Origin of the sequence: Streptomyces sp. NPDC060035 (assembly GCF_042736635.1) — a bacterium.
In the GTDB taxonomy this organism is placed as follows: Bacteria; Actinomycetota; Actinomycetes; order Streptomycetales; family Streptomycetaceae; genus Streptomyces.
This window is the reverse complement of sequence record NZ_JBHWVO010000033.1, coordinates 1-57,671: the sequence shown is the minus strand read 5'-3', so window position 1 is coordinate 57,671 and position 57,671 is coordinate 1. Positions and strand designations below refer to the sequence as shown.

40 protein-coding genes and 5 pseudogenes (1 of these 45 running past the window's edge) are annotated in these 57,671 nt (G+C 66.8%); 32 read left to right on the top strand and 13 right to left on the bottom strand.

Annotated elements, in window-relative coordinates; translation table 11 throughout:
* The 4 genes from ACFWBQ_RS33900 to ACFWBQ_RS33885 form a co-directional block, all read left to right on the top strand.
* Nucleotides 1–1,248: the 3' portion of an IS3 family transposase gene (locus ACFWBQ_RS33900; RefSeq protein ID WP_385506159.1), read on the top strand. It extends 3 nt beyond the left edge of the window; 1,248 of the gene's 1,251 nt are visible here — the last part of the coding sequence; its start codon lies off the left edge, out of view; it ends in the stop codon at nt 1,246–1,248.
* A gap of 1,239 nt (nt 1,249–2,487) precedes the next feature.
* Nucleotides 2,488–4,164, top strand: a complete 1,677-nt coding sequence (locus tag ACFWBQ_RS33895) for an FAD-dependent oxidoreductase (protein ID WP_385506156.1) — start codon at nt 2,488–2,490, stop codon at nt 4,162–4,164.
* Nucleotides 4,161–5,648 carry an ATP-binding protein gene (locus tag ACFWBQ_RS33890; protein ID WP_385506153.1) on the top strand — a complete coding sequence of 496 codons (1,488 nt, stop codon included), beginning with the start codon at nt 4,161–4,163 and terminating at the stop codon, nt 5,646–5,648. The genes ACFWBQ_RS33895 and ACFWBQ_RS33890 overlap by 4 nt, the downstream gene beginning before the upstream one ends.
* The gene (locus ACFWBQ_RS33885) at nt 5,645–5,998 is read left to right on the top strand and encodes a UBP-type zinc finger domain-containing protein (protein ID WP_385506151.1); all 354 of its coding nucleotides are present in this window, start codon (nt 5,645–5,647) and stop codon (nt 5,996–5,998) included. Before ACFWBQ_RS33890 ends, ACFWBQ_RS33885 begins: the two co-directional genes overlap by 4 nt.
* Nucleotides 5,999–6,434: 436 nt before the next feature.
* Here ACFWBQ_RS33885 and ACFWBQ_RS33880 read toward each other — a convergent pair.
* Nucleotides 6,435–6,719, bottom strand: a pseudogene (locus tag ACFWBQ_RS33880) (pyridoxamine 5'-phosphate oxidase family protein); the annotation flags it as partial.
* 96 nt (nt 6,720–6,815) lie between these two features.
* Here ACFWBQ_RS33880 and ACFWBQ_RS33875 point away from each other — a divergent pair.
* The 7 genes from ACFWBQ_RS33875 (at nt 6,816) to ACFWBQ_RS33845 (ending at nt 11,863) form a co-directional block, all read left to right on the top strand.
* The gene (locus tag ACFWBQ_RS33875; protein WP_385506148.1) at nt 6,816–8,189 is read left to right on the top strand and encodes an MFS transporter; all 1,374 of its coding nucleotides are present in this window, start codon (nt 6,816–6,818) and stop codon (nt 8,187–8,189) included.
* A 476-nt stretch (nt 8,190–8,665) separates the two neighbouring features.
* Entirely contained in the window at nt 8,666–8,896 is a 231-nt protein-coding gene (locus ACFWBQ_RS33870) for a hypothetical protein (protein ID WP_385506147.1), read from the top strand.
* Nucleotides 8,886–9,143: a hypothetical protein gene (locus ACFWBQ_RS33865; RefSeq protein WP_385506145.1), complete on the top strand. Its 258-nt coding sequence runs from the start codon at nt 8,886–8,888 to the stop codon at nt 9,141–9,143. Before ACFWBQ_RS33870 ends, ACFWBQ_RS33865 begins: the two co-directional genes overlap by 11 nt.
* Before the next feature lie 377 nt (nt 9,144–9,520).
* Entirely contained in the window at nt 9,521–10,075 is a 555-nt protein-coding gene (locus ACFWBQ_RS33860; protein WP_385506194.1) for an HNH endonuclease signature motif containing protein, read from the top strand.
* 389 nt (nt 10,076–10,464) lie between these two features.
* Nucleotides 10,465–10,776 carry a transposase gene (locus tag ACFWBQ_RS33855; RefSeq protein WP_385506143.1) on the top strand — a complete coding sequence of 104 codons (312 nt, stop codon included), beginning with the start codon at nt 10,465–10,467 and terminating at the stop codon, nt 10,774–10,776.
* Between the two features lie 16 nt (nt 10,777–10,792).
* The gene (locus ACFWBQ_RS33850) at nt 10,793–11,434 is read left to right on the top strand and encodes a transposase (RefSeq protein WP_385506142.1); all 642 of its coding nucleotides are present in this window, start codon (nt 10,793–10,795) and stop codon (nt 11,432–11,434) included.
* 9 nt (nt 11,435–11,443) lie between these two features.
* On the top strand, nt 11,444–11,863 hold the full coding sequence (locus ACFWBQ_RS33845; protein ID WP_385506138.1) for a hypothetical protein: 420 nt from the start codon (nt 11,444–11,446) through the stop codon (nt 11,861–11,863).
* Between the two features lie 126 nt (nt 11,864–11,989).
* On the opposite strand, the gene ACFWBQ_RS33840 is transcribed toward ACFWBQ_RS33845, so the two are convergent.
* A complete protein-coding gene (locus ACFWBQ_RS33840; RefSeq protein WP_385506137.1) occupies nt 11,990–12,718 on the bottom strand; it encodes an SDR family oxidoreductase in 729 nt (242 codons plus the stop codon).
* 140 nt (nt 12,719–12,858) lie between these two features.
* Here ACFWBQ_RS33840 and ACFWBQ_RS33835 point away from each other — a divergent pair.
* The 4 genes and pseudogenes from ACFWBQ_RS33835 (at nt 12,859) to ACFWBQ_RS33820 (ending at nt 16,897) form a co-directional block, all read left to right on the top strand.
* Nucleotides 12,859–13,960: pseudogene (locus tag ACFWBQ_RS33835) on the top strand (bifunctional DNA primase/polymerase).
* A pseudogene (locus ACFWBQ_RS33830) lies at nt 13,957–15,516 on the top strand (phage/plasmid primase, P4 family). The pseudogenes ACFWBQ_RS33835 and ACFWBQ_RS33830 overlap by 4 nt, the downstream one beginning before the upstream one ends.
* A 126-nt stretch (nt 15,517–15,642) precedes the next feature.
* Nucleotides 15,643–16,028: pseudogene (locus ACFWBQ_RS33825) on the top strand (DUF6009 family protein).
* Nucleotides 16,029–16,270: 242 nt separating this feature from the next.
* A complete protein-coding gene (locus ACFWBQ_RS33820) occupies nt 16,271–16,897 on the top strand; it encodes a class I SAM-dependent methyltransferase (protein WP_385506134.1) in 627 nt (208 codons plus the stop codon).
* A gap of 511 nt (nt 16,898–17,408) precedes the next feature.
* On the opposite strand, the gene ACFWBQ_RS33815 is transcribed toward ACFWBQ_RS33820, so the two are convergent.
* From ACFWBQ_RS33815 to ACFWBQ_RS33805, 3 genes are all read right to left on the bottom strand, one after another.
* Nucleotides 17,409–18,197 carry a hypothetical protein gene (locus tag ACFWBQ_RS33815; RefSeq protein WP_385506130.1) on the bottom strand — a complete coding sequence of 263 codons (789 nt, stop codon included), beginning with the start codon at nt 18,195–18,197 and terminating at the stop codon, nt 17,409–17,411.
* A 116-nt stretch (nt 18,198–18,313) separates the two neighbouring features.
* Nucleotides 18,314–18,601 carry a DUF4259 domain-containing protein gene (locus ACFWBQ_RS33810; RefSeq protein ID WP_385506128.1) on the bottom strand — a complete coding sequence of 96 codons (288 nt, stop codon included), beginning with the start codon at nt 18,599–18,601 and terminating at the stop codon, nt 18,314–18,316.
* Nucleotides 18,602–18,634: 33 nt separating this feature from the next.
* Nucleotides 18,635–19,069 carry a DUF6228 family protein gene (locus ACFWBQ_RS33805; RefSeq protein ID WP_385506126.1) on the bottom strand — a complete coding sequence of 145 codons (435 nt, stop codon included), beginning with the start codon at nt 19,067–19,069 and terminating at the stop codon, nt 18,635–18,637.
* Nucleotides 19,070–20,038: 969 nt separating this feature from the next.
* On the opposite strand from ACFWBQ_RS33805, the gene ACFWBQ_RS33800 reads away from it, so the two are divergent.
* The 3 genes from ACFWBQ_RS33800 (at nt 20,039) to ACFWBQ_RS33790 (ending at nt 31,194) form a co-directional block, all read left to right on the top strand.
* On the top strand, nt 20,039–23,647 hold the full coding sequence (locus ACFWBQ_RS33800) for a LamG domain-containing protein (RefSeq protein WP_385506124.1): 3,609 nt from the start codon (nt 20,039–20,041) through the stop codon (nt 23,645–23,647).
* A gap of 147 nt (nt 23,648–23,794) precedes the next feature.
* Nucleotides 23,795–30,742, top strand: a complete 6,948-nt coding sequence (locus ACFWBQ_RS33795) for a polymorphic toxin-type HINT domain-containing protein (protein ID WP_385506122.1) — start codon at nt 23,795–23,797, stop codon at nt 30,740–30,742.
* 2 nt (nt 30,743–30,744) lie between these two features.
* The gene (locus ACFWBQ_RS33790) at nt 30,745–31,194 is read left to right on the top strand and encodes an Imm26 family immunity protein (protein ID WP_385506120.1); all 450 of its coding nucleotides are present in this window, start codon (nt 30,745–30,747) and stop codon (nt 31,192–31,194) included.
* Between the two features lie 129 nt (nt 31,195–31,323).
* Here the strand turns inward: ACFWBQ_RS33790 and ACFWBQ_RS33785 are convergent, their stop codons facing one another.
* The 7 genes from ACFWBQ_RS33785 to ACFWBQ_RS33755 form a co-directional block, all read right to left on the bottom strand.
* Nucleotides 31,324–32,601, bottom strand: coding sequence for a tyrosine-type recombinase/integrase (locus ACFWBQ_RS33785; RefSeq protein ID WP_385506118.1), 1,278 nt, complete (start codon nt 32,599–32,601; stop codon nt 31,324–31,326).
* Complete coding sequence (locus tag ACFWBQ_RS33780) at nt 32,601–32,828, bottom strand: helix-turn-helix domain-containing protein (RefSeq protein WP_385506115.1); 228 nt, start codon at nt 32,826–32,828, stop codon at nt 32,601–32,603. The genes ACFWBQ_RS33785 and ACFWBQ_RS33780 overlap by 1 nt, the downstream gene beginning before the upstream one ends.
* Nucleotides 32,828–34,258 (bottom strand): replication initiator, encoded by a 1,431-nt coding sequence (locus ACFWBQ_RS33775; RefSeq protein ID WP_385506111.1) that lies wholly within the window; start codon nt 34,256–34,258, stop codon nt 32,828–32,830. Before ACFWBQ_RS33775 ends, ACFWBQ_RS33780 begins: the two co-directional genes overlap by 1 nt.
* 149 nt (nt 34,259–34,407) lie before the next feature.
* Complete coding sequence (locus tag ACFWBQ_RS33770; protein ID WP_385506108.1) at nt 34,408–35,154, bottom strand: DUF2637 domain-containing protein; 747 nt, start codon at nt 35,152–35,154, stop codon at nt 34,408–34,410.
* Between the two features lie 35 nt (nt 35,155–35,189).
* Nucleotides 35,190–36,581, bottom strand: a complete 1,392-nt coding sequence (locus ACFWBQ_RS33765) for an FtsK/SpoIIIE domain-containing protein (RefSeq protein WP_385506107.1) — start codon at nt 36,579–36,581, stop codon at nt 35,190–35,192.
* A 1-nt stretch (nt 36,582) separates the two neighbouring features.
* Nucleotides 36,583–36,771 carry a hypothetical protein gene (locus ACFWBQ_RS33760; RefSeq protein ID WP_385506105.1) on the bottom strand — a complete coding sequence of 63 codons (189 nt, stop codon included), beginning with the start codon at nt 36,769–36,771 and terminating at the stop codon, nt 36,583–36,585.
* Nucleotides 36,768–37,121, bottom strand: a complete 354-nt coding sequence (locus tag ACFWBQ_RS33755) for a hypothetical protein (RefSeq protein WP_385506102.1) — start codon at nt 37,119–37,121, stop codon at nt 36,768–36,770. Before ACFWBQ_RS33755 ends, ACFWBQ_RS33760 begins: the two co-directional genes overlap by 4 nt.
* Nucleotides 37,122–37,300: 179 nt before the next feature.
* Between ACFWBQ_RS33755 and ACFWBQ_RS33750 the strand changes: the two genes are divergently transcribed.
* The 9 genes and pseudogenes from ACFWBQ_RS33750 (at nt 37,301) to ACFWBQ_RS33710 (ending at nt 46,942) form a co-directional block, all read left to right on the top strand.
* Nucleotides 37,301–38,170: a GntR family transcriptional regulator gene (locus ACFWBQ_RS33750; protein ID WP_385506100.1), complete on the top strand. Its 870-nt coding sequence runs from the start codon at nt 37,301–37,303 to the stop codon at nt 38,168–38,170.
* A gap of 555 nt (nt 38,171–38,725) precedes the next feature.
* Nucleotides 38,726–39,973 (top strand): helix-turn-helix domain-containing protein, encoded by a 1,248-nt coding sequence (locus ACFWBQ_RS33745; RefSeq protein WP_385506097.1) that lies wholly within the window; start codon nt 38,726–38,728, stop codon nt 39,971–39,973.
* A 157-nt stretch (nt 39,974–40,130) separates the two neighbouring features.
* The gene (locus ACFWBQ_RS33740; RefSeq protein ID WP_385506094.1) at nt 40,131–40,475 is read left to right on the top strand and encodes a hypothetical protein; all 345 of its coding nucleotides are present in this window, start codon (nt 40,131–40,133) and stop codon (nt 40,473–40,475) included.
* Nucleotides 40,468–40,755, top strand: coding sequence for a hypothetical protein (locus ACFWBQ_RS33735; protein ID WP_326694993.1), 288 nt, complete (start codon nt 40,468–40,470; stop codon nt 40,753–40,755). Before ACFWBQ_RS33740 ends, ACFWBQ_RS33735 begins: the two co-directional genes overlap by 8 nt.
* A gap of 573 nt (nt 40,756–41,328) precedes the next feature.
* Complete coding sequence (locus ACFWBQ_RS33730; RefSeq protein WP_385506090.1) at nt 41,329–41,838, top strand: SUKH-3 domain-containing protein; 510 nt, start codon at nt 41,329–41,331, stop codon at nt 41,836–41,838.
* A gap of 441 nt (nt 41,839–42,279) precedes the next feature.
* Nucleotides 42,280–43,419: an acyltransferase family protein gene (locus ACFWBQ_RS33725; RefSeq protein WP_385506086.1), complete on the top strand. Its 1,140-nt coding sequence runs from the start codon at nt 42,280–42,282 to the stop codon at nt 43,417–43,419.
* 534 nt (nt 43,420–43,953) lie between these two features.
* Nucleotides 43,954–44,769, top strand: a complete 816-nt coding sequence (locus ACFWBQ_RS33720; RefSeq protein WP_385506196.1) for a hypothetical protein — start codon at nt 43,954–43,956, stop codon at nt 44,767–44,769.
* Nucleotides 44,694–45,374 (top strand): annotated as a pseudogene (locus ACFWBQ_RS33715) (transposase); the annotation flags it as partial. The gene ACFWBQ_RS33720 and the pseudogene ACFWBQ_RS33715, both read left to right, overlap by 76 nt.
* A 590-nt stretch (nt 45,375–45,964) precedes the next feature.
* Complete coding sequence (locus ACFWBQ_RS33710) at nt 45,965–46,942, top strand: hypothetical protein (RefSeq protein ID WP_385506084.1); 978 nt, start codon at nt 45,965–45,967, stop codon at nt 46,940–46,942.
* A gap of 180 nt (nt 46,943–47,122) precedes the next feature.
* Here the strand turns inward: ACFWBQ_RS33710 and ACFWBQ_RS33705 are convergent, their stop codons facing one another.
* Nucleotides 47,123–48,361 (bottom strand): IS701 family transposase, encoded by a 1,239-nt coding sequence (locus ACFWBQ_RS33705; protein ID WP_385506191.1) that lies wholly within the window; start codon nt 48,359–48,361, stop codon nt 47,123–47,125.
* A gap of 172 nt (nt 48,362–48,533) precedes the next feature.
* Here ACFWBQ_RS33705 and ACFWBQ_RS33700 point away from each other — a divergent pair, with 172 nt between their 5' ends.
* The 5 genes from ACFWBQ_RS33700 to ACFWBQ_RS33680 all read left to right on the top strand — a co-directional run bounded on the left by ACFWBQ_RS33700 (nt 48,534) and on the right by ACFWBQ_RS33680 (nt 56,847).
* Nucleotides 48,534–49,025 (top strand): SRPBCC domain-containing protein, encoded by a 492-nt coding sequence (locus ACFWBQ_RS33700; protein WP_385506082.1) that lies wholly within the window; start codon nt 48,534–48,536, stop codon nt 49,023–49,025.
* A 941-nt stretch (nt 49,026–49,966) separates the two neighbouring features.
* Nucleotides 49,967–50,266 (top strand): trypco2 family protein, encoded by a 300-nt coding sequence (locus ACFWBQ_RS33695; protein ID WP_385506080.1) that lies wholly within the window; start codon nt 49,967–49,969, stop codon nt 50,264–50,266.
* Nucleotides 50,266–53,913, top strand: coding sequence for a trypsin-like peptidase domain-containing protein (locus ACFWBQ_RS33690; protein WP_385506078.1), 3,648 nt, complete (start codon nt 50,266–50,268; stop codon nt 53,911–53,913). Before ACFWBQ_RS33695 ends, ACFWBQ_RS33690 begins: the two co-directional genes overlap by 1 nt.
* Nucleotides 53,914–54,310: 397 nt before the next feature.
* Nucleotides 54,311–54,967 (top strand): recombinase family protein, encoded by a 657-nt coding sequence (locus ACFWBQ_RS33685; RefSeq protein ID WP_385506188.1) that lies wholly within the window; start codon nt 54,311–54,313, stop codon nt 54,965–54,967.
* A gap of 158 nt (nt 54,968–55,125) precedes the next feature.
* Entirely contained in the window at nt 55,126–56,847 is a 1,722-nt protein-coding gene (locus tag ACFWBQ_RS33680; RefSeq protein ID WP_385506076.1) for a pentapeptide repeat-containing protein, read from the top strand.
* Nucleotides 56,848–57,671: the final 824 nt, after the last annotated feature.

Sequence of the window (57,671 nt, the reverse complement as noted above, 5' to 3'; positions counted from 1 at the left end):
CCCAAGAAGATTGACACAGCCCTTCGCAGCCAGGCCGTGAGGCTGGTGACCGAGCATCGAGCGGAGTACTCCTCCGAGCGTGCACTGCACATCCAGGTCGCCGAATCCCTCGGCGTCTCCCGGGAGTCCGTGCGGCGCTGGGTGATGCAGTACGAGATCGATGCCGGCCAGGCGGCGGGCGTGAGCACGGACGAGCGGGAGGAGGCTGCGGGCGGAGAACAAGCGCCTGCGCGAGGTCAACGAGGTACTGAAGTCCGCGACGATTTTCTTCGCGGGGGAGCTCGACCCCCGAAACCGCTGATCGTGGCGTTCGCCGATCAGATGCGGGCCACCGGGTATGCCGTCGAGTCGATCCTCACCGCCCTGAGACAGGCAGGGCTGAAGATCGCGGCACGAACCTTGCGGGCCTGGTGTGCCCCAGCAGGCCCGTCCAATGTGGCCGCGGCCCGAACCGTGACCGACGCACTGGTCGAGGACGCGGTCCGCCGACTTGCCTTCACCGCCAACGCAGCCGGTGAGCGTGTGCTGGCTCCCGAGGGTCTCTATGGCCGGCGCAAAATGCTGGCCCTCATCCGCCGCACACTCCTGCCCGAGGCCGGGTTCGGCGCTGTCGACCGCGCCATGCGCTCACTCGGCCTCAGCGGCGTGGTCCGCGGGCGAAGACCGAGAACCACGATTCCCAACCCGGGCAACGCACGGGCCCCGGACCTGCTGGACCGCGACTTCACGGCCCCGGCACCGAACCGGAAATGGATCACCGACTTCACCTACGTCGCGTTCATCGTCGACTGCTTCTCCCAGAAGATCGTGAGCTGGCACGCCTCGGTCAAGCGGGATGTGGAGCTGGTCGACGTGCCACTTCGGATGGCGCTGTGGCGTCGCACCCACGAGGGCAACCCCGTCGGACGCGACCAGCTCATCCATCACTCGGATGCCGGGTCGCAATATACGAGTGTGCGCTTCACCGAGCACCTGAGCATCGAGGGCATCCGCCCCTCGATCGGCAGCGTCGGGGACGCGTATGACAACGCGCTCATGGAGACGATCAACGGCCTCTACAAGGCTGAGTGCATACGCACCAAGGTCTTTCACGACGGGCCCTGGAGAACAGTCTCGGACGTCGAGTACGCCACCGCCTCGTGGGTCGAGTGGTACAACAACCGCCGGTTGCACGGAAGTCTGGGCATGATCAGCCCCACCGAGTTCGAGGCAGCCCACTACGCTGACTCAGAACCCTTGGCCGACTGATCACCGGCCAACAAACCACCGGCAGGAAAGTCGGAACGGTTCAATAGCGACACTATGTGCGACACCCAAAAGCAGGCTCCGCTTGCATTTGGCCAGGTGACCCCGCGTTTTCGCGATGGTGAGTGATCAGACTTCCCCTTGTCCTACTGGTCTGCCCCGCTGTGTGGTGATGGGTTGGGTGGCTGGTGGTGGGTGCGGTTTCGGGGAAGGCGGGGCGGCGCTGCGCTGGCTGGGAGGGCTGCGGCGGTCCGGGTGGTCCGCCGCGAGCGAGGGCGGCGGGTGGGCGTCCATGGAGGCTTTCCGGGCCGCGCATGGTGGCAACGGCGACCTCCCCGGCGGAGAGCAGCCGGACGAACTTCTGGGCGTCGTGCTTGCCCAGGAACGGATAGGTAGTGGCGGCGAACTGCTGCAGACTCTCGGCGGTGGCCTCGTCCGCACCGCGTTTCGAGAGCCCGGAGTTCAGGAAGAACGCGCCGACTGTGAGTCTGAGCGGAAGTTGCCGCGCTGCGGAGCCGGATGACAGCGGCAAGGCCTTCGGACTCGTTCCCTTCTCTGGGGGAGGCGCGGTTGCGCGGTTGCGCCGCTTGTGGTTCCAGGGTTTTTGCAGCTCAGGGCAGTCCGGGGCAAGGTTAACCGGCACGGCCGGTGTGGTGGTACCGCCCAGTAGGGGGACATCCTGGTGCGATCCATGGCCGCAAGAACGAATACCGCTGGCCGCACTCCGTCGGCGGCCGCCCGCAGCGGCAACGAAGCCCGAGTCGACGGGCTCCGCCCACAACCGGCAGGGGCCGGTTCCCGATCGACAGGTTCGAGACCCATTACCCATACCGCACTCGACCGCGCGATCGATGAGGCGCGCAACGGGAGGACGGCCAAGGCCGTCCTCCACCCCTGATTCCCAGCAGACCGGCCACTGCCCGCACCCTGCACCGCGCGGCCCCTGCCTCGCACGGCCGGATACGGGGATACCCATGTCGCCATTGGTAGCCTGCGGTGTAGGCCCTGGCCGTGACGCTTGGCGTTCCCGACGTTCTGACGGGGGCCGTCTTTGCGGCTACGTCACCCCAAGAGGGCGGGGTCGGTCACGGACTCCGTCATGACGGCCCGGGCGCGGATGCGCGGTACTCGGTCTTTCCGGTAACCGCGGCCTCCCTGCGTGCCAGGGCGGGGACCGGCGATCGAACTTACGATGGGGGGAGCCGGTGCGGGCGGTTCTCACAGCACGCAGGGCGGAGGAGCATGGCGCAGGCCACTGACGCAGGACGGACCGTCATTCTGACGGTGGACGACGACCCGGCGGTGTCTCGGGCCATCGCGCGGGATCTGCGGCGCAAGTACGGGGGCGATTACCGGATCGTGCGGGCCGAATCCGGGGAGTCCGCCCTCGAGGCGCTGCGCGAGCTGAAGCTCCGGGGCGATCTGGTGGCCGTGATCCTGGCCGACTACCGGATGCCGCAGATGAACGGCATTGAGTTCCTGGAGGAGGCCATTGGCGTGTACCCCGGGGCGCGGCGGGTGCTGCTGACCGCGTACGCGGACACCAACGCCGCCATCGACGCGATCAACGTCGTCGACCTGGACCACTACCTGCTCAAGCCCTGGGACCCGCCGGAGGAGAAGCTCTATCCGGTCGTCGACGACCTCCTTACTGCATGGCGCTCCAGCGACTTCCGGCCGGTGCCCGCCACCAAGATGGTGGGACACCGGTGGTCGGCGCACTCCTCACAGGTACGCGATTTCCTGGCCCGCAACCAGGTGCCCTACCGCTGGTATTCCTCGGACGAGCCCGAGGGACGTCGGCTGCTGGAGGCGGCCGGTGCCGACGGCCGTCGACTGCCGCTGGTCCTCACCCCGGACGGCACGGTGCTGACCGAACCGGAGTCAGCCGACCTCGCCGCGCATGTCGGCCTCGCAACCACGCCGACCGCCGAATTCTACGACCTTGTGGTGATCGGCGGCGGGCCCGCCGGGCTCGGCGCGGCCGTGTACGGGGCCTCCGAGGGACTGCGGACGGTGCTGGTCGAGCGGTCGGCGACAGGCGGCCAGGCCGGCCAGAGCTCCCGGATCGAGAACTACCTAGGCTTCCCCGATGGTGTCTCCGGTGCCCAGCTCACGGACCGCGCCCGCCGTCAGGCGACCCGTTTCGGAGCCGAGATCATCACTGCCCGCGAGGTCACCGGGCTGGAGGCCAACGGCGCCGCACGCGTTGTGCGCTTCTCCGACGGCTCGGCCGTCGCCGCTCACAGCGTCATCCTGGCGACCGGGGTGTCCTACCGGAAGCTCGGCGCCCCGGGCTGCGACGACCTGACGGGGCGAGGTCTGTATTACGGCTCCTCGCTCACCGAGGCGTCGTCCTGCGAGGGGCAGGACGTGTACATCGTCGGCGGCGCGAACTCCGCCGGGCAGGCTGCCGTGTTCCTTTCGCGGGGTGCGAAGTCGGTGACGCTGCTGGTGCGCGGCGAGTCCCTGACCGCGTCGATGTCCTACTACCTTGTGCAGCAGATCAAGGAGGCTCCGAACATCAAGGTCCGTCTTCGGACCGTCGTGAACGCGGCCCACGGTGCGGAGCACTTGGAGCGCCTGACCCTGAGGGACGCGGTGACCGGCGAAAGCGAGGTGGTCGACGCGCAGTGGATGTTCGTCTTCATCGGCGCGGCCCCGCTGACGGACTGGCTCGATGGGACGGTGCTGCGCGACCGTAACGGTTTCATCCTCGCCGGACCGGACCTGACTTCGGACGGACGGCCGCCGACCGGCTGGGAGCTCGACCGGCCCCCCTACCACCTGGAGACCAGTGTCCCCGGCGTGTTCGTGGCGGGTGACGCGCGTGCCCTGTCTGCGAAGCGCGTCGCGTCCGCCGTGGGTGAGGGCGCGATGGCCGTGATGCTCGTCCACCGGTATCTGGAGCAGTCATGAACGCGCAGGTCATGCCGTGCGACCGGATGGAGATCGGGTCGCTGTTCCTGTTCGAGAAGCTCTCCCCACAGCAACTCGGGAGGCTGTGCGCCGAGGGCCGCGTGGAACGGTTCGAGCCCGGCCCGGTGTACGTCGAAGGCTCCCCGGCCACGTGCTTCTACGTGATGATCGAGGGCACCGTGGTCCTCTCCCGCCGTGTCGGCGGGCAGGATGTGGAGGTCAGCCGCACGTCGCAACGCGGTGTCTACGCAGGCGCGATGCAGGCGTATCTGGGCGACCAGGTGCCCCAGACATACAACAACTCGATGCGGGTGACGGAGCCGACCCGGTTCTTCGTCCTGCCCGCGCGGTCGTTCGCAGACGTCATGCGGGAGTGGTTCCCCATGGCGGTGCACCTGCTGGAGGGCCTGTTCTTCGGGTCCAGGAACACGCAGCGGGCCATCGGGCAGCGCGAGCGTCTGCTGGCTCTCGGCTCACTGTCCGCAGGACTTACGCACGAGCTCAACAACCCGGCGGCGGCCGCCGTCCGCGCGACGGCGACGCTGCGGGAACGGGTCGGCAGGATGCGGCACAAGCTGTCCCTGATCACGCAGGGCACGTACTCGCGCGAGGCGCTGGCCTCGCTCATCGAGATCCAGGAACGCACCGCCGAACGCGTCGCCAAGGCACCGGCGCTGAGCGCTTTGGAGGCGGCGGACCGGGAGGACGAGATCAGCGACTGGCTCGACGACCATGGGGTGCCGGAGGGCTGGCGGATCGCGCCCACGTTTGTGCAGGCGGGGCTGGACACGGACTGGCTGGAACAGGTCGCGGCGACTGTCGACGAGGAGATCCTGCCTGGAGCCGTCGGCTGGCTCAACTACACGGTCGAGACCGAGCTGTTGATGGACGAGATCGACGATTCCACCACCCGCATCTCGCACCTGGTTGACGCGGCCAAACAGTACGCACAGCTCGACCGGGCCCCGCACCGCGACGTCGACGTCCACGAACTCCTCGACAGCACACTGCTGATGCTGTCCGGCAAGATCGGCCCGCAGGTCCACTTGGTCAAGGAGTACGACCACTCCTTGCCGGAGGTGCCCGCCTTTCCGGCGGAGTTGAACCAGGTGTGGACCAACCTCGTCGACAACGCGGTGCAGGCCATCCGCGGCACCGGCGGCGAGGGGACGCTGACGGTGCGCACGGCCCGGGAAGACGACCGGCTGCTGGTGGAGTTCCGCGACACGGGCCCCGGGGTGCCCGAGGAGATCCGCAGCCGCATCTTCGACCCATTCTTCACCACCAAGCCGGTCGGCGAGGGCACTGGTCTGGGGCTGGACATCTCCTGGCGGATCGTCGTCAACAAGCACCACGGCAGCCTCGAGGTCGAGTCCGTGCCGGGTGACACCCGGTTTCGGGTGCTGCTGCCGCTGACCACCCCCCAAGCGTGGGCCGATGCCCGAGCTGGAGATGGATCCAGGACAACCGAGGAGTCTTCATGACCGAGATCGATGGAATCGACCCGAGCGTCCCGCCCAGTGGCACCGGCTGCGCGGACTGCGACACGGCGGGCGGCTGGTGGTTCCACCTGCGGAGATGCGCCCAGTGCGGGCACGTCGGCTGCTGCGACTCCTCTCCCGGGCAGCACGCCAGCGCCCACTGGAGGTCCAGCGGGCATCCGGTGATGCAGAGCTTCGAGCCGGGCGAGGAGTGGTACTGGAACTTCGCCACCGGCGACCTGTACGAGTCCGGGCCGGTACTGGCCCCGCCGGGTGACCACCCGGCCGACCAGCCGACCCCCGGCCCGTCCGACCGAGTCCCGCAGGACTGGCAACAGTTGCTGCACCGCTGACCGGAACACCCGCCGTGTCCACGGGACCGGCGCGGACAGGCGCGTCCACACGTGCGGCACGGGTTGGAGCCCGACGTCCGCGATGCCCGCAAGCCGGAATGGGTGCTGCGAACGCCACCAACCCGCCCGCGAATGGGATGGCCGCGAGCACATACCCCCTACCGGGTACCGCAAGGCTGTTGCCCAGTACAAAGCCACCCGGGACGCCTTCCTCGCCGAGGTCACCGGCAGCGAGCAGCGTGGCAATATCGCGGAGATCGGGCGCGCCTTCGGAGCCGGCTTCAACCTCGCCCTCCCGGGGGCCCCTATAGCCGCCGACGCCTGCGCGTCGGCTAGGAGCGCTCTCTGGCGGCGGTGCGGTCGGCGGGCTGCAGGTTTAGTTGTGGGTGTGGGTGGTGCCGAGGACTGCTGTGTGTTCGAGTGGGTCGTCGATCTCCCGAGCGGACGTCCTCATCGCACTCGAGCGCGCGCCAGACGCGCACCACATCAGCGTGATCCGGTCGTTCTCGCGCAGGTGGGCGATGGTCTCGGCGTGGCTGCCGCCGAAGTCCGGATAGGCCAGGGTTGACTCGTCCAGTACCCCCAGAGTGCCTGCCCGGCGCTTGGGCGACAGGTTCACGCACCCGTCGGCGGCGAGCGGGGCCGTGGCGGTGAAGAGGACCGGCCGGCTCTCGATGAACTTCCGCAGCCTGCCGTCGATGCTCTCGTAGGCCTTTTCCATGAGTCCCAGCGTTGCAGACCGTCCTGCTGCAACCAGGACTACGGGCGCCGGGGCTTCCCGGAACGGGGTGTCGTGACTCTCTCTTGCGAAGGTGGGATGGTGGTGGCAAGGCCCCGGTCCGTGGTGCCGCTGCTCGCGGTCTGCGCGGGTTACTTCATGGTCATCCTGGACGTAACCATCATCAACGTCGCCGTTCCCGTCGTGGGTCGGGAGTTGTCGGCCTCGCTCACCGGAATCCAGTGGATCACCGACGGCTACACGCTGGCTTTCGCCGGCCTGCTGCTCACCGGCGGCGCGCTCGGGGACCGGCTGGGCAACCGCCGGATCTTCTGCACCGGGGTCGTGGTGTTCACTGCGGCCTCGGCCGGCTGCGGGCTGGCCCAGCACACCGGGACCCTGGTCGCCGCCCGGCTGCTGGAGGGAGCCGGCGCGGCACTGATCGTGCCCGGCTCGCTCGCCCTCCTCCAGCAGGCCTACCCCTCGCCCGCCGAGCGCTCCCGCGCCTTCGGACTCTGGGGCTCGATGGCCGGCATCGCCGCCTCCGCCGGCCCCCTCCTCGGCGGACTCCTCGTCACCACCGTCGGCTGGCGATGGGTGTTCTTCATCAATCTGCCCATCGGATGCGCCTGCCTACTGCTGGCCCTGCGCCACGTAGCCCCCTCGCCCCGGCACACCGGCCGCTCCCTGGACTGGCCGGCCCAAGGCGCGATCTTCGCCACGGTGGCTCTGCTGACCGCCGTCCTGAACGAGGCCGGACGACGCGGCTGGGCAGACCCGCTGATCCTCGGCGGGGCCGGCCTGTGCGTGCTGGCCGCCGCCCTATTCGTCCTGCGCGAGCACCTGGCCCGCACTCCCGTACTGCCGCTGCGGCTGCTGCGCTCGCGTGCGCTGAGCGGCGCGGCGGTGATCGGCCTGCTGTTCAACTTCGCCTTCTACGGCATGATCTTCACCGCCAGCCTGTACTTCCAGCAGCACCGCGGCCTGAGCGCACTGCGCACCGGGCTCGCCCTCTTCCCCGCAGTCGCCATGACGATGTTCGCCTCCGTCCTGTCCGGGCGCCTCGCACGACGCACCGGACACCGCCCGCTGGTGGTCTCCGGCATGCTGCTGGCAGCTGCGGGCCTGGCCGGCTGGGCAGCCGCCGGGACGGACACGGGCTACCCGCTGCTCGTCGCACCGATGATGGCAGCCGGATTCGGCACTTCCTTCGCCCTCACCGGCTCGACCACCACCGTCATGACAGCCGCACCCGAGGGCTTCTCCGGCACCGCCTCCGCCCTGTTCAACACCACCCGCCAAGTAGGCAGCGCCGCAGGCGTCGCACTGGGCGGCTCACTGCTCGCCGCGACCGGTGACTTCACAGCGGGGCTGCGAACCAGCATGGTCATCGGCGCGCTCGCCTATCTGGCAGCCGCCGCCCTCGCGCTCGCCTGCATCCCGCCGAAGGAGACCCACCACACCACCGGCTGAAGTAGCGCCGACCAGCCACCGACGCGACAGCAAGCCAACCCGCTCGGAGTTCCCGGTCACTCATCGTCAACGCCTAACAAGTCCTTGGTCTTCGGGCTTAACACCCCCAAAGACCTTCCTTGGCCGCCTTGCCGAAGCTGACGCCGCCGCCACAGCCGCCCTGGCACAGCATCGGGAACCTCGTAGGTCGATCACAGATCGCCGTAGACGTACATCTGCGCACGTTCGCAGCGGACGCAGGGGTGCCGGATCTCAGGTACGAGCAGCTGCGCGCCGTGTACGAGGAGGCCGCCGCCATGCTGGGACATGAACCCGGCGGCTTGGAGCACGCGGTCTGGCGCCTCAAGGCAGCAGGCTCGTAACGCAGCAACACCTCCACGAAGCCGAACCAGCCCGGTTCACCGAGACCACGCCCCACCAGCTCGGCTCAGCGCTACCGTGGTTGCACTCGCCAGATGACAGCCCAGGAGCCCCGGATGAGCCAGCAGCCGGCCACCGCGCCCGACCGCCAGCCCCTCGACGAGCACGCAGCCGAATCAGTCCGTGCCTACGCCGCTGCGGAACGCGCCAAGACGGACGTCCTCGCCTCGGTGCTCGAGGACATCGCCATGAACGGCTACCCGTCGCCCGAAACCGGCGTGCCGTGGGAGACAGCCCGCGACGCCCACCTCGCCCGCCTCGCCGGCGAGCAGCCCCGTGTCGCCTGAGCCCGGGCCGCGCCGCTCGCGCGTCATCACGGTGGAGCCCGCGCTCACCCAGCTGTCCAAGCTCACCGCCTCAGAGACCCACCGCCTGGACCGCGCCATCGTCGCGATCAGCGTGAATCCCGAGCTCGGCACCGCCATTCCCGGAACGTGGCTCCGCGACTACTCCGACGAAGTCGACGGAGTGCGGGTCATCTACTACGTCACGGCCTTGCAGACGATCACGATCGTGGCATACGTCGAGGCGTAGCCTCCCGAGCATCTCGACAGCGCCTCGGACCTCTTCATCCGGGGCGCTGTAACGTGCGGCGGTTTCTACCGGTGTTGCTCGGTCTCGCGGCGCTCGCCGTCCGGGGACGGGTGAAGCGGTGTTGGACCGAATGTCAGTGCCTCGTGGAAGCCTGGCAGATCGATGCCGTCGGGGAGGGACTCATGTACGAGGCGATCAGCGCAGAGGGTGCCGAAACGATCCTACGGATGGCTAAGTCCAGGAAGCGTGGGGGACAGATCGGGAGGTTCGGCGTTGGGATCAAGAGCGTCCTAGCTGTCTGCGACCACGAGGTGCCGTTAACGGACAGGACGACCGACGCATTCGGCTTGGAAATCCGCCGGGCTGCTGTAGCTGTCATGAATGGGCAGCAAAGGCTGTCGTCACTCGCTCAGTGGCTAGAGGTCCCGCCAACTCAACTACGCAGAGCGGCGTCGGCTAGCGAACTCGAAGACAGGCGCGCCTGGCTCGAACTAGTACCGTATGCGCCGCAGCGGATGCGTGTTCGGTTCACGTCGGATGCTGTGGCTTACAACGCCGCGTGCGACAAACTGCTGGAGCGTGAAGCAGCAGGGAGGCATGAGGTCCGGAGTGAGGCGACCGCAGAACGTCGTCACCGGGACGGCGCGGCAACGCGAGAGGTGCTCAGTCGCAGCAAAGGCCGCTGTGAGAACCCCGAGTGTCTCCTGCCAGACCTCCCGTACCGCACGGCAGCGGGGAAGCCGCTGCTCGAAGTCGATCACATCGACGATCATGCGGCAGGCGGGCGTGACTACCCGAGCGCCATGATCGCTCTCTGCCCAAACTGCCACCGCAACAAGACTCACGGAGCCGACCAAAGAGAACTGAAGGAGCGGCTTCGGGCAGAGGCCCTGAAGCGTCACCAAGCCCTGCGAGGACCCGGCAGGGATTGAAACCGACAGTGTGCCGCGCTCATCAGCATGCGGCTGATGGCGCTCTTTGAAAACGGCTCTGACCGGAGTTCCGTGAATTGCCAGGTCAGCGAGGGGCTGCGGGAACGATTCGGCAGGGTTCTGTCGGTCATGGGGGTCTGCTCGCTGGAAGATGTGCTGTTCCCGAAGATCGATGTGCGGTTGGAGCGGGTCGCGTTCACCGCGGATGCGTTGGTCATGTCGGCCGCGGCGTGCGGCCCGGCGCCTATTTCGCCTTCCGTAAGTGCTGCACCTAGGGAACGTTCTCGTCGACGTCGAGGCCGGGCGAGTTGTGGACGTGCTGCCCGACCGGAGATCAGAGACGTTCGCCGACTGGCTACGAGCACACCCCGGCGTCGAGATCATCTGCCGTGACTGACCGCGCCACCGCCTACACCCGCGCGGTCAAAGGGGCCGCCCCACACGCATTGGAAGTTGCCGACCGCTGGCACCTGCTGCAGAACCTGTCTGCCGCGGTCGAAAAGACCTGCCACCAGCACCGCGACTGCCTGCGCAAAACCGTCGAACACGAGTCGCCCGCGCCACCGGAGCCACCGCTGATGGACCTGCCGCCGCTGACCCTTCCCTCGACGCAGATCATCGAACGCACCCGCCACCGGCACGAAGACGTCCATCGGCTCGTCGATGCCGGCTGGACCATCAGCGCATCGGCCGTCGGCTGACCTGGACCGCAAGACCGTGCGCCGCTTCCGCGATACCGACCACGATGTGATGGTCGCTTCCGCCCGCGAACGGCGCCCGGCCGGCGTGCTGGAACCGTTCAAGGCGTATCTCAACGCCCGCTTCACCGAGACATCGGGCCAGGTCAGCGGAAGTCGCCTGTTCCTGGAGGTCCGCGAACGTGGCTACCGGGGAAGCCGCCAGGTGGTCCGGAAGCATCTCGCTGCCCTGCGGGCAGGCACTGCCGAGCCGATCCGGGCCGACATCCCCAGCCCCTGGAAAATCACTTCCTGGATCATGCGGCCCCGCGAGGCCCTTACCGACAGCCAGAACGAGCCGCTGCTCGAAGTCCGGCTTGCTTGCCCGGACATCACACGAGCCTGTGACCTTGCCCGTTGCTTCGCCGATCTCGTCCGCAGCCAGCGCGGATTCCTCCTGCACGACTGGATCCGCCAGGCCGAGCAAGATGCCCCCAAGCCCATGAGCGGCTTCGCCGGGTTCCTCCGACGTGACCTCGACGCCGTCACCGCCGGGCTCGCCCTTCCCTGGAGCTCAGGCGTCGTCGAAGGCCACGTGAACAGGGTGAAAACGCTCAAGAGAGCAATGTACGGCCGAGCGTCCTTTGATCTCCTGCGGACCCGCATTCTCATCAAGCCGTAGGCTTCCGGCGTGCGCTACCTGGCAGAACCCTTCATCCTCGGTGACCTGAAGCGGGGGCATGCCGTCGAGCAGGTCCTCGGACCGGCAGGAAGCCCTGAGCGGCCCGGCATCTGCTGGGTCGAGATACGGCCGAGGCACGGCGCTTGTGAGGTCTACCTGCACTCCGCTCTGGCCTGCGAACCCCTTACCGGTGACCTGGATGCGCTGCCACCGCTGTTTGACAGCGAGGAAGAAGACTTCGGCCTCCTTCTGGCAACCACGACCGATCCGCTTGCCGCCTTGGACGCTGCCGAATCCAGCACCGGATCCGTGCGCGAACGCTGGGTAAATCAATGCATGGCCGGTGACGAGTACCGCGACTACGTACTGGCTGGCCGCCCCGCTGCAGCACCTGACGGCCAGCCGTGGCCCTCTCCGCCGCCTTCCTGACAGTGGCTTCACGGAACTCCGGTCAGAGCCTTGAAAACGGCCAGGGCCGCTCGCGCTCCTCAGGCGGTTGTCCAAGCAGGCAAGGGGCGATCGTCCACATTGGTGGTGTTGGGGCTGTGTGGACGCCTACATCTGCTCGAAGTGGAAGGAGCGGATGAAGCAGTCTCGCGGCTGGCCGATCGCGAACAGGGCGCAGTCGAGCACGGATTGGGCGGTCAGCGGGTCGCCTGCGGTTCGGGAAGTCTGATCCCAAGCGGGTTGGAGTGGGTCGCCGTCCATGAAGTCCGGCGGGTAGAGCGAGATGACACGGATGCCCTCGGGGCGGAGCCGCTCGGAGAGGATGTCGGCGAAGCCGGCCTGGGCGGCTTTGGCCGCGTAGAACGCGGGGTGTGCCTGGGAGCGGTGGTTCCGGGCTTCCGCGGCCGAGGAGACCAGGTTGACCACGTCCGCACCAACAGAGGCGCGTAGCAGTGGCAGGAAGTGCTTGACCGTCAGCAGTGTGCCGGTGGCTCCGGAAGCGATGGTGTCGGTGATCGCGTCGTCGTCGGCGTCCCACAGATCGGGACCTTCCAGGTAGCGAGCGCCATTGTTGATCAGCACATCCACCTGGTCGGCGTGGGCGGTGATTCCATCTGCGAAGGCCCGTATGGAAGCCGGGTCGGCCAGATCGCAGGCGAACGCTTCAGGTTTCGCCCCAGAGTCGGTCGCCACCTCGTCGGCCACTCTCTGGGCTGCAGCCAGAGAACGCGCGGACACAAACACGCGCGCACCCAACCGACCTGCCTTCAAGGCCAACGCTCGCCCGAACCCACGCCCGGCCCCGGTAACCACCATCGTGCGCCCAGTGAGATCCACGCGCACACCTCCTTCTGCCAGGTGTTGATCACCGCGAGCGTAGCCGTGCTGTCCAACGCGCTGAACCCCTCAGCCGAAGCACGAGTGGGGAGATCCACTGAGCACGTCTGGGCAGGACGTGAGCATCACCTGGCCGATAGATGCAAAGAGCGTCATCAGCCCCGCCACACCCGGTGCGACCGGACGGGAATCGAGGTCGATCAGCCCCCGGAAGGGCTCCGCGGCGGGCCGGGCGGCGCTCCCGTGCGGCACCACCTGGTGCTAACCCCCTCGCGACAGGCCGCAAGACCCCAGCTGCAAACTGCAGGACGTGCCGCGAACACCAGCACCGCCCGCAAGAGTGCCCCTGCCACGCCGCAAACGGCTGGTGCCACGGGTTTCACGCAGCAACCACAGACCCTGCGCTCCTGAAAAAATGGTGGGGCGAGTACCCCACACTCGGCGTCGGAGTCTCCTGCGGCCCAGCAGACCTCGTCGTCCTGGACATCGACGCCCACAGCGCTGAAGTGCCCCACCGCAACCAACTGCTCCCAGGAATCCCGATCCACGAGAACGTCAACCTCGACGGCCTCGCCTCAGGATTCGATACCCTCGCGCTGCTGGCGGCGCTGCGCAGCCAACAAAACCCAGCAGACGACGACTCCACCCTCCGAGTCCGCACTCCGTCCGGCGGACTCCATGCCCGGTACCAGCTACCTCCCAGGAGTCCGCGCTACCGATCCTCGGTCAGATCCAGCCCGAGTGGCCCTCGCCTGGCAAGTCGATGTCCGATCCACGGGCGGATACATCGTCACCCCAGCCACCCGCAGTGCTGCCGGCACCTACACGCCGGTCGGCGCAGCACGGCTACCCGCCCCCCTCCCGGACTGGCTTGCCGCCGAGCTCCAACGCACCGGGCATTCGCTCGACAGTCGCCCCGACCCAGTCCCCCCAGCCCGAACCGCCGTAGGCCGCCCCTCCAGGCAACGAGCGAACCGGCTCCTCGAACCCTTGCTCGCCCAGGTGCAAGCCTGGGCCTCAGCCCCCGAGGGGACAGCCTTCACGGAGAAACTGAACCGAGCGGCCTACACCGCCGGCGGCTTGATCGCCTCCGGCAACCTCACCGACACCCAAGCACGAGACCTGCTGACCGCAGCCGCCAACCAAGCACGTCCACACCGCAGCCAACACAGCCTCGCCGTCATCACCTCTGCCCTGTCTGCCGGCGCAAGCCGGCCGCTCCATCTCAAAGGACGCCCATGAGCAGCGCCGACAGCACACGCTTCGATGCCACCGCCGCGGCTCAGCAGATGCTCGCCCTCGAGGCCCGGCCAGCCCAGCCCAGCCTGCCAGCCCAGCAGAACACCACCAGCGCCGCAGTCCACGAACCTGCCGCGCCTCAAGGCCAGCTGCCCGGCCTCCTGACCGACCGTGGCAACGCCAAGCTGTTCGCTGTCATGTTCGGCGACCAGTTCCGGCACGTCGAAGGCCTGGGTTGGTACCACTGGGACCAGTACCGCTGGAAGCGCACCGGTGGGGAAAAAGCCGCCGTGTGGGCAGCCGGCGACCTCGCCGAACAGATGCCCGCCTCCGACCCGACTGGCCTCTTCAGCGACCGGGATCTAGCCGCCCACCGACGCCGGTCCATGTCGACCCCAGGCATCAAAGCCCTGCTCACCCAGGCCAAAGCCTCCCCAGCGCTCGCCCTTGACCCCGACGTCCTGGACGGCGATCCGTACGCCCTGTGCACCCCAGCCGGCGTCGTCGACCTCCACACCGGCGAACTACACGAACCCGACCCCGAAGCAGACATGCACTCCAGGGCCACGAGCGTCGCACCCGAGACGATGCCTACCCCACGCTGGCACCGCTTTCTCCACGACACCTTCGGCGACGACGCCAAGGGCGAGGAAACCATCCACTTCCTCCACCTGCTGCTGGGCTACTCCATCACCGGAGACGTCGGCGCCCAGGTCCTGCCCTTCCTCTACGGCACCGGCGCCAACGGCAAGTCCGTCCTCCTGGACGTCATGACAGATTCTCGGCGACTACGCCCAAGCCGCTCCGCCGGGCTTCCTCATGGAAAAGGGCAAGTTCTCCGAGCACTCCACAGAACTCACCGAACTCCACGGCCGCCGCATCGTTGTCTGCTCCGAGCTCAAGCCCAACGACAAGTTCGACGAATCCAGGGTCAAGCTCCTCACCGGCGGCGACCGCATCATGGCCCGCCGCATGCGCCAGGACTTCTTCAGCTTCAACCCCCCCACAAACTCTGGCTGCTCGGCAACCACCGCCCCGAAGTCGGCACCGGCGGCCACGCCTTCTGGCGCCGCATCCGCCTCATCCCCTTCGAACGCGTCGTCCCCGCCGCCCGGAAAATCGACAACCTCGCCAAGGAACTCGTCCAGAGCGAAGGCCCCGGCATCCTGCAATGGCTCGTCGAAGGCGCCCAGCTCTACCTGGCCACCCGCGACCCCCTCGCAGGCCCCGCTACCGTCCGCACAGCCACCGAGGCCTACGCCACCACCGAAGACCACATCGGCCGCTTCATCACCGAATGCTGCACCACCGACAACCCCGGCCACAGCACCGAACGAGGCGACCTCCGCGTCGAGCAAGGCCTCCTCTACGCCACATACAGCAACTGGTGCAGCGCCGGCGAAGGCATCCGCCCCGCCACCGCACGCGCCTTCGCCACACGCGTACGCCAGGAACTCTCCCTCGCCTCACCCGCCGACATGATGAAATCCAGCGGCAAAAAGTACTACCCAGGCCTCGGACTTCTCACCGATGACGAACCCCAGGCCGAACATGCCTGACACCCGCGCCCTACGCGCGCACGCCACCGGCGCTTATCCTGAACACGGTGCCTCCACCCGGGAACGTGCTCACCACACCCGCTCCGGCCCGCAATCGGCCGACGACAACGAAAAGGGGCTGCAGCCATGAGCTCGCTGCTGAACGAGAGCGATCTCCGCCACGAGAACGCCGTGGTGTGGCTGGAGAGCCCCGACGAGCTCGACTACGTTCGCCAAGCACTCGACAAAACCCCCCCCGGCGCCGCGGCAAGCCCCGCTACGAGCGCGACGGCCGCATGATCGGCTACACCGAACTCGACGCCCACGCCGAGGCCGATCCCGACAGTGGCCTCCAGCTCCGGCGTGTCTTCTTCCTCCTCCCACACGACCGCGACGCCAACCCCGACGGCCCTTATCACGAAGGCGCCCCCGGCGAAGCGGTCGACCCCCGTACCATCGAACCCCGCCGCGTAGGCGACAAAACCCCCCGCTCCCAACGCGGCCCCGCCGCGATAGCAGCCACCAGCACCTGACCCAACTGGCACAGACGCGCGGCGGCGCCTCCAGGAGCTGAACTACGATGCGGCCGACGACCGAGTCACGCAGCACCTTCGCGAGAGCTACTTACACGTTCAGCTTCACGCCCACCGGCTCCGTCTCGCCGTCGACCGCGAGCTGTTCACTGTGGCCGCGCACAACAGCCGGCCCGCGCAGAAATGTGATGACACTGTCCTTGTTCCTGTTGGGCGAGGCTGACCGGAAGGGCACGGTGAACATGACTGGGCAACGCGACCGTTGGGCGGAACTGACCGGCGGACAAGCCGGGGAGGAGTACGCTCAACGTTTCGCGCGGCTCGTCGAATCGGGCCACGACATCCACGGCGAGGCCACCTTTTGCCACGCATTGTTGAAGCCCGCCGCCCGGGTACTCGATGCTGGCTGCGGCACCGGTCGGATCGCGATCCGGCTCGCCGAGCTCGGCCACCACTGCACCGGCGTAGACGTGGACTCCTCGATGCTCGCCGTCGCCCGCCGCGACGCCCCCACGCAGGAGTGGCTCCTCGGTGACTTGACCCGTCTGGATGCCCTCGACCTGGATCCGGGCTTCGACCTGGCGCTCGCCGCCGGAAACGTCATCCCCCTGCTGGCCCCCGGCACCGAGTCAGCCATCGTCCAACAACTGGCCGCCGCACTGCGCCCCAACGGTCTGCTGGTCACGGGCATGGGACTGGACGCAGCACACCTACCGCTGGCGGAACCGCCGGTGACCCTTACGGAGTTCGACCACTGGTGTACCCAGGCCGGACTGACCTTGCGGCAGCGCTACGCCACCTGGAGCGGCGACCCCTATCACCAAGGCTGCGGCTACGCCGTCAGCGTGCACTTGCGCCCCGCCACGTGAACCCGCGCCTTCTCCGCGACGGGCCCGGCCCGGGCACGCGCCCGAGTGTTCCCAGGCCTTGATCGTTCACACCACGAGATGGGCGGCAGGGGGTGTCGGCCGCAGCCACGCACCCGAATCTGGAATCTGACCCGGCGGGAAGGTTCCGGCTGGTGACAACGAGCTGCCGCCCCGTCCGAAGGTCGGCACCGGCGCGCGGGCCGGGTACGGTCCGCACAGCGTCTTGCTGACGAACACGAACCTCGCCTACGGCGGCCGCGCACATCTGACCGAGACGATCGGGCCCGACACCTGCGGCGACCCGTCCCCCGTACGGCCAGGTGGCGTACCGCAGATCCGGGCTGTGAGAACCCAGGTGCGCGGCGAGCCGGTCCGCCCAGTGCCCAGAGGCTTCGTCTATTTCTAAGGGCAGCGTTTGTCTGCCGGTTCGGGCAGAGCTGTGGATCTTGAGTCCGAGATTATTCATGAGCAGTAGCGGCGCAAGCGAGGGTGCGTCGTGCCTGCGGTGCCGTCATTGGCCGCCGTTGGACCGGATGAGTCCGGTTTTGACTCTGGCCAGCATCTCGCCGAGGAGGTGGAGCGCTCGCGCCCGTGTGGGCGCTGCGCGTGGTGTTCCCGTCCAGTACGCGTCGGTGAACTCTTCAGTTGCCGCGAGGGTCTGGTTGGCGTCCTGGGAGGCCAGCACAAGAATGAAGCGAACGTAGTCGCCGACGTCGGTGCCTGGAGGGTGCTGGCGCGTGAAGCCTCGCAGGCGCGGGGTCAGGGCGGGCAGCGTGCGGCCCGTGGGGAAGAGCACGGCAAGTCCGGCAAGGGCCAACCGGTTCGCCGGGCATTCGGCTGACCACCGGGCCAGTAGATCTGGAGTGCAGGCTTGCACTGCGCTGCGGGTCCGGGCCTCGCTGTCGAGGTCGGCATGCAGCGGAGTGGCTGGCCAGCTCTCAGCGAGGTGGCGGTCTGTAACGGTGGCGGCGTTGAACAGCAACTGCATGGCTTCGAACCGGTGCCGGGCGGGCACGCGGTCGTCGACAGCCAGGGCCGCGAGCAGGACGATGCCGTCGGCGGTGGTGGGCTGGCAGGTGTCCTGATGGAGGATGTCGTTGTAGAAATCGGCGAGGAAGCTCCGGTTGCCCCAGAATGGGGCGACCTCGGAGTCCAACAGCATCGCCGCCTGAGGTGGCCGCCGGTCCGACAGGCAGTCGGCAATGACGTCCCGGAAGAGCAGTCGAATCGGCGGACCGGGGACAATATCCTCCTGCGGAGGAACCTGCCCGGTCGGCTCAGGTGGGGCCTGCGTGTCCATGACGAGCGGAGCCTACTCCACCAGATGCAGTTCGATCCCGCCCTGGCAAGTACCCCAGTGACGCCAAAAATTCAGTCCTGGCTCAGGTTCTGTGGTCCGTGACTGCGGGTAACCAGTTAGATCTCGAAGAGGACTTCCTCTTGTGGCGGGATCGGAGGGTCGAGAACGCCGCGGAGGTGGGTGACGTCTTGACGCCATTTCGGGCCGTTCGCGGCTTCGCCCCACAGCTCGGCAAGTTCAGACAGCTCCGCAACCACTTGGTCCAGGGCGTCGACGGCGAGCGTTCGGAGGTCTTCGGGGAACTCCGGTAGCTGCGCCGATGGGCCGTAGTTCGAACATGTCGGCTCGCCGTCGGGGCGCTGTGCGGCAACCACGGCTGCCGCGGCCACGGCTGAGTCAGGCAAGGATCCCCTCCGGACGGGCCGACTGCCGACAACCTACTCCTCGCGCAGGAATTCCCGCAGGTCGGCGGCTACGGCAGTCATCCCCTCACCGGCCTCGATCACGGTCGTCACGGTGCAGTTCCAGTCGCCGGGGAAGAAGCCTGATCGCAGGGTCCAGCCCAGATACACATGACCACCCGAGCCGAACGTCGCCGTCACGATCAGGTGGTTATTGCCCCAGACCCGCTCGCCCTCCCAGCCACGGAAATCGCGCGCGAGGCCATCGAAGAACTCGCTCATGGTGTCCCAGACCGTCACGGTCACGGTCTCAAGCCGTGCACGCACACCGTCATCGATGGCCTCCACAGCGAAAGCAAACTCGTACTCATCCGCCCGCGACCAGTCGAACAACCGAACAGAAGGCGCCTGCGCCCCCGGCCCCCGAACGACAACCTCGAACTGCCCTGGAACCACCTCGATCAGACTCACCCGCCGAAGCATACGGACGCCGCCAAGTCGACGTCACCGCCATTGCCGGCACAGCCGCCGCTCCTACTTCTCAGCAACACTCAGAGCATCCCCTACCTCCTGGTGCTGCTAGCTCTGGCCAACAGACGTTCTTCGTTTTCACCTACGCAGCCACTCGCCGGATGGAACCGATCAATCGGCCATGGCTGGTCAGTAACCGGTGACGAGAGTGAACCCGATCAGTTCGTCGCCGCACATAACCCACCACGCGGTCCTGGCGTCTGCTGGCATGCAGGCCTCCTGGTACCGACGACATCCTGACGAACGGCGGCGGAACCGGCGTGAATCACAGCTGGTAAGGCCACAGGCTGACGCTGTTTGGCTCCAAACGGACCTCGACCCACGATCCATCGATTGCTGCCGGTGGCGGCGGGTCGGCGAGGTCGAACAGGATTTGGGAATCTGCCACTCCCAACACGGCCCCACCATCTCCCGTGAGGCTCAACCGACCCCTGAAGACAATCTGACCGCCGACCTCGCCCAGAGCGGGTGAGGACGAAGTTGTCGACCGTGTGTTGCGATCCCAGGCCACGTCCTCATCGACAGTCCACTCCACACAGTGCTCGCGGCCCGCTTCTGTCGGATCGCCACACCAGAGCGCCACGACGGTGCCCGCCTCCGAGCGCACCAGGACCGTAGCGGGCCCGCCGGGAGCCTGTCGTACTGCTTCAACCTGGACCAACATTCCGCAATCATCCACGGCAGCCCTGCTCTTCCAACCACTCCCGTCAGGACAAAGACCTCCTTTTGGAGGCGGGGCGGACCAATTGAAAGCGCTTGCGTAAACCCCGGGAAGTATGTGATGTGGGTCACCTTGACGGCCTCATGCCGTGAGCTCATGATCTGGGAATCCTTGTAAGGATCATGTAAGACCTGGGGTGGGTTGTGAACGGTGTGGTGTGGCGTCATATACGTCGCAGGACGGTCGCGTTGACCGCGGCGGCGATCGTGGCGTCAGCGGTTCAGCCATTGGCTGGGCAAGCTGAGGCACAAGCACCGGCCGCGGCGGTGACGACGAGTGCGACGGCGCGGGCTGCTGAGATGGGTGAGCCGGTTGAGGTGGTCGGCGAACGTACCGAGTACTCGCAGACGATGGCGAATCCTGACGGCACGTACACGCTGACTCAGTCGACGACACCGCAGCGCACTCAGGGGGCGGACGGTTCGTGGCGGAGCATCGACGCAGCACTGGAGCGTCGGTCGGACGGCTCGGTTGGTCCTAAGTCCACCGTGGTGGACCTGTCCTTTTCCGGCGGCGGTGCAGGCAAGGACCTGATCCGTCTTGCCACCCCGAAGGGCGCGATTGAACTGGGCTGGCCAGGGACGCTCCCGGACCCGACGCTCGACGGGGCGACGGCCACCTACCCGGAGGTGTATGAGGGGGTGGACCTGCAGTTGACCGCGACGGCAGAGGGTTTCCGCGAGATCCTCGTGGTCAAGTCTGCCGAAGCCGCGGCCAATCCGGCTCTGAACAAGATCACCCTGTCGGCGGCAGGTGAGGGCCTGAGCATCGTGCCCGGCGCGGGTGGTGGCCTGCGTGCCCTGGACGGCGACGGGAACGTGGTCTTCTCCGGCCCGGCGGGCATGATGTGGGACTCCGCCGGGGATGCCGGCACCCAGCCCCAGATGCTGCCCAGCGTCGGGGGCGAGGGGGCGGCGGAGGGCGCGCGGGATCCGACGCGACCTGACGCGGGGGATGCGACGGCGTTCCTGCCGGTCCAGGTTGCCGACGGTTCGGTAAGCGTGGTGCCCGACCAGGAGCTGCTGCGCGGCGAGAACACCGTTTTCCCGGTCTACATCGACCCCCCGATCGGCACCGGGGCTTCGGAGAAATCGGTGATTTCCTCCGACGGTGACCGCTGGTGGAACTTCGACGGCGACTACGGAGTCGGCCGCTGCTATCGCGTCGGACCGTGGTACTGCGATGCGGACCACACCAACCGCATGCTCTTCGAGTTCGCACCCACCAAGATCACCGGCATGCATGTGCTGGATGCGACGTTCCGTGCGTTTGAGACGTGGTCGTTCTCCTGCAGCCCCCATGAGATCGAACTGGTGAGGACCGGCAACATGTCGGAAGCCACCCGCTGGCCGGGCCCGTCGGAGCTGGACCACATGGGCGACCAGAACGTCTCAGCCGGGCGCGGCGACACCTGCACTCCCGAGCAGCCGGACACGTGGATCGAGTTCCACGACAACCCGGCTGAGACGGACGAGAACCTCACTGCCACGGTAAAAGGTTTCGCTGACGGCAAATTCTCCCGGCTGACCTTGATGCTGAAGGCGAAGGACGAGGGCGACGCGGACGCGTGGAAACGGTTCGACGACAACGCCGACATCCAGGTCATCTACGTGCCCAAGCCGTACCTGCCGAACAACGTCGGCATCATCCCCGGCTACGGCAATCAGCAGTACTGCGACAAGGACACTGACGATCCGACGACGGTCACGCGGGACGACCCCACGATCCAGGGGATGGTGCAGACCCAGCAGCAGCCCCAGGGCAACGAGTTCCGTGGATCTCTGCGCGCGCTGTTCAACACCGAGTACCAGAAGAGTGACGGCACCTGGGTGGATGCCTTCACCGTCAACGTGCCTGATTCGGGCTCGGTTCCCGATGACACCAAGGTGCCGTTCCCCATCGATGGGCTGGCCGAGGATGTGGAGTACCGGTTCAATGTCCTGACAGAGTCGTACTGGACCCAAAATGGCCAGAACGGGAAGCTCTCCTCCGGCCGTTCCGCATGGTGCTACTTCAAGTTCGACCCGGATGTCCCAGAGGCTCCCGAAGTCATCCCGAACACGGTCTACCAGGAGTGCACCACCGACGCCTGCGCCCCCTACGGTGGCCCAGGCGAACCCGGCAGCTTCTCGTTCAAGCCGGACCCCGCGGACACGGACATTACGGGTTACCGGTGGAGGCTGCTGACCACGGAGCCGTCCGGTGCGAAGGAAGTGACCGGCAGCACGGTGACCGTCCCGGACATCACACCGCCGCTGGCCGGTGTACAGACACTGATCGTCGAGGCCAGAGATGTCCGTCAGCGCTACGGCGCACGCGCGGAATTCCAATTCAAGGTTGCACCAGGTGATCAGGAGACCAGCCGCTGGAACTTCGTCGAAGACGCCGATGGCACGGCGAAGGACACCGGCGTCCAAGGCACCGTTCGGCACCACGCCATGCCTTATCAGCCGCAGCCGAACACGGTGACCTGGCCCCTGCGGGGGCGTCGTGGCGACAGCGATACATCGATTGAGTTCAACACCGCCATCACCGACCCGGCCAAGCAGGTCGGCTACGCCGCCACGAGCACTCCAGCGGTCAACACCCGGGACTCGTTCACGGTCTCTGCCTGGGTGTATCTCACCGACACCACTACAAACCGCGCGGTGCTGTCCGCTCCGGGCACGTCCGACTCCGCCTTCACGCTCCTGTATTCGCCGACGAAGAAGACATGGGTCTTCAAGCGGGGGTCGCAGGATGCGGTGGACGCGGTCGACATCGTGACTGGCGCAGATCAGCCCGCGACGGCGGGTGTGTGGACGCATGTGGCCGGAGTCTTCGACACGAAGAACGACGCGAACGTGGACAACGACACCATTGAGTTGGTTATCAGTGGGCGCCGCCAGGGAGAGGTCGTAGCTCACAGTCAGTCCGCCAGCTACACCCCTTGGACCTCGACGGGTGGCTTGCAGTTCGGGCGTACGAAGACCAAGGGTGGCCCGTTTGCCCAGTACTACCGGGGCAATATCGACGAGGTCGCGGCCTGGCACCGTGTTCTGGGCGACGAGGAGCTGCGCAACGAAGCGGAAGCCATCCAGCCGCCGGACAACAACCCGGCTGTGCCTTTGATCGCTCACTGGGATGCCAACGGGTCCACCGGTGCGGAGTTGACCAACCGCTCGACGTATCCGGTCGGACCGCTGAAGCTGTCGGCTTCCGGTGCGTCACTCGCCGGCGGGGACGCGGGCCTGGTGCTGGATGGCACGGCTGGTTACGCCTCGGTCACCGGGCCGGTTCTGGATGAGACAGCATCGTTCACCGTCTCCGCCAGGGTGAAACTGGACATGGCGAAACTCGATACACAGCGCGCGTACGTCTTCGGGCAGGCCACCCCGGCCGGGGGACAGTCGTCCTGGGCTCTGTGGGTAGAGAGGGACACCGAGGGCTATAAGTGGAACTTCGGGCGCACAGCGACCGACGCAGCGGGCGCGGTTGTCAGCAGCGGCCTGGTTACCTCTCTCGATGTTGCCGGCACGGACGACTGGGTTCAGGTCACTGGCGTGTTCGACGCCGCTGAGCCCGTCGCTGGGGGCTACGGCACCACGAATCTGTATGTGAGCGATAACCCCCAGCCGCCGAACGGCACCAATGCCTTCAGCGACGAGCACCTCATGCAGGGCAGCGGCACGCTTGCGGCCGGCCGCGCTGCTGGGTCTACCGGAAACTACCTGCCCGGAAGCCTGCAGGACCTGCGCGTGTGGGCAGGTGCCATGAATGCCAGCCAGGTCTACGACAAGATCATCGCCCCTTCATAGCTCGGCTCTGCGCTTACAAGAGGTGGGGCAGATTGATCACGTCCGCCCCACCCTGGCACATCAGCTCCGATTCGCCTTCACCCGCACCCGGTACCAGGGGCAGCGTCTTCCTGCCGCCAGCAGGCGGCCAGATTGAAACGGATATGCATGAAACCGTTCGCGCGCTATGTCATCAGACATGGTCGTAGTCAAGAACGCACCCGCGTCGGCCTCGTACGGCATGTCGCGGCTGTGGTTGGCTTCAGCCTCATTCCTGCCTTGCTGACCCCCATAGCCTTTGCTGCGACAGTCGATCCGCTCGGCAGACTCGAGCTGAAGGCTCCGATACCGCAGAAAGTGTCCCGGTTCACGGGCAAGCCGGACAAGAAGACAGCCGCACTGCTGAAGAAGGCTGCGGAGAACGGCCGCGCCGACTCGGCCCGTGCGAAGGCGGATCAAAGCAAGACGGTCTCCTGGCCGAAGGCGGGCACAGCAACGATCACAGTCCCCGCGACTGGCACAACCAAGGCTTCCCCGGGCGCTCTCCCGCTCACGCTGACGTCGCCGAAGCCGGCCAAGAAGGCCCCGTCCGTCGAGGCTGCGGGCACTGTCAAGGTCAATGTGCTGGACCAGAAGCAGGCGGCGGCTCTGGGGGTAAAGGGTGTCGTCCTCACCGTCACCGGACCGACGACCGGCGGTGCCACCGAACTCGCCATAGACTACGGCAAGTTCGCTTCTGCCTACGGCGGCGACTGGGCCGGACGCCTGCAAATCCTTCGCCTGCCCGAATGTGCACTGAAGGACCCGGCGAGCGCAAAGTGCCGCACCCGCACACCTGTCACGTTCACCAACCACCGCAAGAACAACCGCATTGACGCAGAACTGTCCTTCAAACCCGCTCCCACCACGACCACTCGCGCGACGGGGACGGCGGCCGCACCTGCCGCGGGCCAGACGACGGTGCTCGCACTCGCCGCCGGCACACAGTCCAGTACAGGGGACTACAAGGCCACGCCGCTCGCATCCTCCTCCACCTGGGAGGCCGGCGGCTCCTCAGGCTCATTCACCTGGTCGTATCCGCTGCCCGTCCCGCCGTCGGCTGCCGGCCCGAAGCCGGGCCTGACCATTTCCTATGACTCGGGCAGCGTGGACGGTCGCACGGCCAACACGAACAACCAGGGCAGCACGGTCGGCGAGGGCTTCGACCTCACCTCCTCGTACATCGAGCGCAGTTACGGCTCGTGCGACGACGACGGCCAGACCGACAAGTCCGACCTGTGCTGGAAGTACGAGAACGCCTCGCTCGTGCTGAACGGCAAGGCCACCGAACTCGTCAAGGACGACACCACGGGCAAGTGGCGGCTGAAGAACGACGACGCCTCCACCGTCATCCACTCCACCGGCGCCGACAACGGCGACGACGACGGCGAGCACTGGACCGTCATCACCGGTGAAGGCACCAAGTACGTATTCGGCCTGAACAAGCTCGCCGACGCCCCCGCGGGCGACCGTACCCAGTCGGTGTGGACCGTTCCGGTCTTCGGTGACGATGCCGGCGAGCCCGGCTACGCGGACGGCACCAGCTTCGCCACCCGTGACAAGAAGCAGGCCTGGCGCTGGAACCTCGACTACGTCGAGGACACCCACAGCAACGCCATGTCCTACTGGTACACCGCCGAAGAGAACAACTACGACAAGCTCGGCGACGACACCACCGGCACCCCCTACACCCGCGGTGGATATCTGAACGAGATCCGCTACGGCCAGCGGGCCGACTCGGCCGGCTCGCTGTTCAGCGGCAGCCCTGCCGCGTCGAACAAGGTCGTCTTCGACTACAAGGAACGCTGCATCCAGTCAGGCACCGGCTGCAGCAACCTCGACCCGGACACTCGCGACAACTGGCCCGACGTCCCTCTGGACGCGATCTGCCAGAACAACGTCAAGTGCACCGGCAACGTGGGCCCAACCTTCTTCACCCGCAAGCGCATGACGACCGTCACCACATACGCATGGGAAGCGGCAGCCCCCACGCCCGCCTTCACTCCTGTGGACCAGTGGGCGCTCACACAGGCCTACCTGGACCCGGGCGAAACCGGTGACTCCGCCGACCAGTCCCTGTGGCTGGACGAGATCCGCCACACCGGCATGCGCGGCACACCCATCACCCTGGATCCGGTCAAGTTCGACCACGAGTACCTGGCCAACCGCGTCGACGGCGCCCAGGACAACATCCTGCCGCTGCACAAACCCCGCCTGTACACGATCACGTCGGAGACCGGCGCCGAGACGGTCGTCAACTACCTGCAGGCCGACTGTCTCGCAGGCCAGGCCAAGCCCAGGCCCGACGAGAACACCCGCCGCTGCTACCCCGTGTACTGGTCGCCCAACGGTGAGAAAGACCCGATCCTCGACTGGTTCCACAAGTACCCGGTCGAACAGGTCTCCACCTCCGACCCCAAAGGCGGCGGACTGACCGTCAGGAACACCTACACCTATTCCGGCGGCGGCGCCTGGCACTACAACGAGGACCCGCTGGTCAAGGAAAAGGAACGCACCTGGTCGCTCTGGCGCGGCTTCGAGAAGGTCACCCATCTCACCGGTATGGCCAGCAGGACCCAGTCCAAGACCGTGAGCGTCTACCTACGAGGCATGGACGGCGACCGGGTGCTCGGCACCGACGGCAAGCTCCCCGACCCGACTGCACGCAAAACCGCCACGGTCACCGGCATCAAGGCGCCGGCAATCACCGACTCGGACCAGTACGCCGGCTTCACCCGCGAAACCGTCACCTACAACGGTGCCGCCGGCCTCGAGGTCGGCGGCACGGTTAACGACCCGTGGTCCCAGGTGACCGCGACCCAGCACAAGTCGTACGCCGACACCGAGGCGTACTACGTGCGTACCGGTGCTACCCACGCCCGCACCAACATCACCACCAGCCTCCCGGCCCGTGACCGGGTCCGCTCCACGGTGACGACCTACGACGCCTACGGCATGGCTGTGACCGTCGAGGACAAGGGCGACACCGGCATCACCGGCGACGAGAAGTGCTCCCGCACCTGGTACGCCCGCAACGACGCCGTGGGCATCAACTCGCTCGCCTCCCGCACCAGTGTCATGGGCAAGCCCTGCGCCATCACCGGTGACGCCCTCGATCTCCCGGCCGATGCGACTGTCCCGGGCGACGTGATCTCCGACACCGCCACCGCCTACGACAGCACCACCTGGTCCTCCACCCAGACGCCCACCAAGGGTGAGCCACAGTGGAGCGGTCGAGCCCAGAGTTACACCGCCGCGAACAATCCGGTGTGGCAGAAGGTCGCCACTACGACGTATGACACCCTCGGCCGTCCGCTGGCGGTCAAGGACACCAACGACACCGCCATCGCCACTATGACCTACACCCCGGTGGCGGCTGGCCCGACGACCAGCAGCACGGTCGCCAACGCGCTGGGGCACACCACTCCCACGGACGTGGACTTCGCCACCGGCGTTGCCGTTAAGGTTACCGACCCCAACCGCAACATCACTGAAAGTGAGTACGACAGCCTCGGCCGTGTCACCAAGACCTGGCTTCCCGACCGCTCCAAGCTTGGAGCGAAGACCCCCAACTACGTCTACGACTACCACGTCACTGCCACTGACCTGCCGTGGGTGTCCACTGGCACTCTCAAGGGTGACGGCAGTGGCTACAACACCACCTACGAGATTTACGACAGTCTCTTGCGGCCGCGTCAGACCCAGACGCCGTCACCGGCGGGCGGCCGGCTGGTCGCACTGACCTGGTATGACGAGCGTGGTCTTGCGACTTCCGCCCACTCCGACATCTGGGACGCCAACAACGCCCCGTCGGGCATCCTGGTGGAAGTCGATGGCGGCCAGGCGCCTATGCAGGTGGACACCACCTACGATGGTGCCGGACGGGCCGTCAAGGCGGAGACCAAGGTCCACAACGTCCTTCGCTGGACGGCGATCGACACCGTCTACACCGGCGACACCGTCACCACCACGGCCCCGGCCGGCGGTCAGGCCAACGCAGTGGTCATCAACGCCCTCGGCCAGGCGACCCAGCGCCGCGAATACGGCGGCACTCAGCCGACCGGCGTCGACTACACGGCCACAAACTTCACCTACTTCCCCGCCGGACAGCAGGAGACAGTCACCGGCCCGGACCAGGCGAAATGGACGTACAAGTACGACCTGTTCGGCCGTCAGACCGGTTCGGGTGACCCGGACAAGGGCACGGCGACCACCACGTACAACGCGCTCGACCAGGCCATCACGACCACCGACTCCCGCGGCAAGACCCTTACCACCGAGTACGACACCCTCGGCCGCGAGACCGGCCTGTGGGACACCAGTACCGCTGCCAAGTCCGACGCCAACAAGCTCGCCGCATGGACCTTCGACACTCTCAGAATGGGCCAGCAGGACACTGCGGTCCGATACGAGAACGGCGTCGCCCAGGCCACCAGCAAGGCCTACACGCAGAAGGTCACGGGCTACGACCACCTCTACCGGCCGACCGGTACCTCGCTGACTCTGCCCTCCAACGACCCCCTCGTAGCCGCAGGTGTGCCCACCACGCTGTCGACTGCCGCCAGCTACAACGTGGACGGCACCGTCTGGACTGCCCGAAGCCCGGGTGTCGGAGGCCTGGCCACCGAGACCATCGAGTACAAGTACGGCTCACTGGGCCAACTGACCGGGTCTCACGGAATCAGCGACTATGTTCAGGCGGCGACGTATACCGAGCATGGCGACTTGCGACAGCTCAACCTCGGCGTCGGCACCGTCGCAAAAAAGGCAACCCTCCACTACGGCTACGAGACCGGCACCCGACGTCTCAACAAATCCTGGGTCACAGACGATGTTCACGGCTACATGCCGCAGGAGCTCAACTTCACCCAGGACGACGCAGGCAACGTCACATCGATCTTCGACGCCACCACCCAGGGCGGTACATCGAAGGCCGACTACCAGTGCTTCAGCTACGACGGCCACCGCCGCCTGACCGACGCCTGGACCCCGAAGACCGCAGACTGCGCCACATCCGGGCGCACGACCTCCAATATTGACGGCGCAGCCCCGTACTGGTCCAGCTACACCTACACCAGCTCCGGCCAGCGCAAGACCGAAACGCAGCACGCGACGTCGGGCGACCAGGCCACGACCTATGAATACGGCACACCCACAAACCAGCCCCACCCGCTGGCTCGAACCACCGGCGCCCAGGCGGCCACCTACACGTACGACAAGACGGGCAACACCACCAGCCGTCCCGGCACCCAGGCCCAGCAGACGCTCACCTGGAACTCCGAGGGCAAACTCGTCGGCACATCCGAGCCCGCTGCCAGCGGGAAAGCCGCCACCGGCACCAGCTACCTCTACGACGCGAACGGTGAGCTCCTCATCCGCCGCCCCACCACCACAGACGGCGACACCGTCCTCTACCTCGGCGGCACCGAGGTCCGCCTCACCACCAAGGGCACAACCAAGACGCTGTCCGGAACCCGCTACTACACGGCATCCGGCCAGAGCATCGCGGTCCGCACCGCGACCGCAGGCGTCACCGGCACCAAACTCAACTTCCTAGCCTCAGACCACCACGGCACCTCCAGCCTCGCTCTGGACGCCACCACCTTCGCACTCACCAAGCGCCACACCACCCCCTTCGGCGCACCCCGCGGCACCAACCCCACCACATGGCCCGACGACAAAGTTTTCCTCGGAAAGCCGGCCGACACAACCACCGGCCTCACCCACATCGGCGCCCGCGAATATGACCCCTCCAACGGTCAGTTCATCAGCGTCGACCCGATTCTGGCCCTCGACCAGCATCAATCGCTCAACGGCTACGCCTACGCCAACAACAACCCGAGCACCTTTTCCGACCCCACCGGCCTCATGAACGCCGACGTCGGCAGCGCATGCACCAACCATTGCGCAAAGGAAAAGAAATGGGTCGAAAAAACCATCCTGAAAAACGACAAGGGCACTGCCCAAGTCGCCAACACCGGAGCCGCAAGTGGAAGCGGGGATGGATGGTGGATTACCTTTGGTAAAACCCTCGATGACGAGGTAATGAACCTAGGGAACGGCATAGTCGACTACGCCATTAGCGACGTAAGCAACGCCTGGAACTGCGTCACGCTCAACGGAACATGTACTGAGTACGCCGTCGGAAAAGTTAAAGATCTAACGTTCGCATCTATGGCAGAGGGTCTCCTCTACCGAGGTAGCGAAGTCTATAATGACTTCGCCAACGGGCGATCCGCCCAGGGTGCAGCCAAGATAACATTCGATGTCATCGTAGCTGTCATAACACATAAATCGCTTAAGCCATGCCACAGCTTCCTACCAGGAACTGGCGTTCTCCTCGCGGACGGCACACGGAAAGCCATCGAGGACGTCGAAGTCGGCGACGTTGTCGCAACCACGGACACCAAGACCGGAGAAACGGTCGAAAAGAAGGTCACTGAAACGATCGCCACGGAAGACGACAAGGAATTCACTGAAATCGTCATATCCGTAAACGGCGACTACTCGAGCATCATAGCCACCGACACACACCCATTCTGGGTCCCCGACCTGAAAAAATGGGTCAAAGCAGGAAGCCTCCGGATTGGACAGTCGCTGCGCACCAGCGCAGGCACACACGTCCAAATCTCCCAAGTCACCCACTACACCAAGCGCCAGCGTACCCACGACCTCACAATCGAAGACATCCACGCGTACTATGTGCTGGCGGGGGCCACGCCAGTTCTGGTGCACAACTGTGGAGGCGATCCAAATGCCCGCGGTGGGATCTACACACTCCGAGACGTGGACGACAATGTTGTCAGAACTGGACGAACAAATGACTTGCAGCGGAGAGAGCGCGAGCACGCCCGCGGGGATGACACCGCCGACTACAGTTTCCAAGTCGAATACCGCACGGACGTCTACCGGGAGCAGCGTGGTTTGGAGCAAATCGTCTGGATGACCAATGGGCGTCCTACGCTGCCCGGTGTGAGAAGGACGGCCGGAGTCAATGTAAGAAATCGGAACTACAATAAATACATGGATGCTGCTGGGCAGTTCTTCGCCAAGTGGTATCCGGGACAAGGTGGTTAGAGGTGACTCGAAAGTTGCCGTATTCACCAGGGGATATCTTCGCGGTACCTCTTCGTGATCACGGATACGTGCATGGCGTGGTGGCCAGGGCGGATGGCAAGGGCGTCGTGCTCGGCTATTTCTTCGGTCCGCGTGTGGAGTCCCTCGAAAGCCCGCCGCAAGCGTGTACGTTCGAGGCGAATTTGGCGATTAAGATCTGCCGGTTCGGCGACCTTGGACTTATTCGAGAAAAGTGGCCGGTCGTGGGTAGGCTGGAATCATGGAATCCTGCGCAATGGAGTGTCCCTGAGTTCTGTAGGGGTGGGGATATTCGTGTCGTTTACGACGATGATTCGCTCACGGTTTCCCGCGAAGAGCGACTCGATTCGCGTGAATGTCGACTGCTTCCGCAGGATGGGCTCGAAGGGGCAGGCTTTGTAGAGATTAAGCTCACGCGCCTCCTGGGCGCGTAACTCGTCACAAATAGGCCCTGCCGGATGCAATCTGGCAGGGCCTATTTGGTGCCTGGGTCTGTGAAGGGCCCCACCGGAAGAAATCCCGGCGGGGCCCAGAGGCGTTTGACGGCAACGCTGACGGCAACGTCAGCGGACGACGGCTGCTGTGGGTGGGTCGTCGGGGTCGTTGCCGGTGGGGCTGAGGGCGTTGCCGAGGGTGTTGATGGCTTGGCGCTGGAGGCGGAGTCGGACGTGGGCGTAGACGCCGGCGGTGACGCCGATGTGGGCGTGGCCCAACAACTCCTTGATCACGACGAGGTCGACGCCCTGTTCAAGAAGCAGGGTGGCGGTCGAGTGCCGTAGGTCGTGAAACCGGATGCGGCGAAGTCCTGCGCCGTTGAGGAGTCGGCTGAAGCTGCGGGTGAGGTTGGTGGGTTCGAGAGGGCCGCCGGTGAGGGTGGTGAACACGAGTCCGTTGTCCGACCAGCCCGTCCGTACGACCCGGCGTGCTTCCTCCTGCTGTTCCCGGTGGGCCTTCAGGGAGTTGATGCATTCGGTGGGGAGGGCGATGCGGCGTTCGGAGGCGCGGGTCTTGGTGTGCAGGACGGTCAGGCCACCGGTGCGGGTGCGCTGGAGGGAACGGTGGATGGCGGCGGTTCCCGTGTTGAGGTCGAGGTCTTCCCAGTGCAGCCCGAGGAGTTCACCCTTGCGGAGGCCGGTGCGCAGGGCGAGTTCGTACAGAGCGTGGAGCCGGTCGCTGCTGGCCGCGTCGAGGAACTGCCGGGCTTCGCTCGCGGTGAAGGGCTTGAAGCGCCGGGGGCGGGGTGCGGGGGTCTTGACGTTGCGGGCGACGTTGCGGGGCAGGTCGTCTTCGCGGACGGCGTGCTCCAGGGCGGACTTGAGGACCGAGTGGATGTAGGTCACGGTCAGCGGGGAGAGCCGCTTGTTGCAGCACTGGCCGATGGCGCAGCAGGAGCGCCGGTCGGTGTCGCGTCCCTGGGCGCAGCACTGGCAGGTGACGCGGAGGCGGTCGAGGAAGGTACGGACGTCGCGGGCGGTGAGGCGGGCGAGCTTCTTGGCTCCGAGGCCGGGGTTGAGATGGAGGCGGACGCAGGCGGCGTAGCGGGTGTTCTCCCGTACCTGGTGGACGGCGATGCCGTTCAGCCAGTACGTCAGGTACGTGCTGACGCTGTTGTCGGCCGCCGCGACGGGCAGACCGAGGTTGCTGGCGGCGATCTTCTCGGTGAGCTTGGCGAGGGCCTCCTTGCGGGTGGTGCCGTAGACGCGGATGCGCTTGCGGGTGTTGCCGGGGGCGAGGACGTATCCGGCGGCTTCCCAACGGCTGTCCTTGCGCTGGTAGACGGTTCCGTCGCCGTTGGCGCGGGAGCGGGTGCGGCGGGACGTTGCGGGGCGCGGTGTGGCCATCAGGCGGCGGCTTCCTGTTCGAGACGGGTGCGGATGAAGTCGGTGACGGCGTGGGCGGGGATGCGGCGGGCGCGGCCGAGGGTGATCGAGGCGAGTTGGCCGGTGCGGAGCAGGTCGTAGACGGCGGAGCGGCCGAGCTGGAGGCGGGTCATCACCTGGGGCACCGTGAGCAGATCCAGCGCCGGTGCCGCGTCCGCGTGGAGTACGGCGGGCAGGGGCGAGGTCATCAGCAGCCCCCTTCGGCTGCGAACTGCCGTTCCAGTTCCTTGCGATGCCGGACGTGGGCTGCGACGAGGGCCGCGCCGGGGCTGTAGCCCGAGCCGAGGTAGTCCCAGTGACCGACGACGAGCGTGGTCGTCGGGTCGGACTCGGGCAGGCCGGCGTGGGCTCGGGCCTGTTCGGTGCGCCAGGTGCGGCGGGCGTCGCGCAGCGCGCTCAGGGTGGTGGAGTAGTGGCGGGACTTGGTGGAGAAGTGGCCCCGGAAGCCGAGCATGTGGGCCCACTTCCGGAGCTTGAGGTGGGCGAACTCCGGCAGCTTTCCCAGCTCCCAGCAGGTGCGGATCATCTGCCGGACGTGGCATGCGACGGCCAGGCGGGGCAGCGGGCGGGCCTGCCCGGTGCCGTCACAGGCGGTGCAGGGGAGCGGGGTTCCGCGAGGCAGGAGGGTGGCGCCGCGTCCCTGGCAGGGGCGGCAGAACAGGGCGCGGTCGAGGGTGCCGGAGGCGTCGGCGGACTTGGTGGCGTACTTGGCCACGTAGGCGGCCACGGCCTGGTCGGTGAATTCGGCGTCGGTGCCGAAGGCCGTGATCTCACGTACGTCGAGCTGTTCGCCCCAGACGAGTTCGCGTTCCCCGATCGCGTCCGACTCGACCGTGACGCGGACCCGGGCGGCGGCGGCCCGGATGGCGTCGGTGAGCACGGCGGCGGTGGCGTACGAGGGCGGGGGCTGGGTGCTGCCTTCGGGGCCGTCGAGGCGGATCACGGCGTGGAAGTGGACCAGGCCCCGCTTCTGGTACTCGGCAACCTTGGCGAAGGACACCCGCAGAACTGTGCGGGCGGCCTTCTGGGTGAGGCCGAGCCGGACGGCGAGCTCGCGGCGCAGGTAAGTGGTGAAGCGCGCCCACAGGGCTCCGGCGTGGGCGTTGAAGAGAACCGCGCCCGCGTAGTCGTACGTCGCCGGATTGAGCGGTGTGCCGAGCAGCGGATCCGTGGGCTCGTGGCGGATTCCGCAGCGGCAGGGCCGGGCGTCGGGGCGGTTGTGGACGGGGCCGAAGGAGGGGGCGGTGAGGGTGGCGAAGACGCGGGGGTGGGTGCGGACGGTGTCGGGGACGGTCTTGCCGCCGGAGAGGCCGGCGCGGATGAGGTGGTAGGTGTCGGCGGCGTAGAGGCGGGAGCAGGCCGGGCAGCGTGAGGCACGGCGGTTGCCGCACGTGGTCAGCAGGCTGCCGGTGGGCTCCTCGGAGGAGGCGTAGGAGCGCAGTACCTCGCCGGTCTTGATGTCGACGGTGGTCGTCTGGCCGGTCAGGCGGACGGGTTCGGTGCAGCCGCCGAGGCGTTCGATCTGCTGCTGTGCGCGATCGAAGTCGGGGTGGTTGGCGAGGTGGATCAGGTCCCGCACGGCGGGGCTTGCCACGTGGCGCAGGTCGAGGGTGACCATTCGGGGCGTGTCCCTTCTGTCGGGTGGGTGGCCCCGAGCAGCAACCAGCCAGGCGAGGAGACATGTTGGTGCTGCTCGGGGCATGACGAACCGGGCCCAGGGGCGGGCGTGGGTTCAGCGAGGGGGATGTGGCCGGTGGGGGCCGGTGCTCAGAGCTGAGCGAGTGCGGCGGTGGCCACCGGCAGGGCGATGCCCATGCGTGTGCCCAGGTGGGCGGCGGTGATCGGTGTTCCGTGCTCGGCGCGGTGGGTGTCCGCGATGCGCCGGGCCGCGTCCAGCAGGGCGGCCGGAAGGGCAGGGCCGGAAGCGGGTCGGCCCGTCGTGGTGACGGCGACCGGCGGAGCGGTGGCCGGAGCGGGCTCCAGCTCCTCGGTCATGGAGGCGGCGATCTGCGGGGCGGGAGTCGGGGGTGCCGATTCGGGCGATGGAGCGACGTCGGGCACCGGATCGGTGGCAAGGGCGGCGGCGGCGGCCTCCAGGCGTGGGTTGGGGCGGGTGAGGGCGTGGAACTGGGCGAGGAAGGCGGGGCCGACGTGGCCCCAGCCGAGGAGCAGGAGCGGGGCGACGGTGTCCAGGCAGGCCCGTCCGTAGCGTCCGGCCAACAGCGGTTCGGCGGTGTTCAGCGCGAGGGTGAGCAGGCCGCACAGGTGCAGCAGCCGGGCGCCGGCCTTCAGCTCCGCCTTGGGGACGCCACGCAGAGCGAGGAAGCGCAGGGCGACCAGGAGCCCGACGACGGACAGGTCGACCATGGGGGCGATCAGTGGCGCGATCGGGTGGGGGACGCCGAGCCGCAGGGCGAGGGCCCAGACGTTGCCGAAGGAGAAGACGAAGGCCAGGGCCGCGATGACCGCCATGACCACGGTCACGGTGCGCCGGGTGAACCGTTCCTCCGCCATGTCCTCAACCTCCTTTCCGATGTGGGCTTTCGGGGCTACTTGGCGAGCGACGGCCGGGGTGCCGTGGTACGGCCGGTCGAGGAGAGGAGGGCGTCCAGGCACAGGTCCGGATCAGCGGTCAGGTGCGAGGTGGCTTCGGCGACGCGGGTGGCGTCGGCGTCGGAGACGTAGGGGGTGCGGATGCGGGTGTAGCCGGGGCGGCCCTGCATCGCCATCACCGCGACGCCGACGTAGGCGGGGTCCTGCAAAATGACCGGGCTGGCATCGGGCCAGTTGCGGATGTCGTCGCCGAGTGCGGCCACCGCGGCTTCGACGGTCTTCTGCGCGAAGGACAGTCCGATGGGGCACACGTCGCGGATGAAGGTGGGGATGGCGTCGCCGGTGGTCTTCTGGCTGATGAGGATCACCAGGATGCCGACGCTGCGGCCCTTCTTGACCAGGTCCTCCACCAGCCGGGCGTTCTCCGCCGTCAGCGCGGCCAGCCGGTTCTTGGCCGGGTCGCTGCCCTTGTACTCGCGGAAGTACGTGTGCGCCTCATCAATGATCAGGATGGTGAGCGGCCACTGCGGCGAGGGCCCGACGTGCCACATGTTCTTCACGCCCAGCACGTCCCGGATGGTCGCAGAGCGCCGCTTGCGCAGCTCCACCAGGCGCTTGAACAGCGCGTTCGCTTCATCGAGATCGTCTCCGCAGAACGCGAACATCCGCTTGACCAGGTCGGCATAGTCGCCCTCCGAGGCCCGCGACACCTTGCCGTCCGCCGTCACGAACTGCACGGACGCAGACGGCGCGAAGTCACACACGAACTTGTTGACCCCCGAGGTCTTGCCCGCACCCGGGACGCCGGCCACTGTCACCCCGGGCACGTTGGCCAGGGACACGCACACCTTCGCGGCGTACTCGTCCACACCCAGCTCCCAGCGCGTCAGGTCCACGGGCGGGAGGCCAGTGGGCCGGTGCGTGGTCGGCGTGGTCAGCGGGTCGGAGCGCACGCCCCGGATCACCACCCTGCCGGGGCCGTCCGGCAGCACGGACACCCGCGTGCACCGCCAGGCGTCGGCGAGGAACCGCGCAGACTTCTGGTACTCCTCCAGCCCGACCTTCGGCAGCGTGCGCGCCCGCACGACCACGCCGAACCGGTCCGGCTTCACCTTGATCCGAGGTGTCAGCACCCGGGGCGCGGGGGCGGGGCCGTCCTTGGACGCGGTGATCTGCGCGAGCAGGCCAGGGGTCTTGTCGGTGACCGTCAGCCCGGCCATCCGCGCGAGCCGTACCCAGCCCCAGCGCACCCGCACTGCCTGCCGCATGCTGACCCGCGTGCCCCGGTCGGCCCGCACGTAGCGAACCACCCTCACCAGCAGCCACACACCCACCAGCATGACCACGACCAGCAGCGCGTCCGGCGCGTACTTCGTCACGGCTTCCATGTCAGGCCCCCTCTTCGCGTATCAGGCGGAGCACATGGGCCAGGTCCAGGCGGGCCGCGTGCTCCGGGTTCAGGCCGAGCAGATCGAGCACCGCAGACGAGGCGGAGAACGTGGCCTTCCCCTCGGTCCCCGGCAGGGGCCGGAGCGAGTGCAACTCCCGCCCCAGCGCGGCGTTTTCGAAGCGGATCACTGGGCCGCCTCCACTGTCACCAGCTCCAGCCGGGCAGCGCGGTAGGCGACGCCGTCGGAGAGCTGGCCGTTGAAGATCCGCGCCCACGGGGTCGCGAACAGCTCTACCGGCCGCACCATCAAGCCCGGCTTCAACCCGGCCGCCAGGCCCGTCTCCGGAACCGTGATCTTCAGGACCTCGGCCCGGCCGTCCTCCATGAGCATCACGATCACCGTGTGCAGCGAAGCCCCGGTCTCCCGGTCGGTGGCGACCTCCCCGGTCTGCTGGTCCTTGATCTTCAGCACCGGCTCGGTGCCCGCGATGCACACCGCCGACGGCAGCAGGGCAACACGGATTCGAGTCATGGCCATGCCATCACACCCCTTGTTCGATGGAGCCGCTTGATCGGCTCGACATGGAGCATAAGGAGGTGATCGCTCAACTTGCAAGCTCGATTAGGTTGTGAAGTCGATCAGGTCGGTAGGCGGTCAGGTGGGGAACGCGGGGATGTGCCTGTAGCGCTACGGCTTGCTGGCGATACCGTGGGGGCATGACCCTGCCCTTGGACGAGGACTCCCGGCCGCCGTATCTCCAGGCCGCCGAGGCCCTGCGGGACGCGATCTTGAACGGCGAGTTTCGCCCCGGCAAGCGTCTGCCCTCGGCCAACGTGCTGGGTGATCGGTTCGGTGTCTCCAGCTCTACCGTCCAGAACGCCCTGCGTGTGCTCAAGCAGGAAGGCTTGGTCTACTCCCAGCTCGGCCGGGGCAGCTACGTCAGTACCTCTGTCGGCGGGAGTGCCGAAGAGGCCAACGGGGAGCACGAGGACGTTGACACCGAAGGGCCGGACTGGCCGGTCGACGTCATCCGCAACGAAGACGCCCGACCGCCCTACGCCCAGGTCGCCGACATCCTCCGCCGAGAAATCACGGAAGGCACCTACCCTCCGGGCTCCCAGCTCCCTCCCGCCCGAGAGATCCAAGAGCGATTCAAAGTCGCCAACTCCACCGCCCAGAACGCCTATCGAAGTCTCAAGCAAGCGGGGCTGGTGTACGCGGTCAAGGGGCGTGGCGTCTTCGTTCGCCAGGAGCCGGAGCCAGGCAAGCACCACGGGCCGATCACGAACTACCTGCTGCGCGAGGAGATCGACCGCGAAGCACGTGTGGCCGCCACCGAGTTTGCCGACCTCAGTGACGATGAGCTGCTGGCGCGGGAAGCGGAGCTGGATCAGCAATGGGACGTGGTTCGGGAGGAGCATCAGCGACTCTTCAGCGAGCGCCGCAAGGTCAAGCGGGAGAAGAGCCGGCGCGGCCTGTTCCTGCCACCCCTCCATGACGACGGCGCCGAACCGGACATGTCGCCGAGCGAGAAGCTGAACACCGCACTGGCCGAATCGAAGAAGCGCCGGCAGCGGCGACCCTGACCAGCGGCCGGGCAGCTTGGCCGACAGGGGAGCTGTTCAGAGTTTCTTTACTTGATCAAGGCGGTCCGCTGGCGCGGCCCGCGCGCGCTCCGGCCCTGCGGGGCCGCCGCCCGCTCCTGTCTCCGCCCTGCAGGCGACGACCCCGCCGGTCCGGGCGCGCAACAGCCAGCACAGCAAACCACCTGGGGCGCTGCCCCAGACCCCGGCCCTCTCTCTGAGGGGCAGGGGGCCGCGTGCGGGTGCGGCTTCGTCGTGGTGTGAGGTCGTGGGTCGCGGGAGGGGTCCCTCGTCGCCCGGTCACCGGAGGCGTACCAGGAACCCCCGGGGGCCGCCAAGGCCGAGCGCACGCGTCACGAAGTGAGCCTTGGCGGCCCCCGGAGAACCCTGGCACGGCGAAGCTGCCCGACCGACGAGGGACCCCTCCCGCTCAGGCCCCAATTCCGCCGGAGTTCCGGCTCCCCGCGTGGTGGGGCACCCCTGTGGGTGGGTGTCTGCCGGATTGCCCCCGGCTGATGTGCCGGCCGGGCGTACCGTGGAGCGGGAGGTGGTGAGTTGATGATTACGGAGCTGGCCGACAACGTCCGAAAGTACCGGCGTCGCGCGGGGATGAGCCAGGAGGAACTGGCCCATGCCGCAGGTGTTTCCCCGGGCACGGTACGCAAAGCCGAGCAGGGTGGCACTCTCCGCATGGAGACCCTGCACACGCTCGCCCGCGCGCTGGGGGTGACCACCGCCGCCTTGATGGCCTCCGATGCCCCGGAGCCCGTCGGGCAGACCGAGGAGCCGAACCGCGTCAACCTGATCCAGCTCCGCGCCGTCCTCACCCCAGCCGTCGGACTCGTGGACCAGGACGCCGAAGCCGTGGCCGAGGAACCGAACCTGCGCACCTTCCGACGGACGCTGCAAGACGCACGGGTGCTGTACTTCTCCGACAGCTACAAGAGCGTCGCGGCCCAACTGCCGAACCTGCTGCGTGATGCCGCACAAGCCGTCGCCTACTACGACAGCGGGGACGAGCACCGGCAGGCCCTGCTGGCCCGCGCCGAGGCGCTGCGTCTGGCCGGCACCTACCTCACCCAGGTACGGCAGTACGACATCGCGTACGCCGCCGTGCGCGGCGCCATCATGGACGCCCGTAAAGCCGGGGACATGCTTGCGGCGGGCTCCGGTGTCGGCTGCATGTGTTGGCTGCTGGTGCGGCAGGGCCGCTTGGACGAGGCGGAACAGGTCGCCGCCCAGAGCATGGACGCGGTGGAGCCGAAGATCACCGGGGCCGAGCCGGACCACTACGCGGTGTGGGGCGGCCTGGCGATGGAGGCCGCCGCCGCAGCCGCGAGGAACAACCGTCCCGACGAGGCGAAGGAGTACCGCCAGGCCGCCCGGGTCGCGGCAACCGCGGTCGGGACGGCACATCGCAACGTCTCCCGGCACTGGTCCGTCTTCGGGCCGGTCACCGTCGCCGTCAAGGCACTTGAGGATTCCCTGGTCGTCGGCGACGCCCGCGCGGTGGTGCGCAAGGCGGGCGAGCAGGAGGAGTTGTCGCCCAAGGCGTGGAAGCGCTTGGGTAGGCCCAGCACCAACGACGGGAACCGCTTCACCCTCGATGTGGCGCGCGCCCACACCCGGACCGGCGACTTGTCCGCCGCCATGGACGAGTTGACCCGCGCTCGGGAAGCCGCCCCGCAGTGGCTGCGGCACCAGAACGGGGCCGCCGAGACCATGCAGGAGATCCTCGCCAGGCGCAAGCGCACCCTCACCACGGAGATGCGCGAAATGGCCGACTACCTGGGCGTTGTCGGGTAGCCGCCACGCAGCGTGGCAGTTTGCAAACCAAGAGTCGCGAACTGCCATGGACCTCGACTGGGGTGACGATTAGTCAGTGCCTACGGTCGGTGTGTCCACCATCAGTGACCCAGGCCGGGGGTGCCCAGTGAGCCAGCCCAGGAGCGATGCCGACCGCATGCGCCGCAGAGACCTGTACGACGCCGCGTCGGGCGGGGGAGGTCCCCGCTTACTGCCGTGGACCAGCCCGGAGGGGAAGCCCTGCTATCTGAGCACCGATGGCCGGGGCTACCTCTCCACCCTCGCCGACAGCATCGAGACTGTGCAGCTCAGCATGGGCCAGGAGCTGCTGGAGCACGCCCGAGAAGCCACGGCACCCGGAGCGCCAACTCTGTCGGCCACCGAATACCGGTGGCTGGCCCGCCGGTTGACCGAGGCCCTGGCGGACGCGCTCCGAGTAGCCGACTCGCGCGGACAGCGCCTACCGGGCCCGGAAGCGGAAGGGGTGGACGAGAGTGCCTGACTCTGCGGACACCGACGCACCGGTCCGCGACTCCGTACGGGGGCGCTACCGCTTCCGCGAGTACCACGTGACCACCGTCCCCGACCCCCTGGCTCTGCCGGCCTTCACGGCGCTCTGCGTCACCGGCCAGGAACGCAACTGCGGTGCCACATCCGGCACCCTGCACACCCCGGACGAGCTGACGCGCTGGATCGCCGGACACTGCGCCCAGACCGGCCACCAGCACTACGAGCAGACCGTCCGCGCCATACTCCGCGCCGAGCCCGGAGCGTGGCAGTAAAGTCCCCCTGCGCCGACACCGCGCCAGCGGCAGCACCACCGTGCGCCCCGCGCTCCTGACGGCAGTAGCGACGCCAACAACCACGGATTCCCCCGCACAACCACGGACACCAGCGGAACCCGTAACCGCCGCTGATCCGCGAATACGCAGATAGGGAGGGGCCGCGTAGCACACGTACTATGTGCTGGCGGGTGCCACTCCCGTACTCGTTCACAACTGCAACCTGGGTGGCTATGCCGACAGCATTCGCAACGAACCTGGGGTGAAGTTTGCCTCCGAGTACACATCCCCTTCAGGTGCGAAGTACTACGGCCGCAATAAGCACGGCCAACAGGCAGAAGGCCCGTTGGCGGATGCAATCGAACGGACGCCTCACCATGGAGGGTGCGCGGAGGTGCACTGTCTAATTCAGGCGCAGGCGGCAGAGGGGCCCGAAGCCATCAGGGGTGGAACCATGCGAACGGTAAAGTCGCGAAATAACTCCATGCCGACATCGAATCCGGTTGGGCATGGTGAACCGGCTCGGCCCTGTGGCCTTTGCAAGGGGCTGCTGGAAGATCTGGAGATCAACTGATGTCCTTGATTCGCTTCGACTCGCTCAGCGAGGATCTGCTTGGGGCGCTTGTTGCGTCCGGATGGAGCGTGGGCAGGAAGGTTGACGCCGGCCAATGGGTGAAGCCGTTGGAGGGTGAAGGGTACCGGGCTCACCCATTGGCTGAAGAAATCCTCGCTGCGGTGGGAGGGCTCTCGATCGATCCGGTCAATCGAGTCGGCCCAAACTTCAGTAATGACGAGCCTTATAATTTCGACCCCTTCGCCGCTGGATCGGGACAGCGTGATCTAGCGGAAGAGGTAGAGAGTGTTCTCGGTGGGGACTATTTCCCAATCGGTGAATGGCTCAGTTATTCGAGCGTATTCGTCGAGGCTGGGGGAAGGGTGGTTGCTGCTGGTATGGGATGGATCTGGGAGCTCGGTTCCACCTTTGAAGACTCCCTTGAGTTGGCAGTCTGCGGAAAGCACCCACTGGTCTGCCTGCACTCCGATCCGGGACTCGACCCCTGGCCGAAGCCTGATTCTCGTTAGCGAATCTCGGCTGCGTCGGGCATCGTCTGATGGGGCTTCTGGCCGGGCTGACGGCAGTAGCTGACGTTCGCAAGCACGAGGCCCCCGCCAGCGAACCGACGAGGACTCATGAACGATCGAGGCTAAGGATCACCTCGGGATCCAGGACTTCGAACAGCTTGGTACCGTCGGTGCCCAGCGACATCACCTGGTCGGGCAGCTTGCGCAGTGCCCGTCCCCGCTGATCCTTTTTGCGACCCTTCGGGGCGTGGCAGCGTACTCGCCAAGGACGGCTTTGGCCTCGTTCCGGCGTCCCTCAGTGCCGCGTTCTCTGGCGGTGCGGGTTCTTCGCGCTTTTTTGCCGCCTCTTGGCACAGCGCTGATAATCGCGGGATGCAACGCGCGATCAACTCCCATACCCGGTCCGGGGCGTCCTTGTCCGGTCGGGACCGATTGCCGTCTTTGACGGGTCTCCGTTTCTGGGCGGCCCTGCTGGTCGTCCTGTACCACCTGTCCCGTCAGGTCGGGGAGATACCAGGGCTCAGTCAGACCGTCTGGTATGGCCGTAGCGGGGTCACCTTCTTCTTTGTACTGTCCGGGTTCGTCCTGGCCTGGACCTATGACGGGGCGACGGTTCCGGCGAAGGTGTTCCTGTGGCGGCGCTTGGCCCGGATCTGGCCGCTCATGGTGGTCACGAGCGCGGCGTCCGTCGGAGCGTGGCTCTGGCTGGGCAAGGCGGTGTCCGCGAAAGCCGTGGTCGCGAACTTGTTCCTCGTGCACGCCTGGATCCCTGAGACCGTGTTCCTCAAGGGTGCCAACCCCGCCGCCTGGTCCCTCAGCGACGAGGCCTGGTTCTACCTCGTTTTCCCGCTGTTGATAGTTCTCCCGGTCTTCCACTCGGCCTGCGGCCGACGCTGGATCTGGGCGCTGACCTGCGTCGGCGTGGTCGCGGTCTGGCTGAGCGGGGCTCTGGTCACCGATGCGTCCACTCGGGTGTGGCTTCTCGACTACCTGCCCCTGACGCGCATGCTCCAGTTCGTGCTTGGAGTCGCCGCGGGTCTCGCGGTGGCACGCGGCTGGCGGCCCCCCGTTGGCCTGGGCGCCGCGGTGGCACTCGTCGCCGCCTGGCACCTGGCACTGATCCCTTGGTCGCAGTCGGCACCCGATGGGCTTTGGTACGGCGCCGTGCACGCCTCACAACTGCTGTCCACCCCCATCTTCGCGCTGCTCGTCGCCGCGGCCGCGCGCGCCGACCTCGACGGCTGCCGCACAGGCCTGACCGGCCGGTGGTCCGTACGCCTCGGCCACTGGTCCTTCGCCTGGTACCTCATCCACGAGATCGTCATCCGCACATGGCTCGGCCTACACGGTCGCCCGGTAGGCCTCCTCGCCATCGCCCTCGTCTGGCTCGCGGTGATCGCGGTCAGCCAGGCCCTGGCCTATTGCGCCTACTGCTGGGTGGAACACCCTCTGGAACGCCGGCTACGGGCAGCGGGCCCCCAGCCCCGCCGCCGCACAGGGCCCCCCGCCGACTCCGCCGCGCACCCACTCGCTCATCCTCGTGTCCCCGAAGAGGCGACCCAGGGGACGGTCAATCCGTAGACCCGTCCTGCCGTGACCTCTGCGTGTGCCGGACCCGGACGGACTTTAGGGCTGGCCGGTGGCGGTGCCCCTCGTGATGTCGGGCCTCGATCCCGGTCGAGGCCCATGGACCGGCCGGTACAGCGCCCCGGCCGACGGCGGGGAGTGCTGCTCGAAAGAGCTACTCCGTCCAAGTCACGCCCTCGGCACGGTGAGGGGAACGGCAGAATGCCTCGCCGTCTACCGCGAACTCGCTGTGCCGCGCCCCCGTCACACCACCGAGCTGCGCCGCAACGCCAGACCCCTGCGACATGCTCGCCAGCATGAACGACGACGCCTTCTGGCACCTCATTGAGGACTGCAGGCCCACGGGACCTGACCCTGACGCCGAGCTCCTTGCAGCCACAGTGACCGAACGTCTTGCCCAGCCCCCGTTGTGGCTGGTTACAGGCTTCGCCGAGCAACCGTCATGGGCGCTCTACCGGCTGAACCGCTTTCGACCCCACGCGGGCGGAGGCGGCGCTTACTGACCTGGAACACGTCACCCCTCACACGGTGGTGTGGCTCAATGAGGCACAACACTATCTCGACGCCGGCGGTGGGCTGGGTGAACGCATCGCCGCCGCCTTGCACTCCTTGCTCACCGATTCCGCGCGTGAACCGGTCCTCGTCCTGGGTACGCTCTGGCCGGAGTACGCCACGGCCTTCACTACGCTGCCCCAGCCGGGCGGTCACGACCCGCATCCCCAGGTGCGAGAGCTCCTGGCCGGACGACAGACTCCCCTGCCCGACAGCTTCGACACCACCGCCATCAACAGGGCGAAAGCCCTGGCGGAGAACGGCGATGAGCAGCTCGCCCACGCACTGGACCACGCCGCGGATGGACACCTGACACAATTCCTGGCCGGAGCACCGGAACTGCTGCGCCGCTACGACACTGCATCCCCCGCGGCCCGTGCGGTCCTGCACGCCGCCATGGATGCCCGCCGCCTTGGCGTCGGTCTCCATCTGCCGGTCAACTTCCTCGCACTCGCCGCCGAGGACTACCTTACCGACCACGAACTTAACCAAGCCAGTGACAACTGGCTGGAGCAGGCCCTCGCCGATCTAGGGAAGACGGTTTACGGCAACCTCGCCCCCCCCTGCGACGCGTCCGCCTGCGCTCTGCGCGCCGCAAACCCGGCATTCAAGCAGACCCGCCGTTGGCGGCACCCGCCTACCGGCTGGCGGACTACCTCGAACAACATGGGCGCCACCAGCGCCGACTATTCTGCCCCCCGGCCTCCTTCTGGCACGGCGTACACGATCACCTCACCCACCCTGACTGGCTCTCCCGCCGGGGCCGATGGCTGTCGTATTCCGTTGGAATGACCATCACCGTGGCCGTCGCCGTCCTGAAGATTCCGAAGAAGGCATGGACGCCGGCCTATGACGCGGGCGGCACCGAGCGGCCCGGCGCCTGGGTCGCAGAGATCACCGACATCCCCGACCTGAGCACGTGGCCCAAGGGCATGCGGCTCATCGTCCGCAAAGAACGACCGCACCCCGGCGCCCAGTTGCGCTTCACCGACCTCGACGGACTACGGCTCACCTGTTTCGCGACCAACACCCAAGGCGGCCAGCTCGCCGACCTGGAACTACGTCACCGCCGCCGGGCCCGCTGCGAGGACCGCATCCGAAACGCCCGCGACACAGGCCTGCGCAACCTGCCCCTGCACGACACCGCACAGAACCTGATCTGGCTGGAGATCGTCCAGATCGCACTCGACCTCCTCGCCTGGATGCCCATGCTCGCCCTGACCGCAGAAACCCGCCGCTGGGAGCCCAAACGGCTTCGCCTGCGGCTGTTCTCTGCCGCCGCCCAGCTGGTCACCATCGGCCGCCGCCGCTGGCTCCGCTTCACCGCCCGATGGCCCTGGACCGACGAAATCACCCAGGCAATCGACCGGCTCAATGCCTTGCCAAGCTCCGGCTGACCAGCCACTTCAACGCCCCAACGATCCGCACCACCACACCGGGAAAGTGGAACCCGGCGCCCACCCGATGCGACAACCGGGCCGTCAACCTGCTCCGACCCCGAAAGGACCGTACCTCTCAAACACAGAGTCCCCGTCAGCACATCAACGGAGACTCATGAGCGATCGAGGCTAACCGGAGTATCGCGCTAGGTCCAACGACAGGAAGGACAAACGCCCAGCCGTCGGGTCACTGACCTTTACGTCACCCACTACGGCATCACGGCTACAAGCTCGGCAGTAAGGCCCTTGTCACACCTGCCTACTTAGCCGAAGATGACAGCGTGGACGGGGACACAGCTAGGCAGATAATTCGTCAAGAGGATCGGGTAGTTCAAGAGCGGTTGCGGTCACTGCTAGCCCAGCAGGCAACCCGTGCCGATACCATGGCTATGACGCTCACGCCGTGGCTGAACCGAGCTGGAACCTACGCTCGTGTCCACCCTCATGCGCGTCGGGCCCTCCTCGAAGCCCGCGAGTGGATTCGATCCAACTACCAACTCCCGGGAGGCCTGAAGTACACCCTCGTGGGCCCCAGATATAAATGGCGGGTGGACCACCACAACATCATCAACCACTGCGATGCCCGCGACGAATCCTGGCAAAGCTTGATCAATAGCCGATGCGAGAATGGGTTCGGGAAGCGGAAGGTCGCTCCTTGGGTGGGGCACATCCACGGCTCACTCAGGCAGATGGCGGAGATGTGCCGAGAGGGCCAACTTGAAGCGCCGGTACTCCGGATCCCTGACGAGTTCCATCCACCTCCGATCGATCATCTTCCCGACGGGAAACCCGCTCGGCGCTTCCATGCGAAGTTCGATGCCCAGATTCTCGCAGGTGAGGATCTGGAGGCGTCGCTGGCCGCAGGGGCGCCCGCTGAGCTGACCGTGCAGGAATGGTGCGACCAGACGGCGTCGATCCTGCACGGCTGGAACTGGGTGCAGTGGGATCTCAGCGATGCGGGGATCCAGACTGGTGCACCCGAGGCAGGCTGGCGTGACTTTCTCACATTGACGGAAGGCGTCGCAGCCTGCGACAGCCCGATCGTGCCTGATGCTCACGCTCTGGGCTGGGCCTATCTGGTACTTGGTCTGGCCTATCTGAAAGAGGTACAGAGGCGGATGCAGGAATATGCGGAGGAGGAGTCAGTGCTCCCAGTTCCGGACTCTCAAGTGGCGATGACATTTAACGGCGGAATCTTCTACGGCGGTCAGTTCGCTGCACAGATTGCGAACATCAACTCGACGATCGCGGGGGTCATGCAACAAGGCAGCCCCGACATAGCCGCCGCATTGAAGGCACTGCAGGAAGCAGTGCTGTCTCAGGAAGGGCTCGACGGGGAGCACCGGCAGGATCTGCTTGACAACGTCGAGTACCTCGCGGAGGTCGCGCAAGTTCCCGCTCAGGAGCGGAAGCGTGGAATGGTGCAGGCCGCACTCGCAGCGTTGGGAGCCGCTGCTGCAAGCGGCACAGCCCTCAGCGAGGCGATCAGCGCCTGGGGCGGAGTACTGAACGGGCTCCTGCCTTAGCCTCGCGCTTTCACGAGCACGCTCGTGAAAGCGCGAGGCTAGAGAGCCTCGGAGCCCTCAAAGAGGAAGTGTTTGCGTACGAGGAAGAAGTACTCGGAGCCTCTATGTCACTAATCACGCTACGGGAGGGTCCCGGGATGTCAGAAGAGGCGTTAGTACTCCAGCCGTAGATGATGATCTTCATGCGTTTTGGGGTGCTTGTCGTCGGTAATGGCCGTTGCGGGCGCGGGCTTGATGGCGGCGTCGCCAGTGGGACCAGCGGAACCGGTGGGCTGCGTCGTGGACGGACTGGACGGCCAGGCTGGTGAACAGATGCTGGATCTCGTTGCAGGTCAGCGGGATCAGTTCGTCGGGGGTCGGCTGGCGGGCGTGTTCGTGGGCGGCGGTGACGGCGAGAAAGGCGTGCGCGAGCATGGCGAGGGTGACCCACCGGCGCCAGGAGGTCCACCGTCTGACCTGGTGTTCGTCCAGTCCGGCCAGCCCCTTTCCGGATTGGAAGGTCTCTTCCACCCGCCATCTGCTGCCCGCGACCCGCACCAGCGTGGCCAGAGGCGCCGGGCGGGGTGAGTAGCAGCGGTAGAAGGCGAGTTCACCGGTGCGGCGGTTGCGGCGGACCAGCAGTTGGTGGTGTCCCGGCTGTGCGTCGGCGAGGTCGGCCAGGGCCCAGTCGTAGAGGCGCAGTCCCTTGGCTCCGGCGCCTGCGGAGCGTTGCTGCCAGGCTCGTGCGGGCAGCTTCCTGGCCAGCATGTCGGCCCGGAACTTCCCCGCTTTGGTGAGCGCCTGGTGGTCGCAGGCGACGGCGAGGACGTAGCCGGTCCGGCGGGCTTCGAGGGCCGCGCGCAGGTGGGGGTTGGCACCGTAGACCTCGTCGCCGGTTACCCAGCGCGCACCGACGCCGGCGTCCAGGGCACGCGTGATCATCGCGGTGGCCAGGGCCGGTTTGGTGGCGAACGCCACCTCGTCGGGTATCCCGGCCGCCCGGCGTCGGTCCGCATCGTCGGCCCAGGAGCGCGGGATGTACAACTCCCGATCAATTGCCGCGTGTCCGGCGGCAGTGGCGTAGACGAGGTAGACGGCGACCTGGGAGTTCTCGATCCTGCCCGCGGTGCCGGTGTACTGGCGCTGCACGCCGACCGTGTGGGTGCCCTTCTTCAGATCGCCGGTCTCGTCGACGACCAGAACGGCGTCGGTGTCACCGAGGTGCTCCACGACGTATTCGCGTACGTCGTCGCGGACTGCCTCAGCGTCCCACTTGGCCCGTGCCAGCAGATGCTGCAGGCCGTCCGGTGTGGCGTGCCCGGCATGCTCGGCGATGGTCCAGCAGTTCTTCCGCGGCAGGCCGGACAGCAGTCCCACAACGAGCGACCATGCCCGGCGTCGGGGTTCGGTCCGCGTGAAACGGCCCGCGATCCGGCCCATAAGGGCATCGAACATGTCCCGCCAGCGAGCCAGGTCTACGCGATGGCCCGCGGCCAGCTCTTGATCTTCGTTTGTCCACACAGCACGCGATGATCAACGGTGGCCGCGCCTGTCCTCACACCGCCCTTGGCCAGCGAGATCGCGGTCTAAGGCTGGGATACTTACGATAAGCATGCTGGTCAATCTCGGCGCCTTCGGTTGGAGGAGGTTCGCGATGACACATGTTGGCGGGCTGAGGCTGCATCTGCAGCGTGTCCTCCGCGCACCGCGCTCGGTCGTATTCCGAGCGTTGACCGAACCGCAGGAACTGGCCAAGTGGTGGGGCCCTGACGGGTTCACCATCCCAAGTGTGGAAAGCGACCTTCGGCCAGGCGGTAGGTATCGGATCGCCATGCAGCCTCCGGAGGGCGATCTGTTCTACCTGGTGGGGGAATTCGTTGAGGTCGACCCTCTGGAACGCCTGTCCTACACCTTCCGGTGGGAGGATCCCGATCCCGAGGATCGGGAGACGGTGGTGACGCTGTCGCTTCGCGATATCGGCGGTACACGGGCCGAGTTGGTCATCAGCCAGGGTGACTTCGCCACTGTGGGGCGCCAAGCTCTTCACGAGGAGGGCTGGACTCAGAGTCTCAACAAGCTGGAGGAGCTGGTGTCGTCGGCCTGAGATCTTTGCCGCGGGGAGGGGCCCTGACGGTGGCCGTACCTGTCTTCGCACCGCCCCTGAACAGCAAGATCGCGATCTACGACTGGAGTATTAGAGCGCCTCATTGACGCCGCCTCGCAGGCTGACGACACCTTTGGCGTGCTCACGTTGGCCACGCTGCTTCAACGCAATCGTCGCCTTGAAGCCCAGCGGGCACTTGAGGGGGGCGCAGTCCAGGCGTTGTCCATGCTGGCAGAGCTCAAGGAAAGCGCCAGCGGGATTGAACGCGCACTGGATCTTTATCGACAAGCGGCCGATGCCGGAAGCTCTGGCCTCGGGGCACGTCGCCTATGGCCTCACGGGCTCGAACCTGACGGCACTCCGTCCGCGCCCTGGTGAGAACAGGTGTCCCGTCGACGTATCGTGCGCCGGATCCGGATGAAGTCCTGGGGCGGCCACCTCTCCGTCTGTGAGGACGCAGACATGTTCCAGGTGTTCACCGCGGATACGGCCGTCATGCGCCTCCCTCGTGGACAGGAAGGCCGCTTCGTACTGGGGGAAAGCTGGCGCCCGGACAGACGGCCCCTTCGTGGTCTGGGCTGACAGATGGACGACGCCCTCTTCGACTGCGCCCATGCGTGTGGGTCGAGGCTGCGTAGGCAGTTGCCCCAGAACTGGACCGGAGCGCGCCGGTCCAGCTGCCGGCCCCTCTTGATCGACTTGCTTCGGTCAGCAGGAGGAGAAGACTGGCACTAAAGAGCATGACGCCGGGCAGAAGGCCCCTCCCGGCTCCTCCCCACCCGTCCCTACCCCGAGCGGACGACGTCGAGGACCCGACGCGAATCGGTTGAGCACAGCCTCCCGACCAACTTCCGTCCTGTTCACCATGAGACACCGCGACATCGCCGGTGCGGCACTCTTCAAGAGAGTGCGGCACTCCTTGCGAGAAGGAGATGCCACCGATGACCGAGAACCCCGATCGGGGACTCCAGCTCAATGAAATGATCGCGGCACTTCGCTGGGAGCTGCAGGAAGCTCAGCGGAAGGCGGCAGGGGAGAATCTCCGCTTCGGCATTTCCGGCATTGAAGTGGAAGCCACGGTCCAGGTCACCACAGAGGGGGGTGGCAGGGCTGGCGTGCGGTTCTGGGTCATTGAAGCCACCGGTGACTTCAAACACGGCAGGTCCAGCACCCAGCGGATCAAGCTGGATCTGACCGTTCCTCCCCACTACCAGATCTCGGACAACGACGGAGGCGACTAATGCCCGGCCTCGACGCCGAACGCGTCGTCTCTGTGTCCGTCGCCGACGATGGGAAGCGCGGCTCCGGCTATCTGCTCACACCCAACCTTGTGCTGACCGCCGGGCATTGCGTGAAGCCGGGCGCCCAGGTCAAGGTGCGCCGGTACGCCCGACAGTCGGGCGATGACAAATACGTGCTGCAGCTATCGTGCACATTCGAGGTCGCGGCGTACGGCGACGTACGCGAGGTCGACTACGCGCTGCTGACGTGCGGCGATCACGATCCCTTCGAGCTGCGGAACAGAGGCCGTTCGAGCCCCGTGAAACTGGGCCGCCTCGTCGGCGACAAGCCTGTCCCGGCACAGGCTCTCGGCTTCCCCCGTGCACAGCGGGACGACGAGGGAGTACTGAACGTCGAGGACGCCCGAGGCACGGTCAGTCCGCAATCGGGGTCGGTGTCGAAGGCTGGGTCCCGCTTGGCCGAACGCTGGAACTTCCAGATCGACAGCGGAACGTCGTTGCCGCAACCGGGCGGGTCCCTGTGGAGCGGCATGTCGGGTGCGGCCCTATTCAGCGGCGGCCACCTGGTGGGCGTCATCGTCGAAGACCGGGGAGCCATCATGGGCCGATTGACGGCGGTGCCGGTTGCGCGCATCTTCGACCAGGTCGCCCGCCCGGAAGCGGTGAACTGCCTACGGCGGACGGCTGGCCGGGAAGCGGCCGCCGCACTGCTGGCGGTCAACCCGATCTGGGCGGGGGGCGACATGCTGAAGCCGGCCTACAGCCCTCTGCCGCCTGCCGCGCAGTGGTCCGAGACGGATCTGCTCGACGCTTGCTACAACGTCGTTCCGTTCCAGGGACGAACGCAGGCCGTCCGCGAGCTGACCGAATGGTGCGAGGGGCCCGAGCGGATACGGGTGCGTCTGCTGTCCGGGCCCGCCGCGGTGGGCAAGACCCGGCTGGCCCGAGAACTGTGTCATCGCATGGGCGCCAGGGGGTGGATAGCCGGGCTCGTCGATCCGCTCTGGACGGCGTGCTCCGAGGTAGGCGACCTCGATGAGAGCCGAATCCTCGTGGTGGATGACGCGGACGCGCACGCCGGTCATCTGGAGTCGCTCGTCGCCAACGCAGTCAGCAGTCAGTGCCAGCACCCGCTGCGCATCCTGGCGGTCGCTCACGGGGCAGGGGGCGGTCTGTGGTGGCAGTCGCTCAAGCGACGATATGAGGCCCTCGTCGACGAGAATGACCCGCCGTCCCTCGGACCACCGGCCTTGGCAGACCGCCAGGACGTCTACCGGGCGGCCTACCAGGCATTCCGTAGCTGGTACGAGCAGGACAAGCCCGCAGGTCTGGCACGGATGCGCGCATTGGCGCCCGAAGCGGCAGGACTTCCGGATCTGGAGAACGACGACTTCGACAGCTACCTGCTGATTCTGATCCAGGCACTGGTGGACGCGCGGGCCTGCAGCATCAACGAATCCCAGTCCGTGGTGACGACGGCTCAGTTCCGCAGGGACGCCCTATTGGACTACGCGATCGATGTGGATCGTCGCAGATGGCAGGAGTCCGCCAAAGCCGCGGACCTCCCCGACGATCCGGTGCTACTGGAGCGGATCGTCGCCGTCGCTAGTCTCGCCGTGGCCACGGGGTCGACGGAGGGCTCGAGCGAGACGGAGGGAATCGGTGAGACGGAAGCTGCCCGCCGACTGCTGCTTGTCCCCGACCTCACGGATGAGTCGGAATGGCGCAGACGTGCTTTCGCCCGCTGGCAGCACGGACAGTTCGCCGGCGACGGATACTTGCGCTCTCTCCAGCCGCAGCGTCTGGCCGAGCGCCTCGGGGCCAGAGTGATCGAGACGTTTCCGCAGCTTGCGTCGCAACTGCTCGACGTGAGCGGCACTGGGCCGGGCATACCCTCGAACAACACGGATAAGTGCCGTCAGGTGCTGAACGTGCTCGACGTACTGCAGATCACGGCGGCGACCGAGGGGCACGTGGGCGGGAGCGAGCCGGATGAGGACGACCTGGCCGGCACCGGGGGAGCGCACAACACGGCCCAGCAGAAGGCCCGCAGTATCGTCCTCGAGCAGGTGCTCCGCCAATACGCCGTCCCCATCATCAGGCTGGTCAAGAAGATGGCGGTGACGGATCAGCGGGACTCCGCAGGTGCGCTCGGAGCATCACTGGCGGCCGCGCTGAATACGTCTTTGCGTGTGACCTCCGCGCAGGAGGTCTCGGCCGAGGTGCTCACCGAGCTGGACGAATCCCCTCCCGACGTTCTGCTCGAACTGGCGGTCGCAACAGCGACCCACGCCGTGGAGCACTACCGGTGCAGCACGACGCCCATGACGACGAGGAACAGGTCAGGACTGGCCACTGCCCTGAGGCACCTGTCCTTGTATCTCGCCAACTCCGGTCATCGGAGCCTGGCTTGCGAGAAGGCCTGGGAGGCCGTGGATACCTACCGGGCGCTGGAACAGGCGGCGCCCGGGAGCGCGTGGCAGCTCGAGCTCGCCCAGATGCTCAGCGAACTCGCCGATCGCCTCGACGACGTCGGGCGGTATGAGGAGGCCCACGATCACGCCCGTGAGGCAGTGCGGATCTTCGAGCAATTGCGCAGGAGCGATCCGCCCAGCTTCGACTCGTCCCTCCTGGCGAAAGCCCTGTGTGCCCAGGCGTCCGCCGCCAGCGGCATCGACAGGCAGCGAGAGGCCCTGCAAGCCACCACCGAAGCCTGCGAGTTGACGCGGCAGTTGCCGAGGGACCCAAACGTTCCCGGCGATGAGCTTGACAGGATCACCGGTGAGGAGGCGTTCACCCTGCGCGCCCTGTCGCTGCAACTGATCGACATGCGGCGTGGGGACGAGGCAGTCGAGAAGGCAGAGCTGGCCTGCGCGAAGTACAAGGGGCTACTTACGAGAAACAGGGGCCGCTGGGAGCGCGACTACGCCCTCGCACTGTCCATTCTGGGCGCTGCGTATGCGGCCACGCAGCAGTGGGACGAGAGCATTGGCAGTCATGCTGCAGCTGTGGACGATCACTATGTGCTCCTGGAGCAGCGCTATCGCGAGGCCGTCAGGCCAGAGCATGCCCTGGCGCTGCACCGCTTGGCCTCCGCCTATCTGTCGAGGGCGGGATGCCCCCCTGAGGCCTCGGATGACTGTGCCGAGGCCTTGCGGCGCTGTCGGCAGGCGTTGGACCAGTACGACGTCATGCACCCCGAGGACAGATGGGCCACCCGTTTCGACAGGGCGGCGACGCATCGCCTTCACGCGGAGATCAATCTGCGGATGGGCGCCATGAAGTCCCGTGCACACGAAACTGAGGCTCCGAAACTGTACGAGCAAGCGAAGAAGGCTGCCCAGAACGCGCTGTCGCTGTACGAGGAGATGGACACCCGCACCTTCCGAAGCCGGTCCGATCGCGCCCAGGTGCGCAAGATCCTGGCCGATGCGCTTAGTGGCCAGGGTGGTCATCGGACCGAGGCCCTGGCTGAATACGGACGTGCCAAGCAGGAGTTCTCCCGCCTTGACGCGGAGGAGCCTGGCCAAGTCGATGCCTTCCTCCGGGAGGTGGAGGGGATGGCGGACGGCGCCGTCCATTCCCGAGCGAGGTCGAAGTATCTGGGCAAGAAGCGACACAGGAGGCACGGCCACGCCCACCACTGAAATGAACCGAGCTGAACTCACCAGCCCTTCCGCAGATCTTGAGCGGCGTCTGCGGAAATGTCTGACGGCACGTTGCGTAGCGCGCTGAAGGGTCGCCTTCTATGTCGCTCAGACACGACACGGTTGACGAGTTGTGTCCCTCCTGGGGGACACAACTCACTCGTAGTGCCGAAGTAGGCCCCGGCAGTGCCGGGGCCTGCGGGCGAGGGGGTGCTCAGCCCTCGTAGGTCTGGCCGATCCTTGGCGTGCACGAGCGTATGGACGCGTCCGTGAAGCTTCTTGAGGGGCCGGGGTTTTTGAGGGAGTTATTGAAGGCTCTGGAGTCCTTTTCGGTGATCGTCGGCCGATCCTCAAAAAACGTTGGTTACTTGAGGGCACACTGGCGTCCGTGACGACCCTGACCGACGCGCTCGGCGCCGACAACGACCTTCTCGGCGTCTTCCCGCCCCGCCCCACCGAGATCCGCATCGGCTATGCGCGGGTCTCCACCGGCGGGCAGAAACTCGACCGGCAGATCGACGCGCTCACCCTCGCCGGGTGCCGGCGCATCCCCGAGAAGAAGTCCGGGAAGAGCGACCTGCGCCCCGAGCTGAAGGCGTGCCACGCCTTCCTCCAGTCAGGGGACACCCTCGTCGTGCCCTCCCCGGACCGGTACGGCCGTAGCCTCCAGGACCTGGTGAACATGGTCGCCGAGCTGCGCAAGCGGGAGATCGGGTTCACTTCCCTGCACGAGAGGCTCGACACCATGACGCCGGGCGGGCGCCTGATCTTCTTCCACGTCTTCGCCGCGCTCGCGGAGTTCATCCGGGAGCTGATCGTGCAGGGCGAGGGCCTGGCCGCCGCGCGGGCCCGCGGCCGCGTCGGCGGCCGTCCCACCGTCGACGACAACCTGCTGCGCGCCGCTCGCGAGCTGTTGCCCAACCCGGAGAACAGCATCGAGGCCATCGCGGCCCTCCTGGGTGTCTCCGTCGGTACCCTCTACAACCACATTCCCGAGGTCAAAGAGCTACGGGCCTCACGGAAGCCTGCTTCACTCACAGGACTCGGCCTGTGACACTCATACCGCCGCCGTGGCCACACTGCGCCGATGGCGTCGATCCAGCCGTCGATCCTGTCGGGTGTCGAGGCATCCACGTTCCTGGGTACACGCTGTGCCTTGCTCATCTCGCGCCTGCTGACCGGGACACGTTTCTGGCGAGTCTGACTGCTGGCATGGGCATCGATTGTCGTGGTACCACCATCACCGAGCAGTTACTCGACGCCCTACTGCTCACTGCCCTTTTCGACTCCACCACAGGGAGGCCACACCTCGGCACTGCCCGGTTCGGCGGTGCGACATTCACCGGCCGCGCCGACTTCCGCGGGGCGACCTTCACTGGGAACGCCGACTTCAGCTACGTGACTTTCACCAGCGACACCCGATTCGACGATGTCGACTTCGCCGGCGAAGCCTGGTTCAACCACGCAACCTTCGGTCGCGACGTCAGCTTCGACGACGTGACCTTCGCCCACAATGCCAACTTCGACGGTGCCGCCTTTACCCGCGCCGACTTCCGCAATACCACCTTCACCAGCAACGTCAGCTTTCGTGGTACGTCCTTCACCGACAACGCCTGGTACAGCTATGTGGCCTTCCCCTGCGACGCTGACTTCGAAGACGCGACCTTCACGGGTGACGCCGGGTTCGGCAACGTGACCTTCACCGGCAACGCCCGGTTCCGCGGCGCGTCCTTCACCGGCAACGCCTGGTTCGGCGACGCGACCTTCACCCACGACACCGAATTCGACCACGTGACCTTCATCGGGGACGCCCAATTCAGCAGTGCACGGTTCGAGCGTGCAGCGTTCTTAGGGCCGCTGAACTGCGGGTCGGTCCTGAACCTGTCAGAGGCGGTCTTCTCGGTCCCGGTGACGATCCAAGCCGCAGCCGAGGAGGTGCGGTGCGTGCGTACCCGCTGGGATGCGACTGTGTCCCTGCGCCTGCGCTACGCCAAAGTTGATCTTTCGGACGCGGTCCTCACCCAACCGACCGCTGTCACCACCCACCCCACCCCCTTCCCGAACATGCATGCCTCGGACTTCACGGGCGAGCCAACGGTGAAAATGACCTCCTTGCGCGGGATCGACGCGGCGCACTTGGTCCTGACGGATACCGACCTCGGCGGCTGCGTCTTCACCGGGGCGTTCCACCTCGACCAGCTCCGCCTCGCCGGCCGTACCCGATTCGCCTCCGTACCGACGGGCATCATTCGGGACGGCCTACTGCCCATGAGGTTCACCCGGCGACGCACCCTCGTGGAAGAACACCACTGGCGTGCCACCCGAACCCCGACGATCAACTGGGTTCCCGGGGCCATCCGTACCGCCGATCCGGCACTCGCCCCCAAGCCCTACGACCTGGCACCTCTGTACCGGGACCCGCGCAAAGCCTTCGAGGATGCCAAGAACGAACCCGGTGCAGCTGACTTCTACTACGGCGAAATGGAGATGCGCCGTCACGACGGCCACGACACGACCCGTGCTGAACGCGGCCTGATCACGGCGTACTGGTGCCTTTCTGGCTACGGCTTGCGCGCCTCCCGCGCGCTCGGCTGGTTGCTGTTGGCGATAGCCACCACCGTCGTGGTCATGATGCTGTGGGGCCTGCCCACCAACGATCCGAAATCGGAATCGACCGGAAAGGTGACGAACCAAACCATCCGGCTCGCCACCGACACATCCGCCCCCGTAAACCCTTCGGGGCCACTCCATGAGCGCGTCTCGACCAACCGGTTTGAGAAAAGCCTGCGGGTGGTGGTGAACTCCGTGATCTTCCGCTCCTCCGGCCAGAACCTCACGACCGTCGGCACCTACACCGAGATGGGCTCGCGCCTGACCGAACCCGTCCTTCTTGGCCTCGCCGCCCTCGCCATCCGAGGACGCATCAAGCGCTGATCCACTGATACTTCCCATGGCAGATCGACTGACGTTCGTGTGGCAGACGACAGGCCGGATTGGCCGCTCACCAAAAGGTCGTGTCGGACGGTTTGGGGGAGCACCCGCAGACTGCTAAGCCCTCGTCAGCCCTGCCACGGTGCCTGAGACACCCGCGCCCGGGCAGGACGACATGGTTCCTACCACCGGGTACCGGGGCGCGGGAGGCCGGACATGCGGACATGCTGCTCCAGCCCGTTGCGGTCCGTCGCCCACCATGCACAGCCACGCCCGTCGCACGATCTGAGCAGAACTGAGGCCCGGCGTCACACCCTCAGACACCGCTGCAACACGCCTCAGCCAAACGACCCCACATCACGTTTTCAGGTTCAGTAGTTCGAGGCGGCACGGTCCGCGCGTCCGTTCTTGCCCCTGCAGATCGAATCAGCCGACGACCCGGACTACCGGCCGCCGGCATCTGACCGCGGCGGTCGAGGAGGGCGGTCAGCTGCACGCGCGGGTGGAAGACCTCCTGTGCGAACGCCGGCTGACGCAACTGGTCGAGATGCTCCGCGTTCTGGGCGACATGCCGGTGCGGCCCGACCGCCGGCGGCTCGCCCACCGGCGGTCCTGGCTCCGGTTCCGGCGGCTCCGCCGCTGGCGGTCTGACCGTTGGTGGGGCGGGGTCGGGGATTTTGAACGGCTGACACTTACCTCCCCTCAATAGAGGGATGGGCGCCCGAGGCCACAGCTGGGACTGTGGTTGGTGTCTCGGCTGGGTTCGTTTTGGAGGGCTGTTGTGTGTATAGAGCTGTGACGGTGCGGGAGCTTGCTGGTCGTGTTTC

Excerpts from the sequence above, each read along its gene's own strand:
- ACFWBQ_RS33895 (WP_385506156.1), top strand. The coding sequence starts at position 2,488 with ATGGCGCAGGCCACTGACGCAGGACGGACCGTCATTCTGACGGTGGAC.
- ACFWBQ_RS33890 (WP_385506153.1), top strand. The coding sequence starts at position 4,161 with ATGAACGCGCAGGTCATGCCGTGCGACCGGATGGAGATCGGGTCGCTG.
- ACFWBQ_RS33885 (WP_385506151.1), top strand. The coding sequence starts at position 5,645 with ATGACCGAGATCGATGGAATCGACCCGAGCGTCCCGCCCAGTGGCACC.
- ACFWBQ_RS33875 (WP_385506148.1), top strand. The coding sequence starts at position 6,816 with ATGGTGGTGGCAAGGCCCCGGTCCGTGGTGCCGCTGCTCGCGGTCTGC.
- ACFWBQ_RS33870 (WP_385506147.1), top strand. The coding sequence starts at position 8,666 with ATGAGCCAGCAGCCGGCCACCGCGCCCGACCGCCAGCCCCTCGACGAG.
- ACFWBQ_RS33860 (WP_385506194.1), top strand. The coding sequence starts at position 9,521 with ATGAATGGGCAGCAAAGGCTGTCGTCACTCGCTCAGTGGCTAGAGGTC.
- ACFWBQ_RS33820 (WP_385506134.1), top strand. The coding sequence starts at position 16,271 with ATGACTGGGCAACGCGACCGTTGGGCGGAACTGACCGGCGGACAAGCC.
- ACFWBQ_RS33815 (WP_385506130.1), bottom strand. The coding sequence starts at position 18,197 with ATGGACACGCAGGCCCCACCTGAGCCGACCGGGCAGGTTCCTCCGCAG.
- ACFWBQ_RS33795 (WP_385506122.1), top strand. The coding sequence starts at position 23,795 with ATGAAACCGTTCGCGCGCTATGTCATCAGACATGGTCGTAGTCAAGAA.
- ACFWBQ_RS33785 (WP_385506118.1), bottom strand. The coding sequence starts at position 32,601 with ATGGCCACACCGCGCCCCGCAACGTCCCGCCGCACCCGCTCCCGCGCC.
- ACFWBQ_RS33780 (WP_385506115.1), bottom strand. The coding sequence starts at position 32,828 with ATGACCTCGCCCCTGCCCGCCGTACTCCACGCGGACGCGGCACCGGCG.
- ACFWBQ_RS33775 (WP_385506111.1), bottom strand. The coding sequence starts at position 34,258 with ATGGTCACCCTCGACCTGCGCCACGTGGCAAGCCCCGCCGTGCGGGAC.
- ACFWBQ_RS33770 (WP_385506108.1), bottom strand. The coding sequence starts at position 35,154 with ATGGCGGAGGAACGGTTCACCCGGCGCACCGTGACCGTGGTCATGGCG.
- ACFWBQ_RS33765 (WP_385506107.1), bottom strand. The coding sequence starts at position 36,581 with ATGGAAGCCGTGACGAAGTACGCGCCGGACGCGCTGCTGGTCGTGGTC.
- ACFWBQ_RS33755 (WP_385506102.1), bottom strand. The coding sequence starts at position 37,121 with ATGGCCATGACTCGAATCCGTGTTGCCCTGCTGCCGTCGGCGGTGTGC.
- ACFWBQ_RS33750 (WP_385506100.1), top strand. The coding sequence starts at position 37,301 with ATGACCCTGCCCTTGGACGAGGACTCCCGGCCGCCGTATCTCCAGGCC.
- ACFWBQ_RS33745 (WP_385506097.1), top strand. The coding sequence starts at position 38,726 with ATGATTACGGAGCTGGCCGACAACGTCCGAAAGTACCGGCGTCGCGCG.
- ACFWBQ_RS33740 (WP_385506094.1), top strand. The coding sequence starts at position 40,131 with ATGCGCCGCAGAGACCTGTACGACGCCGCGTCGGGCGGGGGAGGTCCC.
- ACFWBQ_RS33730 (WP_385506090.1), top strand. The coding sequence starts at position 41,329 with ATGTCCTTGATTCGCTTCGACTCGCTCAGCGAGGATCTGCTTGGGGCG.
- ACFWBQ_RS33705 (WP_385506191.1), bottom strand. The coding sequence starts at position 48,361 with ATGGGCCGGATCGCGGGCCGTTTCACGCGGACCGAACCCCGACGCCGG.
- ACFWBQ_RS33700 (WP_385506082.1), top strand. The coding sequence starts at position 48,534 with ATGCTGGTCAATCTCGGCGCCTTCGGTTGGAGGAGGTTCGCGATGACA.
- ACFWBQ_RS33695 (WP_385506080.1), top strand. The coding sequence starts at position 49,967 with ATGACCGAGAACCCCGATCGGGGACTCCAGCTCAATGAAATGATCGCG.
- ACFWBQ_RS33690 (WP_385506078.1), top strand. The coding sequence starts at position 50,266 with ATGCCCGGCCTCGACGCCGAACGCGTCGTCTCTGTGTCCGTCGCCGAC.
- ACFWBQ_RS33680 (WP_385506076.1), top strand. The coding sequence starts at position 55,126 with ATGGGCATCGATTGTCGTGGTACCACCATCACCGAGCAGTTACTCGAC.